This window comes from Herbaspirillum sp. GW822-FHT03A08, assembly GCF_058801885.1.
The window spans coordinates 339,544-397,214 of record NZ_JBXANR010000006.1; the positions used below are offsets into that span (position 1 = coordinate 339,544).

Consider the following 57,671-nt stretch of genomic DNA (forward strand, 5'->3'; position numbering starts at 1 on the left):
GATGCGGCGGCAGCGCTCCAGAAATGTCATGCCTTCCGGCGTGAGCGTGATGGTGCGTGTGGAACGATGAAACAGGCGCACGCTGAGCCGCTCTTCCAGGCGACTGATGGCTTTGCCGATGGCGGATGCCGACACGCCGAGCTGGCGTCCGGCGGCTGTAAAACTGCGCGTCTCTGCAGCTTGTACGAAGGCGTTGAGTGAGCTCAGGCTATCCATGCGGTTTCCTCGCAAATGCTATTGCGGACATTATGTCCGTTTTATTTGGAACTATAGCCCAATTGTCCGCAGTGCCAAATCAACCTATCTTGTCTGCATGCGGCACACAACGTGCGACAGGTGCCGCTTTTGCTATTTCGATTAATTCTCTTGATTGGTACTTCATGACCTCGACTTCCGCCACCACCGCTGATGGCGATGCCCTCGCTGCGGCGCCGCCGTCTTCTCCCTCCTCCGATCGCCTTCCTCTTGCCGGCTTGCTGGCGCTGGCGATGGCGGCCTTCATCACCATCCTCACCGAAGCCATGCCGGCAGGTCTGCTGCCGCAGATGAGCGCCGACCTGCGCGTGTCGGAGTCGCTGATCGGCCAGCTTGTCACCTTGTATGCGATCGGCTCCATGGTCACCGCGATTCCGCTGACGGCGACGACGCAGAGCTGGCGGCGCAAACCCTTGCTGATGACGGCAATCATCGGCTTTGTGATCGTCAATACCATCACGGCGGTGTCGGCCAGCTATCCGCTGACACTGGCCGCGCGCTTCTTTGCAGGCGTGTTCGCCGGCATGGTGTGGGCGTTGATGGCGGGTTACGCGGCACGTATGGCGCCGGCGCATTTGCAAGGCCGCGCGATCGCCGTCACGATGGCCGGCATTCCGATTGCGCTCTCGCTCGGCATCCCGGCGGCGACCTTCCTCGGTGCGAGCGTGGGCTGGCGTCCGACCTTCGGCATCATGAGTGCAATGACGCTGATTCTGATCGTGTGGGCGCTGGCCAGGGTGCCGGATTTTCCCGGCCAGAAAGCCGGCAGGCATCTGTCGATTGCGCAGGTGTTCATGCTGCCCGGCGTGCGCCCGGTGTTATTCGTGACGCTGGCGTTCGTGCTGGCGCATAACATTCTCTATACCTACATCGCACCCTTCCTTGCTCCGGTAGGCATGGCGAACAGCGTCGGCATGATTCTGCTGATCTTCGGCGTAAGTGCGCTGGCCTCGATCTGGGTGACCGGCGTCCTGATCGACCGCTGGCTGCGCACGCTGGTGCTGATCAGCATCGTGTTGTTTGCTTTCGCCGCGATTGTGCTGGGCGTGTGGAGCGATGTCCCGGCGGTGGTATACGTCGGCGTGGCGGCGTGGGGATTGGCCTATGGCGGCGTGCCGACCTTGTTCCAGACCGCATCTGCCAAGAACGCCGGTGAAGCGGCCGACGTCGCGCAGTCGATGATCGTGACGGTATGGAATCTGGCGATTGCCGGCGGCGGCGTGGTCGGCGGCGTGCTGCTCGATACTGTCGGCGTAAGGTCGTTTCCGTGGGCCTTGCTGGTGTTGCTGGCGCCGACACTGGCAGTGGCGTGGCGGGCCAGCCACAAAGGCTTTCCCGCCAGCCATCCTTCTTAAGTTTGCTGAAACTGCTCAGGTATAATCGCGCGGCCTTTGTGCTTCTGTGCGGCTTGTCTGTGGATTTGTCGACACGATAAAAAAGAACGCATTTCACGCCTGTTGATGAAATGCGTTCCAGATGACAGGTCCGCAACTTGAAACAACTCTCTGCCGCTTTGTCTGCAATTGCTGTCGCGCTCAGCCTGAGCGGCTGTATCGCGCCGCCCATCGCGCTGACGCCGCTGACCGAACAGCGCCTGCATGTGCAGGCGCCGATTCGTTTCCTGCTGACCTTTGACGACGGCCCCAGCGCATCGGGGTTTTTCAATCCGACGCTGTCGATCCTCGACGATCTCGCCAACAATCCGATACAGCCCGGCATCAAGGCGGTGTTCTTTGTACAGACCCGCGCGCACGGTGCCGGCGGCAGCGAACTCGGCCGCCAGATCATGCACCGCGAGCACGAGGAAGGCCATATCCTGGGTTTCCATACCAGCACGCCGGGACATACTAATCATCGGGATCTGAATCCGCAGGCCCTGGAACAATCGCTCACCAACGGCAGCACCGACATTGCCGCCATCACCGGCGCGGCGCCGACGTTTTTACGTCCGCCGTTCTGGAATTTCGATCAACGCACTTTCGCCGCGTATCAGCAGCATGGCTTTCATGTGCTGATGACCGACGTCAGTCTGAATGACGGCAAGATCTGGGGCTACAACTTCAGCCTGCGCCGCCGCTCGAATATCGTGCGGCAATTGTCGGAAGTGCGCGAGCGCATTGCAGACGGCGAACTGCCGACGGTTGATGGCGTGATTCCGGTGGAAGTGACGTTCCACGATCTCAATCGCTACACCTCGCGCCATATGCAGGAATACATGCAGATCCTGCTCGACAGCGCACAGGAAACCGGCCTGACGGTAGCCGCCAAACCGTTCTACGATGACAGCGCGGCGCTGCAGCGCGCGGTCATGGCGCGCACGGTCACGGACCGTTCCAAGCCGCTGCATTTACCGGGGTTGTGGGCGTGGATGTGGGATGGAAACTCGCACTGAACTAAGCAGGCGATTCGAGAATGGAAGCGGAATAAAAAACGGCCTGGATCATTGAAGAACCAGGCCGTTTTTTTACGCCGTGTTACTGCATGCTACCGGCGAAAATGACTTAACCAACCAGACCGTGCGCCTGCTGATCCGCGTGATAGCTGGAACGCACCATCGCGCCGACCGCCGCGTGCACGAAGCCCATCTTGTAGGCTTCTTCTTCGTACATCTTGAAGGTGTCGGGGTGTACGTAACGGCGCACCGGCAAGTGGTCGCCGCTTGGCATCAGGTATTGGCCGATGGTGAGCATGTCGACATTGTGGGCGCGCATGTCGCGCATGACCTGCAGGACTTCTTCGTCGGTCTCGCCGAGGCCGACCATGATGCCGGACTTGGTCGGGGTGTTCGGATGCAGGTCCTTGAAACGCTTCAACAGGTTCAGCGAGTATTCGTAGTCGGAACCGGGACGCGCTTCCTTATACAGGCGCGGAGCGGTTTCGAGATTGTGGTTCATGACGTCCGGCGGGGCCATCTTGAGGATTTCCAGCGCACGGTCCATGCGGCCGCGGAAGTCCGGGGTCAGGATTTCAATGCGTGTCTCAGGCGACAGTTCGCGCACGCGCTGGATGCAGGCGGCAAAGTGGCCGGCGCCGCCGTCGCGCAGGTCATCGCGGTCGACGCTGGTGATGACGACGTAGCTCAGCTTGAGCTGGGCGATGGTCTTGGCGAGATTTTCCGGCTCATTCGGATCGAGCGGATCGGGACGGCCGTGGCCGACGTCGCAGAACGGGCAGCGGCGGGTGCACTTGTCGCCCATGATCATGAAGGTCGCGGTGCCCTTGCCGAAGCATTCGCCGATGTTGGGGCAGGACGCTTCTTCGCACACCGTCACCAGGTTGTTGGCGCGCAGGATGTCTTTGATTTCGTAGAAGCGGGTGGTCGGCGAGCCGGCCTTGACGCGAATCCAGTCGGGCTTCTTGAGCTTTTCCGCCGGCATGATCTTGATCGGGATCCAGGCCGTTTTGCCGGCGCCCTTTTGCTTGTCGGTGGGGTTGCGCAGCGCAGCGTCGGCTGTAGTGATGTCGGTAGTCATAGTAGTGATTTCTGATGCCATCTCACGCGGATGGCGAAAAAGCAAAATGCTCAACGAGTTTGTCGGCGAGCAGCGTTTGCACGTCGCTCAGCGAAGCGGCGACGTCCAGCGTCTGCATGTCGACGGTAGCGAGGCCTTCATAGCCGCAAGGGTTGATCCAGGAAAACGGCGCCAGATCCATCGCTACATTGAGCGACACGCCGTGATAGGTACAACCGTTGCTGCGGATTTTCAATCCCAGCGCTGCAATCTTGGCGCCCTGCCACGGCCCTGAACTGACATAGATGCCGGGCGCGCCCTGCTTGCGCTCACCAGCGAGATTATACGCCGCCAGCGTGTCGATCACCGCCTGCTCGATCTTTTGCACGAATTCGCGGGCGAACAGGCGCGCGCCGGGATGATTGCGGCGCAGGTCCATGAGCAGGTAAATCACCACCTGGCCGGGCCCGTGATAGGTGACTTCGCCGCCGCGGTCGGTCTGGATCACGGGAATGGCGTGAGGATTGAGCACGTGGGCGATGTCGGCGCCCAGCCCGAGGGTGAACACCGGCGGGTGTTCGACGATCCAGAGCTGGTCGGGGGATTCGGCGGTGCGGCTGTCGGTGTAGGCGCGCATGGCGTTGAAGCTGGTTTCGTAAGCCTCGACGCCACGGTGAATGATCTGTGGAGCGGTTCGCATGCCGGCAAGTGTAACGAAAATCCCGGATCGCCGCCCGCGCCGCATGGATTGTCCATGCGGCAAGTTTTTGTTGAAAGCCTTACTGGCCGCAGCTTCCCGGCGCTTCGGCGATTTTTGTCGCGGTTCTGCCGGCCTGATTGCGGCTGCTGAAACGGCGCGTCAGCCCATTGGCGAGCCCGGTCAGGCGCACGATCCAGTGACGGCGGCACAGGCCGACCTGCAGCTTGCTGGCGGTATTGACCGACTCAATCACCACCAGGCCGTGACCGGGAATATCCAGGCTTTGCCCGCCGGAAAGCCAGTAATCGGTACGGCCGCCTTCGATGGTCACCCACACGCGGCCGCTGCCGACTTGCAGGCAGACCGGGCGCGTGACCTGTAGCGATCTCACCTCGCCGGCTTGCAGCCGGATTTGCCTTCTAGTGAAAATATTTTGCATGACTTCACCTCTTTGTATTACCGTTTCCGGGTTGGCCGATCGCTCGCTCGCGGCGTCCTGTTGCTTTTTGTGGATAGCAAGTACCTGATCGATAGAGGTATTCTAGTCAGCGCCACGGTCAAACCAAAACGATATATATTCTCAGTTCTTGCTAATTTTTCTCACAAAGACATTCATCGATGGTCGATTTCCGCAAGCTGCCGAACCTGGCTGCACTGCGCGCTTTTGAAGCGGCGGCGCGGCATGAAAGCTTTTCGCGTGCGGCGGAAGAGATCCACGTAACGCCGGGCGCGATCAGCCACCAGATCCGCGCGCTGGAAGAAGAATTGGGATTGCAGTTGTTCACCCGCAACGGCAAGCGCATCGCCATCACGGAAAGCGGCCAGCGCTTTGCTGCCGCCATCCGCAAGTCGCTGGGCGACATCGCTACTGCGGCCGAAGCCTTGCAGGAGCAGAACCGGCAGCAACGGCTGGTGGTGTCGTCGCCGCCCTCCTTCGCCTCGCGCTGGCTGGCGCCGCGGCTGTGGAAATTCGTCGACCGCCATCCCGGCATCGAGGTGGTATTGCAATCGAGCAGCCATCTCAACGATCTGGCGCGCGACGGCATCGACGTCGGCCTGCGCTTCGGGGTGGGCGTTTATCCGGGCCTGAAGTCGGAAAAGATCCTCGAAGAGTTTTACTACCCGGTGGCCAGCCCGCATTATCGCCAGGGCCGCCTGCCGTCATCGACGCAGCAATTGCGCGACTGTACGCTGCTGCGCATGGACGGCCTGCAGGAATCCTGGCTGCCGTGGTTTGCGCTGGCCGGTCTGGATCTGCCCGATCCCGCCGGCGGACTGGTGACCGAGGATTCGTCACTGACCTTGCGCGCTGCCGCCGACGGCGCCGGTGTGGCATTGACGCGTCACGCCATCGCCTCGCAGGAAATTGCCGCCGGCGAACTGGTGCGCCTGTTCGACATCGCGCTGCTGAGCGACCGCGCCTACTACTTCGTCACCGTGCCGGACGTGGCGGTAAAGCCGCAGGTGCGGCAATTCAGGGAATGGCTGGAAGAAGAAATCGCGCTTTTCAAAGCACACAGCCGCTGGCCCGGCTGATCCTGGTACGCGGCGACAACACGCCAATTCCCGCAAACAAGCAAATGCTGCGGGAAAACCTCTCTGTTCGCCTGCTTGCCGGGCTGTGAAATACCCTATCGTATGTACATAGAGCGGCAAGGATAATTGCCGACAAGCATCCGCGTTTGTTTGCCCAGGGCGTCGCACGGATTACGGCCAGTGCGGCAGGCAACGAATGAGATGCTGATAAAACCCTCTCCCCTTTGCATGCGCAGCACCGATTGCTATCCGCAAGAAATTTTGTGCTTCGCTTCGCGTCGGCTGCCGCATTGCTGTCTTTGATTTCACCGCTTGCTTGTTGTCGTCTTACCCGTCCTTATGCCGGGCATTTTCTGCATTAAGTTTCATCCGTTTCGTTAGGAGATCGAACATGAAAAATCTAAAAATCGGCGTACGCCTCGGCATCGGTTTTGTCGTCATTCTGATGTTGATGGTCGTCATGCTGGGCATCAGCGTCTGGCGCCTGCAACAGATCAATACCGCCGTCGTGTCGATGACCACCGACTCCATCGTGAATGAACGCAACGCCAATGAATGGCTGGCCGTGATTCGCGAAAGCGGCATCCGTACGCTGGCGGTGATCAAGACAGAAGACGCCGACGCGCAGCAATACTTCCAGGCGCAGATCACGGCTGAATCGGCGCGCGTATTGCCGATCCGCAAGAAGGTCGAAGAAACCAACACGGCGCCGCAAGAAATCGCGCAGCTAGCTGTGATCAACAAGATCCGCGATGAATATAACGCTACCCGTGTTGAAGTCTTCAAACTGAAAAAAGCCGGCGACATGGATACCGTCAAGAAGATGACGGCCGAAAAACTCATTCCGCAGTATCAGGCTTATGCCGACAGCGTCGCCAAATTCCGCGACATGCAGCGCCAGGAGATCACCAACTCTGCCAATGCGGTAAGCGACTATTATCTTTCCAGCCGCAGTCTGCTGATCATTCTCGGCGTGGTGGAACTGGTGCTGGGCGGCGTGCTGGCATGGCTGTTGACGGTCAGTATCACACGCCCGTTGACGCAGGCCGTCGGCATTGCCGAAACCGTCGCATCAGGCGATCTGAGCTCCACCATCGTCGCCGAAGGCAAGGACGAAACCAGCCAGCTGCTGACCGCATTGAAGACGATGAACGACAACCTGCTCAACATTGTCAGCCAGGTACGTGTGGGTACCGACACCATCAGCACCGCATCGAGCGAAATCGCCAGCGGCAATCTGGACTTGTCCTCGCGCACCGAGCAGCAAGCCGGCTCGCTGGAAGAAACCGCATCGGCGATGGAAGAACTGACTTCCACGGTGAAACAAAATGCCGACAACGCGCGCCAGGCGAATCAGCTCGCCGTGTCAGCCTCCGAAGTTGCGATTCAGGGTGGCGCCGTGGTCGGTCAGGTGGTCGACACCATGGGTTCCATTAACGATTCGTCGCGCAAGATTGTGGACATCATCAGCGTGATTGACGGCATTGCCTTCCAGACCAATATCCTCGCCTTGAATGCCGCGGTGGAAGCGGCACGCGCCGGCGAACAAGGCCGCGGCTTTGCGGTGGTGGCGTCGGAAGTGCGCAGCCTGGCGCAGCGTTCTTCGGCCGCAGCGAAAGAAATCAAAACGCTGATCGACGACTCGGTATCGAAGGTGGATGTCGGCAGCAAGCTGGTGGTGCAGGCCGGTGAAACCATGAACGAAGTCGTGGCGAGCGTGAAACGCGTCACCGATATCGTCGGCGAAATCAGCTCGGCCAGCCAGGAACAAAGCGCCGGCATCAGCGAAGTCGGTCAGGCGATCACGCTGATGGATGAAGCAACGCAGCAGAATGCGGCGCTGGTGGAACAGGCAGCAGCAGCAGCGCAGTCGTTGCAGGATCAGGCCGGACGTCTGGCGCAGGTGGTCAGTATCTTCAAGCTGGCGCGCTAGATCAGAGGTCTTTACAGCAAAAGTCTTCGCACAAAGAAAAACCGGTTCGGCTCTGGCGAGAGCGAACCGGTTTTTTTACGCCTTGCAGCATGGCTTACAGCACGAACTTGACCATTTCATGACCGGACAAGGCGCGGTACAGATTGTCAAGCTGCTCGCGGCTGGTGGCGCGAACGGTGACGGTCAGCGACAGGTAATTACCTTTCGGGGACGGACGCATCTCGACCTTGCCGGCGTGAAAAGTGGGATCGTATTCGGTAACCATCTCGACGATGGTATTGGCGAACTCATCGTGCATGATGCCGATGACTTTGATGGGAAAGTCACTGGGATATTCGATCAGGGATTCTTCGGTAGGAGCTGGCATGGTGTACGGCTTTCGACTTTCAATAGGGACTGCAAGGAACTGCGCCTATTTTACGCCATGCACCAGCCGGTTTGCGCATGTCTTGGCTTGCGGCAAGACATGCGGCTTCTCATCGGCAAAACCGCCGTATCAAAGCGCGGCTTTGGCTTCCTGATACGCCGCGTACAGCCTGGCGAACACCGGACCCGGCTTGCCGTTGCCGACGGCCTTGTCGTCGATGGTGACCACCGGCAAGACTTCCTTGGTGGCCGAGGACAGCAGTACTTCATCGGCGGCGAAGACTTCTTCCTGCGTGATGCGGCGCGCTTCGAACACGATGCCCTGCGACTTGCACAACTCTTCGATCAGGCCGTAGCGGATGCCTTCGAGGATCAGGTTGTCCTTCGGCGGCGCCGACAGCTTGCCGTCCTTGACGATCCAGACGTTGGACGACGACGCTTCGCTCAGGAAGCCGTCGCGGAACTGGATGGTTTCGGTGACTTCGTGCTCGGCGGCGTATTGCGCGGCCAGCACATTGCCCAGCAGCGAAGTCGACTTGATCTGACAGTTGAGCCAGCGCTTGTCCTGCATGGTCACGCAAGCCACGCCCTTCGCGCGCACTTCAGCCGATGGCACCGCCAGCGGGCTGGTCATCATGAACACGGTCGGCGTGACCGGATCCTTGGGAAAAGCATGACCGCGCTTGGCGACGCCGCGCGTGACCTGGATATAGACGATCTGGTCGCTGAGATCGTTGGCCTGCACCACACGGTCGATCAGCGCCAGCCATTCGGCTTCGCTATGCGGATTGGTAATACCGATGGTGCCGAGGCTGCGGAACAGGCGCGCAATGTGATGCGTCCCGCGGAACGGTTTGCGGGCATACATCGGGATCACTTCATACACGCCGTCGCCGAAGATGAAGCCGCGATCAAGCACAGGGATGCGGGCTTCGGAGAGCGGCGTCATGTCGCCGTTGAGGTACACGATAGGATCGTTCATGGGACGTTTTCTTTTTGAAAGTTCAGACAGGGAAGTTCGGGGAATAGAGACATTCTTGCACAGACGCGCAACAGCCGTTATGCAAAGTAAGCATTGCGCGATGCCATGGATCCCATGCATCGGCGTCGCGCAATGTTGCGGATGTTGTAGATGCTGCTAAAGCGGCTGGATGCTGAGACGGCTGACGCTGTCGCCTGGCGCATTGTTGCGGTTGGAAAAATGCCAGCGCTGCTGGTGATAGCGTGCCACGGTTTCACGGTGGGCGATGCTGACGATGGCCGACTGCGGCAGTTCTTCCTGCAGCAGGGAGTACAGCGCTTCTTCGGTTTCGCCGTCCATGGCGCTGCTGGCTTCATCCAGGAAAACCACTTCAGGGCGCGTGAGGAATACGCGTGCAAACGCCAGGCGCTGCTGCTCGCCGGGCGACAGGCGATTGCCCCAGTTGTTGTAGACGTCGAGCTTGTCTTTCAGGTGCGACAGCCGGCACAGGTCGAGGTAGTGGCACATCGCCAGATCGGTGTAAGCACTGTCATCTGCCGGATATGCCAGCGCCGAACGCAGCGTACCGATCGGCAGATAGCTCGATTGCGGCACGAACATCAGTTTGGACTTGTGCGGGATCTGGATGTCGCCGCCGCCGTACGGCCAGATACCGGCGATGGCGCGGAACAACGTCGACTTGCCGCAACCCGACGGACCGCTGACCAGGATGCGCTCGCCGGGATGAATCGCACCATTAACGCCACCGATCAGCGCGCTGCCGTCGGGCAAGGCAAGGTCGACCTTGTCGAGCAAAATGGCGCCGACATTGTTGCGTTCCACCGAAATGCTGGCGGGCTGCTTCTGCGCCTGCTCGACGGCGAGGTTGAAACCGGCCAGACGGTTGATGCTGGCCTTCCAGTCGGCCAGCGTGGTGAAGGCGTTGATGAACCACGACAAGGCGTCCTGCACCTGGCCGAAGGCGCTGCTGAGCTGCATCAGCACACCCAGCGAAATGGCGCCGGAGAAGTAGCGCGGCGCCGCCACCAGCAGCGGGAAAATAATCGCGAACTGGCCGTAGAAGTTGGTCGCGATATTCAGGCTTTTGGTGGTGCGCATGATGGCCCACCAGTTTTGGCGAATGTCCTCAAAACGCAGATTGAGTTCATCGCGTTCACGCCGCTCGCCGCGATACAGTGCAACCGCTTCCGCATGTTCACGGATGCGGATCAGACCGAAACGATAGTTCGCCTCAAAGCGCTCCTGGTTGAAACTCTGCACCACCAGCGGCTTGCCGATCCACCAGATGATCCACGACCCGACGCCGGCATAAGCGATGGCAAACCACACCATGTAACCGGGTATCACCCATTCGCGATTCATCAGGGCGAACGACACCGGGCCGCTGATGGCCCACAGAATGCCCACGAACGACACCAGCGTCACGGCGCTGGAGATGAAGCCCAGCACCAGACTGATGGTGTTCGACGTCAGCGAGCGCAGATCTTCGGCGATACGCTGATCGGGGTTGTCGGCGATGTGGCCCTGCTCCATGCGGTAGTAGGCATGATGCGCCAGCCATTTGGCCATGTACTTGTCGGTCATCCAGCTGCGCCAGCGGATCTGCAGCGATTGCGTCAGATAGATGCGCGCAGTGGCGACGACGATGTAGGCAAAGGCCAGGTAGCTGAACTGCCACAGCAGGCTCTTGAAGGCGACGTAATCCTTGTTTTGCATGGAATCGTACATGGTGCGATTCCAGTCGGTGATGAGCACGTTGATATAGACCATGACCAGCACCAGCGCGATGATCACCGCCAGCAGGCCCCAGGCCTTCCAGCGTTCTTCCGAGATCCAGTATGGTTTGATGAGCTGCCAGATGGCGCGGCGGTCGAAGGCTTTTTTCTTGTTGGCTGTCATGTGAGTTCCGGATGGGTTCTGTGCAAGATCATCTGCGATGATAAGCAATCCGCAATATTTCAGCTTGCGTTTAAATGCAACCAAGTGCAACAGTCTGGCACTTGCTGCTATCCCACGAGCTGTCGTCCCAGCAAACGCCGAGACGGCGCTGGGTCCTGACTTTCGTCAGGACGACAGGTATGGAGCAGCCGCCCCGTTTTGGTGAACGGGTTAAAATCGGTGTTCTTCACTGCATCGGTCTTGCGCGGACTCCAGCACCAGGCTGCTGCGCGCGGCGCCGATACTGTGCCGATATTCTGGAGATTGCATGCTCGCATGGTTTGAAAAACTGGTTCACCCCTACCCCGACAATATTCCCAAGCCGCCGCCGCGCGGCTTTACAGCGTTCATCTGGGCCTGCACCCAGGGCTTGCGCCGCTACATCGTTGCAATGACGGCACTGACCGCGATCATCGGCGCATTTGAAGCACTGCTGTTCGCGATGATGGGCCGCATCGTCGACTGGCTCAGCCACATCGAGCCGTCGCAGTTGTGGACGCAGGAACGCAGCAGCCTGATGTGGCTGGCCGTGGTGCTGGCCGGCAGCCCTGTGCTGATTGCGCTGCAGACCTTCTTCAAGCATCAGACGCTGGCGGGCGCTTTTCCGATGATGCTGCGCTGGAAATTTCATCGCCTGATGCTCAACCAGAGCATGAGTTTCTATCAGGACGAATTCGCCGGCCGCGTCGCCGCCAAGGTGATGCAGACAGCGCTCGCGGTGCGCGACGTGTGCATGATCATGGGCGACATCCTGGTGTTCGTGATGATCTACTTCGTCACGATGGCGGCAGTCGTCGGCAACTTCGATCTGTGGATGCTACTGCCCTTCTTCGGCTGGCTGGTGCTGTACATGGCGGCGCTGCGCTACTTCGTGCCGCGCCTGTCGAAGGTGGCGCGCAATCAGGCGGATGCGCGTTCAACGATGACCGGCCGCATCACCGATGCGTACACCAATATCGCGACCGTCAAACTGTTTTCACACGCCGGTCGGGAGGCCGGTTATGCACGCAGCGCGATGCAGGACTTTCTGGTCACGGTGAACCGCCAGATGCGTCTGGTGAGCGGCTTTGAAATCGTCAATCACTCGCTCAACATGGTGCTGATCCTGTCGACTGCCGGCGTTGCGCTGTGGCTGTGGACGCAAGGCCAGGTCGGTATCGGCGCAGTGGCGGCGGCGACCGCGATGGCGCTGCGCCTGAACGGCATCGCGCACTGGGTGATGTGGGAAATGGCGGCCCTGTTCGAACACGTCGGCACCGTGCAGGACGGCATCAACACGCTGTCGCGCGCGCATGAGGTGAAGGATTTGCCGGATGCACAGCTATTGCAAGTGAAGCGCGGCGAACTGCGTTTTGAAGAGGTAAGTTTCGCCTACGGCGCCACCGGTCCCGATGCACGCCAGGTGATCGACAAGCTGAACCTGAACATTCAGCCCGGTGAAAAGATCGGCCTGGTCGGACGTTCCGGCGCGGGCAAGTCGACCATCGTCAATCTGCTGCTGCGCTTTTACGATGTCGAACAGGGCCGCGTACTGATTGACGGCCAGGACATCGCCCACGTCACGCAGGACAGCCTGCGCGCGCAAGTCGGCATGGTGACGCAGGATACCTCACTGCTGCACCGCTCGGTGCGCGACAACATTCTTTATGGCCGTCCCGATGCCGGCGACGATGACATGATCGCCGCCGCGCATCGCGCCGAGGCGCATGATTTCATCGGCAGCCTGGCCGATGCGCATGGCCGCAAAGGCTATGATGCGCACGTCGGCGAACGTGGTGTGAAATTATCCGGCGGACAACGCCAGCGCATCGCGATCGCGCGCGTGATGTTGAAGGACGCTCCCATCCTGTTGCTGGATGAAGCGACCAGCGCGCTCGATTCGGAAGTCGAAGCGGCGATTCAGGAAAGCCTGTATCGCCTGATGGAAGGCAAGACCGTGGTCGCTATCGCCCACCGCCTGTCGACCATCGCCGCGATGGACCGCCTGATCGTGCTGGATCAGGGCCGCATCGTCGAGCAAGGCAGCCATCAGGAGCTGCTGGCGCACAACGGTCTGTATGCGCGCCTGTGGTCGCATCAGAGTGGCGGTTTCCTGGGTGAAGAAGCTTGATTCGACAAGCTAGTTCGCTACGTACCATTCACGGTGCGTAGCGAACACGACAGTCAAACGTAGTAGCTATCTTCCAGCAGCATGTCCTCGAAGAAGGCGCCGTAAGTATGGTCAGGATGGCGCAAATGGATCTCCAGAATCCAGCGCACCGCCGACGGCACGCCTTCGAATTCTGCCAGTGATCCTGTGTGAATTGCGGCGTGCGGAAAATCCGACACGCGGTGTCCCGGCAGATCGAAATTCAATTCCCAACCGCGCTTGCGCACTTCGTTTTCCGCGAAGGCGTACAGCGCTTCTCCACTCAATTGCTGTTCGCTCCACGCGCGTCGTGCGGCATGAAACACGGCTTCAGCATCCTGCGCGCAGCGCGCGTAATCGTCCTGGCTGCCGACCATGAAAGCAGCGCCGCCGTCGCCTTCCCACGCGTCATGGCGCGGTGCGATGTCGATGAAAAAGATATCGTTTTCCTGCAGCACTACGCCGGGTTCGGACGCCTGCCGCATCGGCTTGACGGTATTGCGGCCGAAGCGCACGCGCGTCGGGTGCCAGCTCAGCGTGAGGCCGGCATCGATCAGGACCTGCCTGGCCATCTCGACGGCGTCTTCTTCCACCATGCCCGGTCTGATCCGTGCCGCGATGTCGCGAATCGCCTGGCGCGTCTTGTTGCGCGCGGCGAGCATGCCGTCGACGGAAAAGGCCGGGCCGACGCGCTCGGCGTCGCCGGTCGCCATGGTGGCGGTTGAAGTGTTCATGTGTTCTCCTGAGAAGGCGCAAAAGAACGCGCACCATGCACGTCCCCGATGGAGAAAATTATCGACGGCGGCGCACAACAAAGACAGTGCCGCAAGGACGCGTTGACAGCCATCCTGCGACGTTTTTCTGCCACGAAGATGGCAATGCCGGCTCGCCGGCGAAGACGGCGCTATGATGGCATCAGTCGATCTCTTGTCTTCAATCACCGTCGTTGCTCATTCACTGCCATGCCTACTGTCGCCCTGCTGGTGTTTCCCGGAGTTCAGGCGCTGGATGTTTCCGGCCCGCTGGATGTGTTCGCCGAAGCCAACCGCTTCCTGCTGCCGCAGCAGCACTATCACTTGCAAGTCGTCGGCAGCACGCGCGAAGCGATCGCCTGTTCCAACGGCATGCAGATCGTGCCGCATCGGCATTACAGCGAGACTAACGACGCCGTCGATCTGCTGCTGGTGGCGGGAGGGCCGGCCTTGCCGCAGCATGCGCGCGACGCTGCGCTGAGCGACTGGCTGGTGCAGGCCGCCCGGCGCGCCGGACGGCATGGTTCGATTTGCAACGGCGCGTTCTTACTCGCGCATGCGGGACTGCTGAATGGCAAGCGTGTCACCACGCATTGGAATGACGCCGCCGCGCTGGCGCGTGATTTTCCGGATGTCGAAGTCGACGCCGATCGCATTTATCTGCGCGACGGCAAACTGGTGACGTCGGCCGGCGTGACCGCCGGCATTGATCTGTCGCTGGCGTTGCTGGCGGAAGACATGGGACAGGAAGTCGCGCTCAATGTCGCCAAGCGGCTGGTCGTCTTCATGCAGCGCAGCGGCGGGCAATCGCAGTTCAGCCCTTACCTCACGCCCTACGCCGAAGAGATGTCGCTGGTCGGCCAGGTGCAACATTACGTGCGCGCACATCTGCAGGACAAGCTTAGTGTCGACGTGCTGGCGAAAGTGGTCTCCAGCAGTCCGCGCAATTTCGCGCGTGTGTTTGCCCGCGATGCGCGGATGACGCCGGCGGAATTCATCGAGAGCGCGCGCGTCGACGCGGCGCGCGTGATACTGGAGAGTTCAGCGGCGCCGCTGAAGACGGTGGCCTACCGTTGCGGTTTCCGCGATGCGAGCCATATGCGCGTGGTGTTTCAGCGGCGGCTGGGCATCAGTGCCCAGCAGTACCGCGACAATTTTTCTGCAGGTGGACTGAATGATGTAGATGGGGTGGATACTGCGATGGCGGCATCGAGGTAAAGAGCGCTGCAAATTGCGGCCGGCAACCATGCCGGTCCGCATCGGTCTGCGTTACTGCTACAACTTACTGCCTCTGCTTTACTGCTCTACCGCTTCGCCGCGCAAACGTGCGATCACGCCGTCAAGCGCGTCAAGGCCGGCGAAGCTGATGATGAGCTGGCCCTTGTTCTTGGCGCCGGTCTTGATCGACACTTGTGTGGCGAGGATGTCGGACAATTCTTCTTCCAGGCGCGCGATGTCGCGCGATTTTTCCTTGCCGCCGTCGCGTGGTTTGTTCGATGCCGCTTGTTCGGCAGTCGTGCGCACGACGAGTTTTTCGGCTTCGCGCACCGACATGCGCTTGGCGACAATCTGGTTCGCCAGATTGATCTGCGTGGCGGAATCAACGGCCAGCAAAGCACGCGCATGGCCCATGTCGATATCGCCGGCCATCAGCATGGTCTGCACCGGCTTGGCAAGATTCAGCAAACGCAGCAAGTTCGACACTGCGCTGCGGGAACGGCCGACTGCAACCGCAGCTTGTTCATGCGTGAAGTTGAAATCGGTGATGAGGCGATGGATACCTTGCGCTTCTTCCAGCGGATTCAGATCTTCGCGCTGCATGTTTTCGATCAGCGCCATGGCGGCGGTGGTCTGATCGTCGACGTTCTTCACCAGCACCGGTACTTCGGTCAAGCCGGCAATCTTGGCAGCACGGAAGCGGCGTTCGCCGGCGATGATTTCGTAGATGTCCTTGCCGTTGTTCTGGCCGATGGAGCGGATCAGGATAGGTTGCAGCAGGCCTTGTTCCTTGATCGATGCGGCAAGCTCGTTGAGCGCGCCTTCGTCCATGCGGCTGCGCGGCTGATATTTGCCGGCCTGCAGATCCGTGACCGGCATCACCGATGGCGAACCAGCGACCACCGGCTCGTCTTCGGTCATGTCGGAAGATCCGCCGAGCAATGCGTCGAGACCGCGGCCGAGGCCTTTTGATTTTTTGGTTGCCATCTTGGTTACCTACCTGTTTCTGAATTACTGATTACTAAAATTATTTATATCGTTTATAACGATTACAGCGTCTTGATGCGTTCGACCATTTCGGCGCCGAACGCGATGTACGCCTGCGCGCCCTTCGATGCGGCGTCGAAATTGACACCCGGCATGCCGTAGGACGGCGCTTCCGCCAGACGCACATTGCGCGGGATGACAGTCTTGAAAACCTTGTCGCCGAAATGCTGTTCGAGCTGATCGGAAACCTGTTGCGACAGCGTCATGCGCGGGTCAAACATCACGCGCAGCAAACCGATGATCTTGAGATCGGGATTGAGCTTGGCGTGCACTTTCTTGATGGTGTTGACGAGATCGGACAGACCTTCCAGCGCATAGTATTCGCACTGCATCGGGATCACCACGCCATGCGCCGAGCACAGGCCGTTCAGGGTCAGCAGCGACAACGCGGGCGGGCAATCGATGAGGATGAAGTCGTAGTCGTCGGCGACGGCGGCGAAGGCATCCTTGAGGCGCTTCTCGCGGTTGTCGAGTTCGACCATTTCGACTTCGGCGCCGGCCAGTTCGCGGTTGGCGGGCAGCACGTCGAAGTTGCCGCTTTCGGAGCGCTTGCGCACGCTCTTGATGTCGGACATGCCGAGCAGGACTTCATAAATCGAACCTTGCAGCTCGGCCTTGTTGATGCCGGAACCCATGGTCGCATTGCCTTGCGGATCGAGGTCGGCCAGCAGCACGCGCTGATTGTGCTGCGCCAGACCGGCGGCGAGATTGACTGCTGTGGTGGTTTTTCCGACGCCGCCTTTTTGATTCGCAACGCAAAAGATTTTAGCCATAGGTTCTTTTTAGTGAATGTTCCGTTGGTGCTCAGGGTTGATGCAATGCTGGTTCAGATGCTCAGTTTGTACTTAACTTGATGCCGAAGCCGATCAGAAAAATGCCGGCCGCGCGCGACGCCAATGTAGCGATCGTGCGATTGCGCGCCAGGCGTTTTGCTGCCGCATTTCCCACCAGGACCAGCAGACTGCCATAGATCAGGGTGCAAGTGCAAATTACCGCGCCCATGGTGAGGAAAGTCGCTGCGCCCTGCTGCGTCGCCGGATCGATGAACAGCGGGAAAAACGCCATGTAAAACACGATGGCCTTGGGATTCATGAGCGTGACGAAAAAGCCGCGGCGGAAATCCGCCATGTTCGAAAACGGCACCACCGATGATCCGCCCTCTTCCTTGGCGAACAGCAGGCGCGCGCCGAGATAAGCAAGATACGCGGCGCCGATATATTGCATTCCCTTGAACAGCAAGGGATTTGCGTGCAGCAAAGCCGCCACGCCGATCGCCGCCAGAAACATCAGCACGATATCGCCCAGCATCAGTCCGGCGATCGCCGCAAAGCCGCCGCGCAAACCATGCTTGGCTGAACACGTCAGCACGCAGAAGGTGCCCGGTCCCGGCAGCATCAGAAACACCACGGTCGCTGCGACCAGCTGCCAGACGTCGGTGATGCCCATGGTGTGAAACAGTGCTTGCATGATGTCTCCTCGTTGTCTTTACGTTTTCTTTTGTGCGCGATAGTCGTCTGTAGTAACCCGTACTGCTTTTACTGTTGCGGCGTCTTGACCAGCTTCGACGTATCGAATCCCTGCTTGGTGGCGTTGTTCACCGCCGCCTCATATTCTGCAGTCGACAGCGCCGGCTTGCGCGCCAGGATCCACAGATAGTCGCGCGACGGCGTGCCGACGGTGGCGATGGAATAATCCGGATCCAGGTCGATGATCCAGTAGTCGCCCCACACCAGCGGGAACCATGCCAGCCATGCCGGCGCAAAGCGCACCTGCAGCCTGGCGTTGTTGCTGCCTTCGCCATCCTTGACCACGCGCGCCAGACCGTCGGCCTGATCCAGTACGCCGCCCTCCACCTTGCAGCGGTTGATGACGTCGATATCGCCGTCGGCGCGTGCGCGGTATTCCGCGGTCACGTTGGCGATGCATTTTTTCTGGAAGCTATTGGGAAAACGCGCAATTTCATACCACTTGCCGACGTAGCGTTTGAGATCCACCGACGGTACGGTGACGACTTCCTGCGCCATGGCATTGGTCACCGGCAACGCGGCCACGGGAGCGGCGGCGGCGCAGACCAGCGTCAGGGAAGAGAGCAAACGGCGGGCAAGCTGGGTGTTCATTCAAGACCTTTCGATGAAGATCAGATGACGTTCGGCGTCCAGACCGGGTACCTGCAAGGCTTCGGTTCTGGCGACTTTCCATCCATCCGGAAGACGGGCAATTTCATCCTGCGGCATCACGCCTTTGAGAGCAATGTAATGGCCGCCGGGCTGTAACAGATGGTTCGACCAGTTAACGAAGTCGTTGAGTTCCGCAAAAGCGCGCGAAGTAATCACATCGAACAGTTGCTCAACCTGCAACTGTTCAACACGCGCCGTGTAGACAGATACATTGCCTAATTGCAACTCGGCCTTGGCCTGTGTCAAAAAAGCGGTTTTCTTGTGCACCGTATCGATCATCGAGACGCGCATGCCCGGCTGCGCCTCGGCCGCCCAGATTGCCAGCACGATGCCCGGCAAGCCGCCGCCGGCGCCGACGTCCAACACATTGGTGGCGCCGTCGAAGGCCTTGACCACGGCCAGCGAGTCCAACAGGTGATGCGTCATCATCTGCGCCGGATCACGCAGGGCGGTCAGGTTATAGGTGCGGTTCCACTTCGCCATGAGGGCGAGGTAGGCCAGCAGTTTTTGCTGCTGACCGGCGCTGAGCGCCAGGCCGAGAGCTTCAGCGCCCGCGCTCAGGGTGTCGGCCAGTTTGGAGTCTGTTGTTGTCGTGTTCAAAATACTCAGGCCGCCTGATTGTGGTTGTCGGAGTCCGGAGTCCCGGCCTGATCAGCGGCATTTTTCAGGCCGCCTTTTTTCAGGTGGACCAGCAACAAGGACAGCGCCGCCGGCGTCACGCCGGAAATCCGCGACGCCTGGCCGAGGGTTTCCGGCTTGTGCTTGTTGAGCTTCTGGCGCACTTCGATCGACAGGGCTTTGACGTCCATGTAGTCGAGATCGGCTGGCAGCTTCATGCTTTCGTTGTGTTCCTGACGGCCGATTTCCTTGGCCTGGCGATCGATGTAGCCCGCGTACTTGATCTGTATCTCGATCTGTTCCCGCACCGGATCATCGGCGACGCCGGGTCCGGCGAGCGATTGACCGTCGGTGCCGGTCAGGGTCATCAGGCTGTCGTAGGTGACATTCGGACGGCGCAGCAGATCGACCAGGTTGTATTCCCGCTCGATGGCTTTGCCCAGAACGCGTTCGGCTTCGACATCGGCGAGGATGCGCGGATTCACCCAGGTGGATTTCAGGCGCTCCATTTCACGTGCAACAGCCTCGCGTTTTTTCTCGAACATTTCCCATTGAGCGTCGCCGACGCAGCCCAGCTGACGGCCGATTTCAGTCAGGCGCAGGTCGGCGTTGTCTTCACGCAGACTCAGGCGATATTCGGCGCGGCTGGTGAACATACGGTAAGGCTCTTGCACGCCCTGGGTAATCAGATCATCGACCAGCACGCCAAGATAAGCCTCGTCGCGGCGCGGTGTCCAGGAGTCGCGGCCCTGTGTTTGCAACGCGGCGTTGAGGCCGGCCAGCATACCTTGCGCCGCCGCTTCTTCGTAACCGGTGGTGCCATTGATCTGGCCGGCGAAGAACAAGCCCTGAATCTGCCGGGTTTCCAGCGACGACTTGAGGCCACGCGGATCGAAGTAATCGTATTCGATGGCGTAGCCCGGACGCAGGATGTGAGCATTTTCCATGCCGCGCATCGAGCGCACCAGCGCCAGCTGCACGTCGAACGGCAGGCTGGTGGAGATGCCGTTGGGGTAGAACTCGTTGGTGGTCAGGCCTTCCGGTTCCAGATAGATCTGGTGCGAATCCTTGCCCGAGAAGCGGTGGATCTTGTCTTCAATCGACGGGCAGTAGCGTGGACCGACGCCTTCGATCACGCCGGTGTACATCGGGCTGCGATCCAGGCCGGCGCGAATGATGTCGTGGGTCTGGGTGTTGGTATGGGTAATCCAGCACGGCATTTGTGCCGGATGCATGCCGACATTACCCATGACCGAGAACACCGGGATCGGATCGAAGTCGCCCGGCTGTTCTTCCAGCACGGAAAAATCGATGCTGCGGCCGTCGATACGCGGCGGCGTCCCGGTTTTCAGACGGCCTTGCGGCAGCTTGAGTTCTTTCAAACGTGCCGACAAAGAGATCGCTGGCGGGTCACCGGCACGGCCGGCGGAATAGTTATTGAGGCCGACGTGGATCTTCCCGTCGAGGAAAGTACCGGCAGTCAGCACCACCGCCCTGCCCGCAAACTTGATCCCGGCCTGCGTCACGGCGCCGATCACGCGGTCGCCCTCAACCATCAGATCGTCCACAGCCTGCTGGAACAGCCACAGATTCGGCTGATTTTCCAGACGCGAACGGATCGCTTGCTTGTACAGAATGCGGTCAGCCTGGGCGCGCGTGGCGCGGACAGCCGGGCCCTTGGACGAATTCAGGATGCGGAATTGAATACCCGCCTCATCGGTTGCAATCGCCATCGCCCCGCCCATGGCATCGACTTCCTTGACCAGATGGCCCTTGCCGATGCCGCCGATGGAAGGATTGCAGGACATCTGACCGAGGGTCTCGATGTTGTGCGTCAACAGCAATGTGGTTTGCCCCATGCGGGCAGATGCCAAAGCAGCTTCGGTTCCGGCGTGACCGCCGCCGACGACGATGACATCAAATTGTGTGGGAAATAGCATAATGCGCCTCGTGGAGACGGTGAACAGAGGCGAGATTATAAAGTCTTTTTCGGATGGGTATCAGACCCCACCCCGGTTATTCCCTTTTTAGTCACGCTTTTTGTTTCACGTGAAACAATTTGGGTTGCCGATATGGATGGACAATGACTGTTGGCGATTGATCGAAGGTTTTTTTGACAAATAAAAAGGGAGGCCTCAGCCTCCCTTTTTTATCTCCTGATATTCTTCGGTGATTGTTTCACGTGAAACAATCGCCGAAATCTATCCTGCCCTACTTCAAAAACGCGTCATATCCTGTCTTCAAAATCAGGGCACTCACCACGAACAGGAAAAGTTTGCGGACAAAGCTGCTGCCATGTTTCATCGCCAGACGTGTACCAACCAGCGAGCCGCCGATATTAAAGACCGCCATTAACAGACCCAGTTGCCAGATCACGTGACCGCTGTAGGAGAACCAGACCAGGGCCGCCAGATTGGTGGCGATGTTCACCACCTTCGACACAGCCGATGCGCGCAGGAAATCATAGCCAAAGATACGCACAAACAGGAACACGAAGAAGCTGCCGGTACCCGGTCCAAACAAGCCGTCATAGAACCCCACCCCGGCACCCACCAGAATGGCATAGAGTTTTTCCTTGCTTCCCGACAACAGCGGCGCATGGTGCTGGCCGAAGTCTTTCTTCTTCAGGGTATAGATCGCAACCGCCAGCAGCACGAAAGGCAAAGCCTTGCGCATCATGTCGGTCGGCACGTGCGTGACCAGATAGGCCCCCGTAAAGGACAAGGCAAACGCCGCCAGCGCGGCAGGTGCCGCTGCCGCCCAATGGATACGGACCTTGCGGGCGAAATTGATCGCCGCCGCGCTGGTGCCCATGACGCCGGCCACCTTGTTGGTCCCGAGCAGCGTCGCCGGTGCGACATTAGGAAAGACCGAGAACAAGGTCGGGATCAGCACCAGCCCGCCACCGCCGACCACTGCATCTACCAGTCCGGCGACGAATGCGCCGATGCAGAGAATCACATAATTGGAAAAGAGAACAGGCAAAAGATCAGACATAACGACCTGCCTGCGTGAAGATACAGCACGGGGAAAACAACGACATCGGAGGCTTTCGCTAAACGGGAGAAGGGAACTGCTTGCTGGTTCGGCCCCGACATATCGCAGCGAAACCTGCCGGCCGCACTGTCAGAGCGACAAGCATTTTACTCCTGCGGCTCCCGCTTCTCTACTCCCATGACGCTCTTGCGCCCTACTACTTGCGCACCCGATTCATCAACACACTGCGTTGCTCTGCATGCTCGTCATCAGGTTCGAACAAGGACAGACTGGAGATAGCCCGCGTCATGGCAACATAAAAATGGCGGACCTCCTCGGCGATATCGCGCAGCCGGGGGAATTCGTGCTGCTGCAGATAAGGCACCAGCACATGTGGCCACTGCCGCCCTTTCGCTGCCTGGATCGTCGTCAGCGTCAATTGCCGGCGCGACTGGATGGCGTTCCGGTTCTTGCTCACCTTTTGCTGGCGGCGATGCAGTTCGGCGAGGAAGTCGGCCGCGTTCATCTCCGGGTGGCGTGAGGCAAAAGCGATAAAGGTCTGGATCGACTTGGCAGCCGACGTCGCGCGGCTGCGATTGATGAAGGCACGGCTGGTGGCATCGACCAGCGACAGATGGCGATTGGCGAAGTTGAGCAACTCTGCTGCCGTACTCTCCTTGTTCAGCTTCTGCAACTCTTCCACTACATCCGTGAAGCGCTGCTTCCAGCGCAGCGTCATGTCATCGTCGGCATCGCGTGGCTTGCACAGTACGGCTTCGAAAAAATCCTTGAGCGCATTCGGCTGTTCCGCAATCATCCGTTGCGCTTCCTCGAACCAGCTGCCTTCGGCAAAGTAGCCGCGCTCCCAGTTTTCGGACGACTCCCCAACCGGCAGGTACAGAGAAAATCCCATGACCATGCGCTTGATGCTTTCCTTGTCGCCTTGCAGCGTCGCGAACGAATTACTCGCCATGTGCAGCAGACCGCGCAGCATCAGAATTTCAGGACGATGGAGGTAAGACTCGATGTCGTCGCAGTAGTACGGGATGTTTTGATCAAGCAGCAGGTTTTCGATCTCGATGGTCTGGTCCGGCTCGCGCACGATGATCGCGATGTCGGAATAACGCGTGTCGGCCCGCGCCTTCACCAGGGCTTGCACCTGCTGCGCCACTTTCGCGGCGCAATCTCCGGACAAAGTCGGGTCATAAGTCAGGCGCTTGATCTCCGTGTACAGATCTTCATGCGAAGCACATTTGCGCGCCGTCAGCCGCTGCGCCAGCTTGGACAGCGAAGTCCCGAAACGATAGGATTTCCCCAGCGGCAGGTACTGCGCATTCGGAAAGGCCATCTCAAAACCCGCGGTGGAATAGACGATATCCGCACCACGCGCAGAGTTAATAATTTGATAACGATCACCGACCGCAACCAATTTATTTCCTCTTAGCAACAATTGCAGCAAGCGGAATTCAGCTGCGTTGATATCGTGCCATTCATCGATCAGATACAAACCTTTAACCGGGAGAATCTCCAGCGCGGACGGGTGATTGCTCAGCAGCTCAACCAGGTCCGGCACCAGATCGGCGGCACTGCGCCATTTGTATTCACCGGGGTAAGTCTGCCGCTGCCGCTCGTAAGCGATGCCGATTTCGACCGCTTCAATTTGCGTACCGAACTGCGTTGCCAGTTGATCCAGATCATCGTAATCCAGCTCTTCGTCATGGAAACGATGCGAGGCCAGACTGGCTTTAAAACGGTAAAGCAAAGAAAACATTTCCTCGGCATTGGCACTGTTTTTCTCGAAAGAAAAATCGAAGCCGTTGTCGATCCGCCCTTCTCTCGCTTCATAGCGCGCCAGCACGCTGTTTGCCGCCGCCACCAGATGCGGGCGCAGTTCTTCGTCCGACGCGTAGTAACGTGTTTTTTCCAGCGCCAGCGCTTCGCCCAGCTGCGCCAGACATTCGCGCGCATACGCCTCCACCGTATTCAGCGGCACCGGTCTGGTGACGCCTTCCTCGTACAGCTTTTCGCGGAAACGCTTGTTTGCCCCTTCCGAAAAACACAGGCATTGGATCTGATGCGCACCTAGCCCTCTTGTCAGCGCCTGCTTCACCAGCATCGCCAGCGTGGTGGTTTTACCCGAGCCGGCAACCGCTTCGATCATGACGATCTGGGCGTGACACTTCAAAATCTCTATCTGCTCGTCGGTCTGGGGCACTGCCATTCAATTCTCCGAAAATACATTTGCTGCATGATTGCGCGTGGCGACACTGTACAAGCAAACCGGCCGGCGTCAAATGAAAACTGCCACCGGACAGTCTGAACTGTGCGGCGGCAGTGATTGCTGCAGTTACCCTGGCCGGCAAACCGGCCTGAGCCAAACTACTAGTGCGATGCAGTCGGCGAACGCTTCCCCATCAGGTTCAGGATTTCACCGACGATGCCGCGGCGGAAGGCCAGCACGCAAACGATGAAGATGAAGCCGGTCACGATGGTCACCGAGTCGCCCAGGGTATTGAACCATTCGATATGGGTCACCGTAGCCAGCCAGTTGCCGATATCGCCCAGCTTGTTTTCCAGCATGATGATGATCACGGCGCCGACGATAGGACCGATGATGGTGCCCAGGCCGCCAACCAGCGTCATCAGCACGACCAGACCGGACATGCTCCAGTGCACGTCGGTCAGCGTTTCAAAGCCCAGCACCAGCGCCTTGGTCGAGCCGGCAAGACCTGTCAGCGCTGCCGACAGCACGAAAGCCAGCAGCTTGTAGCGGTCGACGTCATAGCCCAGCGAGATGGCGCGCGGTTCGTTTTCCTTGATCGCCTTCAGCACCTGGCCGAACGGCGAGCTGATGGTGCGCACGATCAGCGCAAAACCGGCAATCGCGATCGCCAGCACGACGTAGTACAAAGTCATGTCGCTCGACAGATCGATAAAGCCCAGCAGCTTGCCGCGCGGGATGCCTTGCAAGCCGTCTTCGCCGCCGGTGAACGGTGCCTGCAGCGCTACGAAGAACAGCATCTGCGCCAGCGCCAGCGTGATCATGGTGAAATAAATGCCCTGACGGCGAATCGCCAGCAGACCCATCACCAGACCGATCAGTGCGCCGGTGGCAGTACCCAGGATCAGGCCGATTTCAGGCGGTACGCCCCAGGCCTTGATCGCCTGGCCGGCAACGTAACCGGCGCCGCCGAAGAACGCGGCGTGGCCGAAGGACAGCAAGCCGGTGTAGCCGATCAGCAGATTGAAGGCGCATGCAAACAAGGCAAAGCACAGCATCTTCATCAGGAACACCGGATACAGACCGAACGGCGCCGCCAGCGCCAGGATCAGCAACACGGCGTAAAAGAATTTCTTGCTCATTGGATTATTCATCGCATTAGTCATGTCGTCGCCTTATTTCTCTTTACCGAACAGACCGGCAGGACGAATCATCAGGACGATGGCCATGATGATGAACACAACGGTTGCCGACAATTCAGGATAGAACACGCGGGTCAGGCCTTCGATCACGCCCAGGCCCAGACCGGTGACGATCGAGCCGAGGATGGAACCCATGCCGCCGATCACCACCACCGCGAACACGACGATGATCAGGTTGGAGCCCATCAGCGGCGACACCTGAATCACCGGTGCGGCCAGCACGCCGGCAAACGCCGCCAATGCCACGCCGAAGCCATACGTCAGGGTGACCATCAGCGGTACGTTGATACCGAAGGCTTCCACCAGTTTTGGATTCTCGGTACCGGCGCGCAGGTAAGCGCCCAGACGGGTCTTCTCGATCACGAACCAGGTCGAGAAACACACCACCACAGACGCCAGAACGACCCAGGCGCGATAATTCGGCAAGACCATGAACCCGAGGTTGGTTGCGCCTTGCAACGCGTCAGGGACCGAATACGGCTGTCCGGAGACGCCGTAGATCGAGCGGAAGATGCCTTCGACCATCAGCGTGATGCCGAAGGTCAGCAGCAGACCGTACAGGTGGTCCAGTTTGTAGAGCCAGCGCAGCATGGTCTTTTCGATGATGATGCCGAACAGGCCCACGATCAGCGGCGCCAGAATCAGCATCAGCCAGTAATTGATCCCGAAGTAGGTCAACCCTATCCACGCGGCGAACGCGCCGAGCATGTACAAGGTGCCGTGTGCAAAGTTGATCACGTTGAGCAGGCCGAAAATGACCGCCAGTCCCAGCGACAGCATCGCGTAGAACGAGCCGTTCACGAGGCCCAGCAGCAGCTGGCTCAACAAGGCTTGCAGGGGTATGCCGAATAATTCCATAGAAACTCATTCATTCTGATTGACCGGATGTCGCCTGGATACTCGTCTGAGTGAACCATGCGCTTCCGGCTTATCAAGTGCAACGTGGGCAACATGAAAAATCTGTCATTCCTGATTAAACAGAAATGACAGATCTCAAATTGCGTTTAATTGCGTTTAGTAGCCAGATTTACTGAAGACTTATTTCCAGGCGGAGCACTTGGATTCAGCCTTGGTGGTCCATGCCTGTTCGCCAGGAATGGTTTGCACCAGCTTGTAGTAGTCCCATGGGTACTTGGATTCGGCCGGTGTCTTGACCTGGTACAAATACATATCGTGGACCACGCGGCCGTCGGCGCGCAGATAACCGTTCTTCTGGAACACGTCGTTGAACTTCATCTTGCGCAGTTGCGCCATGACCTTGTCGGCATCATCCGAACCGGCAGCCTTCACAGCTTGCAGGTATTGCAGCGCGGAGGAATAGTCGGCAGCTTGCAGGCTCGAAGGCATCTTCTTTTGCTTTTCGAAGTAGCGCTTGGCGAACTTGCGGGTCTCGTCGTTGGTATCCCAGTACCAGCTGTCGGTCAGGTACATGCCCTGGGTCAGCTTCGGCGTCAGCGAGTGCACGTCGTTGATGAACACCAGCAGGCCGGCCAGCTTGGCAGTCTTGGTAATGCCGAATTCGTTGGCTGCCTTCACCGAATTGATGAAGTCGCCGCCGGCATTTGCCAGGCCGATGATCTGGGCCTTGGAAGTTTGTGCTTGCAGCAGGAAGGACGAGAAGTCGGATGCGCCCAGCGGATGCTTGACTGAACCCACGACGGTGCCGCCCGATGCCTTGACGACGGTGCTGGTATCCGCTTCCAGCGAGTGACCGAACGCATAGTCGGCGGTCAGGAAGAACCAGCTCTTGCCGCCTTGCTTGACGACTGCAGAACCTGTGCCCTTGGCCAGCGCCACAGTGTCGTAAGCGTAGTGAACGGTGTAAGGCGAGCATTCTTCATTGGTCAGGCGAGCCGAACCGGCGCCGTTTTCAATGAAGACCTTTTTCTTTTCGTTGGCGACTTTCGCCATTGCCAGCGCGGTGCCGGAATTGGTGCCGCCGATCAGGACGTCGACGCCCTGCTGGTCGAACCATTCGCGCGACTTGCTGGCGGCAACGTCAGCCTTGTTCTGATGATCGGCAACGACCAGTTCGATCTTCTTGCCGTTGATCGATCCGCCCATGTCGGCGATAGCGAACTTGATCGCTTCTGCGCCGCCCTGGCCGTCGATGTCCGAATAGACGCCGGAAATATCGGTGATGAAACCGATCTTGATCACGTCGCCGGAGATCTGCGCCGAAGCCGGCGCCGATGCTGCCAAAGCGAACGCTGCTGCCGCAGTCGATACGGCGAGTGACATTGTCTTCAATTTCATTTCCATCTCCTTTGTTATAACGTTCGCTTGCTGCCCGAAGTTGTTGCTGACTTTGCTGCTGAAGTTGTTACGTAACTCATCGATCGCGCATTGCGCCACCGACTACGTGACTACCCGTCGCACCGATGGAACTCATGGTGCATTCTTTTTATGACTTGCTGATTAATCTGACTCTTTAAGCCGACTCTTCAGAATCCGTGTTGCTGCGAATGAAGCCCGATATGTCCCGACCGTCCGGACTTACACGCCCAGCAATTCGTTGAGCTTCTGCGTCTTCGACTGCAATTCTGCAGCGGCAAACGACTCAACGATCTGACCGTGTTCCATCACATAAAAACGGTCCGCCAGCGGCGCCGCAAAACGGAAATTCTGTTCCACCATCACGATGGTGTAGCCCTTGGACTTGAGCATCAGGATCATGCGCGCAAGTGCTTGCACGATGACCGGCGCAAGGCCTTCGGAAATCTCGTCGAGCAACAGCAGGCGCGCGCCGGTGCGCAGGATGCGCGCCACCGCCAGCATTTGCTGTTCGCCGCCGGACAAGCGTGTGCCCTGGCTGTTGCGGCGCTCTTTCAGATTGGGGAACATGTCGTAGATCTCTTCGATCGACATGCCTTTGTCGGTCTTCGACACGAAGGGCGGCAGCATCAGGTTTTCTTCCGCCGACAGCGACGAAAAGATGCCGCGCTCTTCCGGGCAATAACCCACGCCTTGATGCGCGATCTTGTGGGTCGGCATGGCGATGGTTTCATTGCCGTTGATCTTGATCGAACCTTTGCGTGCACCGACCAGACCCATGATGGAACGCAAGGTGGTGGTGCGGCCGGCGCCGTTGCGGCCCAGCAGCGTCACCACTTCGCCCTTGTTTACGGTCAGGTTGACGTTGTGCAGAATGTGCGATTCGCCGTACCAGGCTTGCAGATCGGAAATCGCCAGCGCGGGTGTGCCGCCGCCAGTGGATGCCACGCCGCCTTGTTGCAGGGTTGCCGTGTTCATCAGTGAGCTCCTTCCAGCGCGCCCGATGTCGTGCCCATATAGGCTTCCATCACTTGCGGGTTCTTCGATACCTGGTCATACGTGCCTTCGGCCAGCACCGCGCCGCGCTGCAATACGCTGATGCGGTCGCAAATGCCGGAAATCACGTTCATGTTGTGTTCAACCATCAGAATGGTGCGGCCGGCCGAGACCTTTTTGATCAGTGCAGTCACGCGGTCGACGTCTTCGTGGCCCATGCCCTGGGTCGGCTCATCGAGCAGCATCAGTTCCGGTTCCATCGCCAGGGTCGTGGCGATCTCCAGCGCACGCTTGCGGCCGTAGGGCAAATCGACAGTGATGGTATCGGCGAAGCTGGTCAGATCGACTTCTTCGAGCAAGGCCATGGCGCGGTCATTGAGCTGCTTCAGGCTGTCGCCGTTCTTCCAGAAATGGAAGGAAGTACCCAACGTGCGCTGCAAACCGATGCGCACGTTTTCCATCACGCTCAGGTGAGGAAACACGGCGGAAATCTGGAAGGAACGAATGATGCCCTGACGCGCAATCTGCGCCGGCGCATCCATCGTGATGTCCTTGCCATTGAATAAGATCTGGCCCGAAGTCGGCACCAGGAATTTGGTCAGCAAATTGAAGCAAGTCGTTTTGCCGGCGCCATTCGGTCCGATCAGCGCATGGATATGCCCGCGCTGGACTTGCAGGTTGACTTTACTGACTGCTGTAAAACCCTTGAATTCCTTCGTCAGGTTTTTTGTCTCCAGAATGACATCTGTCATAGTGTCTCTTCTTGTCTCTTCTCATTCTTCCCGTGAATACCATGCGTCTTTATAACTGCATGGCCGCTTAGTAAGTTACGCGACGCTTCTGACATCGGCAACTACTCTTTTTAGGGCCTGAACACCTGTCGTCAGGCCTTGTGCGAGAGTCTTATTTTTTTAATATCTGGCGCATAGTAGCCGAGTCGTACCATTACTACAATACGTATAAGTACCGTATTGGGCAAAGCTCGAAATATTTAATTCTTGCGCGCTTTTCTGATCAGTTCTGCTGTCTTTTCAGCAATCATGACGGTGGGAGAATTGGTATTACCGGATGTGATGGTAGGCATCACGGAAGCGTCTACCACGCGCAGTCCGGCGACGCCGCGCACGCGCAATTCGCTGTCGACGACGGCCAGTGCATCGTCGGCGCGCCCCATCTTGCAGGTGCCCACCGGATGGAAGATGGTCGTGCCGATTTCGCCGGCGGCTTTGTATAACTCTTCCTCAGACTGGTATTCCACCCCGGGCTTGCATTCGTCGGGTTGGTACTTTCGCAAGGCAGGCGCTGCGGCGATCTTGCGCGTGAGCTTGAGCGAATCCGCCGCGACCTTGCGGTCTTGCTCGGTGCTGAGGTAATTCAGGGTGATCTTCGGCGCCAGCGTGCCGTCGCCGGAACCCAGTCGGATATGTCCGCGCGAGGTCGGACGCAGATTGCACACGCTGGCGGTGAACGCCGGGAAAGGATGCAGCGGATCGCCGAATTTTTCCAGCGACAGCGGCTGCACGTGATATTCAAGGTTGGCGCTGGCTTGCGACGCGTCTGACTTCGCGAACACACCCAGCTGCGACGGCGCCATCGACATCGGTCCGCTCTGGAACAGCGCGTATTCCATGCCGATCTTCATTTTGCCGAACCAGTTGTTGGCCATCATGTTGAGCGTCTTCACGCCCTTGACCTTGAACGCCGTGCGGATCTGCAAATGATCCTGCAGGTTCTCGCCAACGCCGGCCAGGTCTTTGACCACCGGAATCTGATGCTGCTGCAGCAAGTTCGCAGGACCGATGCCCGACAATTGCAGGATGTGCGGCGAGCCGACCGCACCGGCAGCCAGGATCGTTTCACATGCCGATTCGGCATACCATTCCTTGCCGCCGCCGGAGAACTCGACGCCGAGGCAGACCGGGCCATTTTCACCTTGCCCGATGCGCAGGCGTTTGACGTGCGAACCGGTCATGATTTCCAGATTGCCGGTTTTCATCGCCGGTTTCAAAAACGCCTTGGAGGCGTTCCAGCGAATGCCGCGTTTTTGATTCACATCGAAGTAGGAACTGCCTTCGTTGTCGCCACGGTTGAAGTCATCGATCTTGGGAATGCCGACTTCCGCCGCCGCATCACGGAAAGCATCGAGGATTTTCCACGACAGGCGCTGCTTTTCCACACGCCACTCGCCGCCGGCGCCATGAAACTGATCGCCGCCTTTGTAGTGATCTTCGCTCTTCTTGAACAGCGGCAGCACCTGATCCCAGCGCCAGCTGTCGTCACCGGTCAGTTGCGCCCACTCGTTGTAGTCGCGTTCCTGACCGCGCATGTAAATCATGCCGTTAATCGACGAGCAGCCGCCCAGCACTTTGCCGCGCGGATAAATCAGACTGCGGCCGTTAAGGCCGACATCGGCTTCCGTGCGATACAGCCAGTCAGTACGGGGATTATTGATGCAATACAGATAGCCGACCGGAATGTGAATCCACAGGTAATCATCCTTGGCGCCGGCCTCGATCAGCAATACCTTGACGCCGCGATCGTGGCTGAGCCGGTTGGCCAGCACGCAACCAGCCGTGCCGCCGCCGACGATGATGTAATCGTATTTACCTGCTGACTCCATGCTGCTGTCTCCGTTATTTTTTGTCTGATACCGTTTAATTCTGTCGTCCTGACGAAAGTCAGGACTCAGCGTCGCGTCGCGCTACGTACAACTGTTCAGCCGACAATACGGCACTAGGTCCCAGCATTTGCTGGACGACAGTGAGTGGTGGTCTCAATCGTCTTTGCTTACTTCGCCACCGGCATCGTAAATTCCGCGCCCTTACCGATAGTAGCCGACCAGCGCTGCATGATCGATTTATAACGTGTGTAGAACTTGATCCCCTCTTCACCGTAAGCGTGCGTATCGCCAAACAACGAGCGCTTCCAGCCGCCAAACGAGTGCCACGCCATCGGCACCGGAATCGGCACGTTGATACCCACCATGCCGACCTGGATGCGACGCGAAAATTCATGCGCAGTATTGCCGTCGGCAGTGAACAGCGACACGCCGTTGCCGTATTCATGTGCATTGATCAGACGCACTGCTTCGGCAAAGTCCGGCACGCGCACCACGCACAGCACCGGCCCGAAAATTTCTTCCTTGTAGATCTTCATGTCCGGTGTGACGTTGTCGAACAAAGTGCCGCCGACGAAGAAACCGTTTTCATGACCCGGCACGCTGACGCCGCGACCGTCTACCAGCAGCTTGGCGCCGGCTTTCACGCCGTCGTCGATATAGCCTTCCACTTTAGCCTTGTGGGCAGCAGTCACCAGCGGGCCCATCTCAGCGTCAGCTTCCATGCCATTCTTGATCTTCAACGCCTTCACGCGCGGGATCAGCGCTTCGACCAGCTTGTCGGCCACGCTGCCGACCGCCACCGCCACCGAAATCGCCATGCAGCGTTCGCCGGCGGAACCGTAAGCGGCGCCGATCAATGCATCGACCGCCTGTTCCAGATTCGCATCCGGCATCACCACCAGATGATTCTTGGCGCCGCCCAACGCCTGCGCGCGCAGCGGATAGGTGCCGGCGCGCTTGGTGGCTTCGCTGTAGATGTATTCGGCAATCGGCGTCGAACCGACGAACGATATTGCCTGCACTTCCGGATGCTGCAACAACGCGTCAACCGCGACCTTGTCGCCCTGAACCACGTTGAACACACCGTCCGGCAACCCGGCGCGCTTGAACAGATCGGCCAGCATCAGCGACGGCGACGGATCGCGCTCGGAAGGCTTCAGGATAAAACTGTTGCCGGTCGCAATCGCCAGCGGCGCCATCCACAGCGGTACCATCACCGGGAAATTGAACGGCGTGATACCGGCCGTCACACCCAGCGGCTGACGCAGATTCCAGTTGTCGATGCCGCCGCCGATGTTGTCGGTGAATTGCGTCTTCAACAGTTGCGGCACGCCGCAGGCGAATTCGACGATTTCCAGACCGCGTGTGACTTCACCCTTGGCATCGGAAAACACCTTGCCATGTTCACGCGTGATCGCCGCAGCCAAATCGTCATGATGCTGCTCTATCAGTTCCTTGAACTTGAACAGCACGCGCGCACGCTTCAGCGGGGCAGTCTCAGCCCAGGCCGGAGCAGCAGCGCTCGCAGCGGCAACGGCAGCATTGACTTCAGCGGTCGACGCCAGCACCACCTTGGCCGACACCTCGCCGGTCGCAGGATTGAACACGTCTTGCTGACGCCCGCTTTCGGACGGAGTGACGCGGCCGTTGATGTAATGCTGAATGGTGGAAGATGCGGCAGTCATAAGTATCCCTTTGGTGATCAATGAATATAGTTGGCCTGGAGATTGCTGAAAATGGCTTATTTGTTTGGTTTTAGAAGAATATAGCCTCGAATGAAATGAATCCAATCAGTTATTATCAATAGCAATATAAAAATAACTGATAATCAATGCATTATTAAAATCTACCGCTAATGACAGTTGACGACTTTTAATCAAACTTAATCATGGATTTCACACAATTACGTGCTTTTGTTGCGGTTGCTCAGGAAGGCAACCTGACACGCGCCGCAGAAACTCTTCATGTCACCCAGCCTGCCGTCAGCCTGCAAATCAAATTGCTGCAGGAAAGACTGAATCTCACCCTGTTCACGCGCACCAGCGCAGGCATGAAACTCACCAACGAAGGCAGCAAACTGCTCCCGGTCGCGGAACGGGTTCTGCACACCCTGCAAGAATTCCATCAACATGCCAATGCCTTGCACAGCAGCGCCGGCAACCTGATTGGCACACTGGCCATCGGCACTATCCTGGATCCGGAATTCATCCGTCTCGGCGCTTTCCTCAAATTGCTGGTGGAACGTCATCCACAGCTATCCACACGTCTTCAACACCATATGTCGGGTTCGGTACTTCAGCAAGTCAAAGCCGGGGAGCTGGATGTCGGCTTTTTTCTCGGTTCGCCGGGCAAAGGCTTCCATAGCCTGACGTTGACTCATTTCACCTACAACGTCATTGCGCCAGCCGGTTGGAAAAGCCGGGTTGCCGGCAAGGGCTGGAAGGAGTTGGCACAACTTCCCTGGATCTGGACGCCGCCGGAGTCCGCGCATCACCGTCTGCTAAACCGGGTTTTTGCCCAATACAAGCTCACGCCCAATGCAGTTGCGCTGGTCGATCAGGAATCTTCCATGCTGGATCTGGTGAAATCCGGCGTCGGGCTATCGCTGGCACGGGAGTCAATCGCTCTCAGTCAGGCGCATGCCCATGGCCTGGTGATTGCCGATGCGGTGGATTTGTCGACCGAGCTCTCTTTTATTTCTCTTGAGAAACGTAAGAGTGAACCGGCAATCAGTGCGGTGTTCGCCTTGTTGCAGGATGTCTGGTCCTGATTGATGTTGTTTGAAAGGAATTTTTACGTTTTCCCGAGAATAACGTGAGTTTGGTTTTTAAATTAATAGGTTATATATATAAATAGTAGTAGTAGTTAACAGGACCGCTTTTCTGTGGATAACCCGGTAAACCAAAATCAAATCATGGGTTTACGAAATTCATAACCGCTTGGCAAGTCTTGTATAGCAAAAGAACAGATGGTGGATAGAAAATAGACATGTGAAGAACTTTTGACCTATCCCCATTCCGCACAAGAGATATGCAGAGACTTATCCACAGATGGTCTTGAAAATGCCTTGAAAATCGGTTTTTCAAGTCTTTTTGTCTGATCCCTCGAACTGTCGATGGGGAAAGTGCTGATTTCATCACGGTCGCTTCATTTCCTTCTGAATGACCTGCAAGACGTCGCCACAGCAAAAACAAACAAATTGATGCCCATGGACGAGCAAGACCAAAAAAACGCCTACAAGGTGCTCATCCAGCCCTCAGGGCTGGAATTTATCGCGAAGCCGGCTTTGTCGTTACTCACGTCGGCACAACAGGCCTTCATTCGCATGCCCAGTTCTTGCCGCAATGGAACATGCCGCACCTGTCTTTGCTTTTTAAAAAGCGGACAAATCAGTTATCAGATCGATTGGCCGGGATTGACCCGAGAAGAAAAAGCCGAAGGTTGCATCTTGCCCTGTGTCGCGGTCGCTGAATCGGACCTGGTGCTTGAAGTGCCTGATGCGATTTCTTTGAAATGATCGGCAGAGCAAGTTCTGAATCTCCGAATCGATTTTCTTTTTTTAGGTGATTCGGCCGGGAAGGAAGAGAAAAAAGGTTTTCTGGTTTTTATATAGATGTTTATATATATAAATAGTAGTAGTAGTTAACAGGGGCCCTTTTCTGTGGATAACCCGGTAAACCGAAATCGAATCAGGTGTTTACGGAAATGATAAACGCTTGGCAACACGTGTATGACTGAAGAACAGTTGTTGGATAGATTTTGGCGCTGTGAAAAAGTCTTGCACTATCCCCAAACCGCGCAAGACTTATTCACAACATTATCCACAGATGGTTTTGTCGAACCAAGTTAAAGAAAACCATCGTCGACAAAACCTTGAAATCACCTGGCAGCCTGTACCGGCTTGCCTTTGTAGGTTTTACCAGGCGGCGGCGCGGTAGGTTTTTTCTGGACTTCCTGCAGTAAATTGGCGCAATCGGTTTGCTGTTCTCCACTGATGTTGATCAAGGGCAGAATGGCCGCAACCGGTGCGACGACACCCAGCAAAATGGCGCCGCCGGCTTTCAGCGCCAGGGTGCCTTTGTCGACGCCGAAGTCTGGATCCTTGAACGGACCGGTGACATACAGCGGCGAGCGCAGCGAAATAATCCGCAGACCCTTGCTGCGCGGATTGATAGTCAGATTTAGTTGCTCCTGGGCCAGATTGATGTCGCCGGTGATGTTGACGATCGCGTCGTCGGTATCCAGCGTAAAGGTGCGTGCCTGCATCAGGCCGTTGGTCACCGCAAAGTCGCTGGCCATGCAATTGAGCTTGACCTGCTTGTCGCCGAACAGCTTCGACACCACCACATTGCCGATATTCAGTCCCATCTCTTCCAGCAACAATTTGCTGATGGCGCCGTGATTGATCAAGGTTTTCAATTCACCATTCGATGAGCCGAGCATGGTTGCGACCGAATTGCCGGTGGCGGTCAATGCTGCATCGCCGTTGATTTCACCAAAGCTGGTTTGTGCCGCATCGAGATTTGGGAACAACTGCTGAATCTTGATACGCCGCGCTGACAGCTTCAGCTCCGATTTCATCTTCGGGGCGCTGCCGTCGAGCTTGATGTTGGAGGTAAGGTTGCCGCCGGCGATACCGAAGTTCAAGGGCGTCAGCTGCAGTACCTTGTTGTTCAGATGCAGATCGGCGCGGATGTCGGTGATGGGCAGATTCTTTTCCTTCACTACCTTATGCGCAGTGAGTTTGACGTCGGCGTCCAATGCATCCCAGGCATCGGTCTTGAATTCCTTGACCGGCAGAACCTTGTTCGATGGCTGGCGCTCTTCCGCGCCGCGCTCCGCTTTTTTCGCGTTGGAGTCGGCACCGATCAGCGGCGCCAGATCTTCAAACTGCAACAGGTTGGAAACGATTTCACCCTTGAGCAGCGGCCGCGGTTGTTTCAATTGATATTCCAGGGTGCCGCCGATGTCGCTGGAGCCGACCTTGCCGTTGAATTTTTCGTAGATCCAGTCGCTCTGCTTGGGATCAAGCTTACCGATCAGATGGCCGGAAGTGGAAAACGGCGGAGTCTCCGGCAGTAGCACGCCAGTCAGCGGAAACAGATGCGCCATGCTATCGCCCGACACATTCAGCTGCAGGTCGAGTGCGGCAAGTTCTTGCGGTTTGGTGAGTGTGCCTTTGACGGCGATGCGGGTTTTGCCGACGCGCACATCGGCTTCCAGCGGATAAGGTTTGCTTTCATCCTGCAGCGACAACACGCCGCCGGCTTTGCCTTCGCCACGAATATCGGCCTTGTTGAAAGTGCCTTTGACGTTCCAGCCGATGCCGTAGATTTTTTCCTTGTCCGGATCGAGCGTGTCGATGTCAGCCTTGGCATCGATCTTCTGGATTGCATCATCAAGCTGCACGCTGCCTTTGCGAATCACGATTTTCTCGGGACGAAATTCCCAGGCCGAGGGACCGTCCGATTTGAAGGTCCAGTTATTGACCGCGTCCTTGTTGCGCAGCAGGACAACTTGCGGCGTGTCTGCCGCCAGCGAAGGCAAGACGATCTTATGCTGCAGCAGCGGCCATGGATTGAGCGTCACATCCAGCTGCTTGATCGCAACCATGCTGGAGTTGGCTGGCGCCCAGTCGGGATTGCCGAGCACGATGTCGGCGGCGCTTACGTGCGGCCACGGAATCCATCTGGCCCAGCTGGTTTGCGGCGATTCCGGTTTTTGCCATTTGACGATCAGGTCGCCCTGAATGGCGAAGTGGCGGCCTGTGGCATCGCTGACGCGCTGGTTGATCCAGGGACGCGCGCGATTCCAGTCAAAATTGACGATCAGAACGATCAACAAAATGATGAGAGTCAGAAAACCCGCGAAACTTAGTCCAATTATTTTTGACGTTCGTGGCATAAATCATCCTAGTGAAAAGTGATCAGCGCCAGCCGCATCAAGGGAATCAGGACATCGTCAGCGCTTCATATTGATACGACCGAATTCGTCATGAGTTGTTGCACTTAAATGTGCGCGCAACCATTTATGCGACGGGCTGCGCGCATCGCGTTCATGCCACAGCATGTCCACATGTTCTTCCGGCGTTTTGAACGGAAGCTCTTTCACCACCAGCACTTCCGTCATGCCGGTCGCTGCGATCAGATGGCGCGGCAACACCGTAATGAGTTCCGAACTGGCGACGATGCGTCCGGCCGTGAAGAACTGGTTCACCGTCAGCAAAATCTTACGTTCGCGTCCCATGCCCGCGAGGACATCATCGATCACCGCGTGGGGTTTGCCCGACAGACTGACCAGCAAGTGATCCGCCGAGCAATAGTTGTCGAGATTCAGTTCCTTGTCGGCCAGCGGGTGGTTCTTGTGCATCACGCACACGTATTGCCCGGTGTACAGACGCTCGTGGCTGATCTGTGTTTTCAGGCCGTCGGCCAGCTGCGCCGTCACGCCGGGGAAAAAACCAACCGCCAGATCGACATCGCCGCGCAACAGCATTGCGCGCGGGTCGCGCGTCGTCAGCGGCATCATGCGGATCTTGATGCGCGGGGCGTCGCGCATGATGGTGCGCACCAGCGATGGCAGCCACAACGCCGCCGTCGCATCGACCATCGCCATGCGGAAAGTATTCTGCGCGCGCGACACATCGAAGGTTTCCGGCGTGATTACCGCTTCCAGCTCCGACAGGGCGCGGCGTACGGTCGGCCACAATTCTTCGGCGCGCGGCGTCGGCTTGACGCCGTGGGCGGTGCGGATCACCAGTTCGTCATTGAGCGTATCGCGCAGACGGCGCAGGGCGTTGGACACCGCCGGCTGCGTCATCGCCAGCAAATTGGCGGCGCGCGTCAGGTTCTGTTCTGTCATGACCGCGTCGAAAACGCGCAACAAATTCAGGTCGAGAGTCAAAAAGCTCATATCAGCCGCACCTTAATGTGGACGTAAATAAGGACGTAAAGGACATGGACGAAATAAACGACGGAAAAAGGAAAGACGGACGCATCAAAATAATAATATTCACAAAATCGATAACTGATATCCAAAACCGAAATTGGCAAAGCGAGTCATGGATCATTACACTGCAATGCAACATAACACATTTCGCAAGGAGTCCATCATGACTACATTGACCGCTAATTACTCTGCAAAGAACACTGGCACTGCTTCCGGCAAGATCGGCACTGCACTGCGCAACATCTTCGTTCGTTTCGTGCAAGCCCACGAATCGCAAGCCGCTCTGCTGACTGCTGACCAACACATCGTTGACGGCGCTGCGCAAATGAACCGCCTGGCGAACAAGTTCGAATCGACTCAGCCTAACCTGGCTGCTGAACTGCGTTTCATCGCTTCCCGCGGTTAATCACAGTCAGTCGTTGTTAAGTTTTTGCAGTACTACAGTGCGGTGATGTAGTTCGGAACGCGCCGGTAATCTGGCTATAACGACGCTTTCCACCGCTTCTGTAGCGCAACACCCCATTCAGTCTTGTGTTTTGATGCTCGTACCGACGTCTTGAGGCGGTACTGACTGCGCGACATAAGAAACTGTCCGGCGTCTCCTCCTCCCTCTTTAGGAAGGATTTCCCCGCAAGCTTCGGCTTTGCGGGGATTTTTTTGTCCGCATTTTTCAATGTCTGTGACTACATACTTTGAGAATAATGCAGGACGGCGCTATTCACAATCCCTATATCTGATATCGAAACATGAAATTGGCAATGCGAGGCGGGGGTGCATATACTGCAATGCAACAAGAGAAGAAATTTATTCGATATCAGGGAAATCAATATCATGTCCGTTCTAGCCATCGCCTTTCCAGTTGAAGCCGCCGTTCCGGTCGCGCAATCGCTGATCGGTGCAACCGTCGCCTTCATGCGTCCGTTGCTGGGTCTGGGCGTGCTGGTCACCCTGCTGATGGTTTTCAAGCCGCTGGTCATGGGCATCGTCCGCGCCGCCATTGTATTGGTCGTGCCGCGCAAGTCGCTGGAACAACGCGTGCGTCAGCATCGTTTCAACGGCGTCAAGATGCTCAACCGCATGGCCAACGATTACAGCCGTTCACAACCGAGTTTTGCCGCAGAACTGCGCAACCTGGCCGCCAGCGACAGATAACAGTCAGCAATGACTGCGCTGAGCACCAGAGGAAACATCAAGCGAAAGATTAAGCACTACGTACCGAGTCTCCTCCTCCCTCTTTAGGAAGGATTAAGCCCCACGAGCCCCAATTCGTGGGGCTTTTTTTATTTTCGAAACGATTTTTACCGCAATTGAACGAAATTGCCGTCATTCCGGCTTTCTCGGCGCCAGCCTGCGTGATACCGTAAGGTCTTGCCGGCATCTCATTGGTCATTGTGATCGTTGCCGGCGCTCCTTATCAACACTTACTCCAGCCTCACCGCTTCGCCGACATCATGTGCCAGTTACTCGGGATGAATTGCAACACGCCCACCGACATCGTTTTCAGCTTCACCGGCTTTGCAAATCGCGGCGGATTAACGGATCACCACAGCGACGGCTGGGGCATCGCCTTTTTTGAAGGCTCCGGCGTACGCCACTTCGTCGACTACCAGTCCGCGGTCACCTCGCCGGTCGCCGAGTTGATCAAAAGCTGCCCGATCAAATCCCAGCACGTCATCGCCCACATCCGCAAAGCCACGCAAGGCCGCGTTTCGCTGGCCAATTGCCATCCTTTCGTGCGTGAATTGTGGGGGCGTTACTGGGTGTTCGCCCACAACGGCGACCTCAAGAATTTCACCCCGACCCTGCACGGCCCGTACCGTCCGGTCGGCACCACCGACAGCGAACTGGCTTTTTGCTACCTGTTGCAGCAGCTGCGCAACCGTTTCGGCGAAAACCTGCCTCCATTGGCCGACCTGACGCAGGAGTTGCGCGAACTTACACACTATATCGCCGGACATGGTCCGTTTAACATGCTGTTGTCGGATGGATCGGCGCTGTTCTCGCATTGCTCCACCAATCTGTACTACATTATCCGCCAGCATCCGTTCACCTCGGCGCATCTGTCCGACCAGGACATTTCTGTGGATTTCTCCGAAGTCACCACGTCCAAAGACCGCGTCGCCGTCATCGTCACCCAGCCGCTGACTACCAACGAAACCTGGACCCAGTTCCAGCAAGGCGAGCTGAAAGTCTTCGTCGACGGCGCTGTTGTTGAATGATTAATTGCATGATTAATTATTAAGCAGGCCGCTCCCACAGCGCCGCCGCGGCGCATTGCCCTCGTGGGAGCGCCGGCCGGTTTCCCGCATTCTTATCGGCGTCCCCTCTGTCAAGCGTCATTCTTCGATATTTCCGCTCAAGCTTTTGGCAGCTATCGATATACATTTTTACTCTGTCAAAAGCCGTCGCTGCCTGTGGATAACTTTTCCTCATCAGAGTAAAATAGCGCGATGCGCAGTGTTGACATCAGGCTTTCCCCAAGTCAGCTCGGCACGCTTTTTCTGCGCAATTGCACCTCATATTTGCCCCTCATATTTAGATAAGAAGATTCATGGAAAATTTTTGGCAGGCTTGCTCCGCAAAGCTGGAGCAGGAACTGACGCCGCAGCAATATAGCGCCTGGATCAAGCCTCTGGCTCCGCTTGATTACGAAGATGGCCGCCTGCGTATTGCCGCGCCCAACCGTTTCAAGCTCGACTGGGTCAAGACCCAGTTCGCCAGCCGCATCACGACGATCGCCTCCGAGTACTGGGAAATGCAGATCGACGTCGAATTCGTGCTCGATCCGCGTATCGGCGCCGCCCGTCGCGCTGCAGCTGCAGCGCCGATGCCTGCGGGCGCCGCCGGCATGCACAGCAACGGCGGCAACAGCCACGGCACCATGCTTGACGGTTATCCGACCGGCATCCAGGAATCGCTGGTCGAACCGGCCCCGCCGCCGGTCACGCCGCGCCAGGAGTTGTCGCGCATCAACTCGGTGCTTACCTTCGACAACCTCGTCACCGGTAAAGCCAATCAGCTCGCGCGCGCCGCTGCGACCCAGGTCGCCAACAATCCCGGCGTATCCTACAACCCTCTATTCCTGTACGGCGGCGTCGGCCTGGGCAAGACCCACGTCATTCACGCCATCGGCAACCAGGTGCTGGCCGACAATCCCAACGCCAAGATCCGCTACATCCACGCCGAGCAATACGTGCGCGACGTGGTCACGGCCTATCAGCGCAAGGGTTTCGACGACTTCAAGCGCTACTACCACTCGCTCGACCTGCTGCTGATCGACGATATTCAATTCTTCGGCGGCAAGAGCCGCACCCAGGAAGAATTCTTCTACGCCTTTGAAGCGCTGATCGCCGCCAAAAAGCAGATCATCATCACCAGCGACACCTATCCCAAGGAAATCAGCGGCATGGATGACCGCCTGATTTCGCGCTTCGATTCCGGCCTGACCGTCGCCATCGAGCCGCCCGAGCTGGAAATGCGCGTCGCCATTCTGATGAAAAAGGCCACTCTGGAAGGCGTCCAGCTGTCCGACGACGTCGCCTTCTTCGTCGCCAAGCACCTGCGCTCCAACGTCCGCGAGCTTGAAGGCGCCCTGCGCAAGATCCTGGCGTACTCGCGCTTCCACGGCAAGGACATCACCATCGATGTCGTCAAAGATGCGCTAAAAGATCTCTTATCCGTCCAAAACCGCCAGATCTCCGTCGAAAACATCCAAAAAACCGTCGCCGACTTCTTCAACATCAAAGTCGCCGACATGTATTCCAAGAAGCGTCCGGCCAATATCGCCCGTCCGCGCCAGATCGCCATGTACCTGGCCAAGGAACTGACGCAAAAAAGCCTGCCGGAAATCGGCGACCTGTTCGGCGGCCGCGACCACACCACTGTGCTGCATGCGGTACGCAAGATATCCGCCGATCGCACCAAAAACCCGGAATGCAACCACGAACTCCACGTCCTGGAACAGACCCTGAAAGGTTAGGAATCGGCTTCCAAAAGAGCCTAATTTGCCCCTTGAAGAGGGGTTGATTTGATACAATGAGAGAGTTGGTCCGGTTTGTCCCGGCGACTCTTTTGTTGCCAAAAAAGCATGGCGCGGTCAGTGGGCTTTATGCAGCCGTCATCGCCATGTCATTGGGTGGGCATACCGTAAGCGAGGATGGATTCGTCGCGCAGCAAGATGTAGCGCAGCAGCACAGAGGCAGCAGCAAGCCCGCGCTACCGCAACGAAGCCCTTTTCAAATTGCAGCAGATTGCGGAAACGACGGCAAAACTGAGCGCAGACGGAGGACCAGACCGGATTGCAGACAGAATTTGAAAGCGGCTTTCAGCATCCTTTAAACCACTACTAGCAAGGATATAGAGACTATGCAATTGGTCAAAACCCAACGAGATACGCTTCTCCGGCCACTGCAAATAGTGAGCGGTATTGTCGAGCGTCGGCACACATTGCCGATTCTGGCCAATATCCTCATTCGCAAGGACGGCGAAAAAGTATCTTTCCTCTCGACCGACATCGAAGTGCAGATCACCACGCACGCCGAAGTCGGTTCCGGTAGCGAAGCCACCGCCACCACCGTCGCCGCGCGCAAACTGCTCGACATTCTGCGCGCCCTGCCCGATTCGGGCGAAGTGACGGTCACCCTGTCCAACAAGCGCCTGACGGTGCAATCCGGCAAGTCGCGTTTCGCCCTGCAAACGCTGGCCGCCGAAGAATTCCCGACCGTCGCCCAGGCCGAGCACTACAACGCGCAAGTCACGCTGCCGCAAAAGACCCTGAAGCACCTGTTCAACATGGTCCACTTCTCGATGGCGCAGCAAGACATCCGTTACTACCTCAACGGCCTGCTGCTGGTCGTCGAAGGCAAGAACGTCATCGCCGTCGCCACCGACGGTCACCGCCTGGCCTTCTGCCAGGTCGCGACCGAGCAAGAATTCCCGCGCCAGGAAGTCATCATCCCGCGCAAGACCATCATCGAACTGCAGCGTCTGCTGGACGAAAGCGAAGAACCGGTTCAACTGGAAATCGCCAACAACCAGGTCAAGCTGACCTTCGCCGATATCGAACTGATCTCCAAGCTGGTCGAAGGCAAGTTCCCCGACTACACCCGCGTGGTGCCGAAGGGCTACAAGAACAACTTCACCATCGGCCGCGAACAACTGCTGCGCTCGCTGCAACGCGCCGCGATCATGACCAGCGACAAGTTCAAGGGCGTGCGCTGGGTGATTGCACCAGGCAGCCTCAAGATCAGCTCCACCAACGCCGACCAGGAAGAAGCGGTTGAAGAACTCGAAATCGACTACGGCGGCGACAGCGTCGACATCGGTTTCAACGTCACCTACCTGCTCGACGTGTTGAACAACCTCAAGGGCGACTACGTCAACATCGCCCTGGGCGACGCCAACTCCTCCGCATTGATCACCATTCCCGACAATGCCGATTTCAAATACGTCGTCATGCCGATGCGCATTTGATTTCAGTTAGCCGAAAGTAGACGAGGGGCCGTGCGTAAGACGGCCCTTCGCCACTTTTAAGAATTCGGTTTCATCGCCGATTTCAGCAGTTTCTTTGTAGTTCCTTAGTATTTAGTCAGGCAGTTCCGTTAGTTTTTTCAGAAGGTAGCCATGTCCCAAGTCCCAGCAGACAACACCGATCAACCGCAACAAAATCAATATGGAGCCTCCTCCATCCAGATTCTGGAAGGTCTGGAAGCGGTCCGCAAACGTCCCGGCATGTACATCGGCGACACCTCTGACGGCACCGGCCTGCACCACCTCGTCTTCGAAGTCCTGGACAACTCCATCGACGAAGCCCTGGCCGGTCACTGCACCGAAATCCACGTCACCATCCACTCCGACAACTCGATCTCCGTCACCGACAACGGCCGCGGCATCCCGACCGGACTCAAGATGGACGACAAGCACGAGCCAAAACGCTCCGCAGCCGAAATCGTCATGACCGAGCTCCACGCCGGCGGCAAGTTCGACCAGAACTCCTACAAAGTCTCCGGCGGTCTGCACGGCGTCGGCGTCTCCTGCGTCAACGGCCTGTCCAAACTGCTGCGCCTGACCATTCGTCGCGACGGCAAAATGTACGGCATGGAATTCGTGCGCGGCATCCCGCAAGACCGCCAGATCGAAATCGTCGACGGCGTGCAGGTCTCCCCGATCAAAGTCCTCGGCGACACCGACAAGCGCGGCACCGAAGTCCACTTCTGGGCCGACGAAGAGATCTTCACCCACGTCGAATTTCACTACGAAATTCTGGCTAAGCGCATCCGCGAGCTGTCCTTCCTCAACAACGGCGTGCACATCAAGCTGACCGACCAGCGCACCGGCAAGGAAGAAGACTTCGCCTTCGAAGGCGGCACCCGCGGTTTCGTCGAATACATCAACAAGAACAAGAGCGTTCTCAACCCGACCATCTTCCAGGCCACCGGCGAACGCATGTCGGACCAGAACACCAACATCAGCGTCGACGTCTCCATGCAATGGAACGACGCCTACAACGAACAGGTGCTCTGCTTCACCAACAACATCCCGCAACGTGACGGCGGCACTCACCTCACCGGCCTGCGCGCCGCGATGACCCGCGTCATCAACAAGTACATCGAAGAAAACGACTTCGCCAAAAAAGCCAAGGTCGAAGTCTCCGGCGACGACATGCGCGAAGGCCTCACCTGCGTCCTCTCCGTCAAAGTCCCCGAGCCCAAGTTCAGCTCGCAGACCAAAGACAAGCTGGTATCGAGCGAAGTCCGCGGCCCGGTGGAAGAAATTGTCGCCAAGACCCTCACCGACTTCCTGCAAGAAAAACCGAACGACGCCAAGATCATCTGCGGCAAGATCGTCGAAGCCGCGCGCGCCCGCGAAGCCGCACGCAAGGCACGCGAACTGACCCGCCGCAAAGGCGTCATGGACGGCCTCGGCCTCTCTGCCAAACTGGCCGACTGCCAGGAAAAAGATCCGGCGCTGTGCGAACTCTACATCGTCGAGGGTGACTCCGCGGGCGGCTCGGCCAAACAAGGCCGCGACCGTAAATTCCAGGCCATCCTGCCGCTGCGCGGCAAGGTCTTGAACGTCGAAAAAGCGCGCTTCGAAAAGATGCTCTCCTCCGAGCAGATCACCACCCTGATCGCCACCCTCGGCACCAGCATCGGCCCTGATGAATTCAACGCCGACAAACTGCGCTACCACCGCATCATCATCATGACCGATGCGGACGTTGACGGCGCCCACATCCGCACCCTGCTGCTCACGCTGTTCTATCGCCAGATGCCGCAACTGGTCGAACGCGGCCACATCTACATCGCCCAGCCGCCGCTCTACAAGGTCAAGGCCGGCAAGGACGAGCGCTATCTGAAAGACGACGTCGAAGAAGCGCACTACATGATGCAGATCGCTCTGAACGATGCAGAGCTGGTCCCAAGCGAAGGCGCAGCCCCGATCAGCGGCGCCCCGCTGACCGAACTGGTCCGTCAGTACAACACCGCCAACGCCATCATCATGCGCCTCACCCGCATGATCGACGCCACCGCGCTGTCCGCCATCATGACCGGCGTCACCCTGCAACTGAACACCGCAGCAGAAGCCGAGCAATCCGCCGCCGCATTGAAGGCAGCCATCAACGAACCGGGCATCGACGTCATCGTCCGCTCCGACGAGCTGACCGACAAGCACATCCTGCGCATCCAGCGCATGTACCACGGCAACATCAAAGTCACCGCCATCGACACCGACTTCGTCAACGGCCCTGACTATCAGGTGTTGGCAAACGCAGCTGCAACCTTCCGCGGTCTCATCGGCCGCGGCGCACTGATCCGCCGCGGCACCGGCGACAAGATCAAGGAAAGCGCCATCAGCGACTTCCACCAGGCCATGGCATGGCTACGCGAAGAAGCCGAACGCGGCGTCAGCAAGCAGCGATACAAAGGTCTGGGTGAAATGAATCCGGAACAGCTGTGGGAAACAACGATGGACCCAACCGTCCGCCGCCTGCTCAAAGTGCAAATCGAAGACGCGATCGCCGCGGATCAGATTTTCATGACGCTGATGGGGGATGACGTGGAACCGCGCAGAGCGTTTATTGAGTTGAATGCGCTGCAGGCTGGGAATATTGATGTCTGATTGGCATTGTAGATAGACACATAACCTGAGAAAAACAGCCCCATAAGTTGAGAAACTTATGGGGCTGTTTTTGTTGATAGGTTGGATTTATAAGTAACCTATGTCGCTCTATTTTGCTCAAGACCAGATAAACGGAGCTGGGGACATTGCAATAGTTTGTACTCGCCAGCTAGCCTTAGCTGCCAATCGAGAAAAACTTAAACGGGTCCGAAATTCTTCTCCCAGAGTCGGAGCATTCGGTCCGGCGGTAAAAATCGTATCAACATGGCTTGGGTTATATATTGACTGAAGCATTCCATTAGGTAAGGATAGAATTTTTATAGTCGTCAATTCTTTTGAGCCGTCGGGCATATCAACATAGACATATTTTACAAATGCCGTAACTGTCAAATAGCTTTCTCCGTCCATCGTTAGAACCTGTGGTAAAAGTCCGGGGTTAGTAATGTTGTTACCAGCCCGAATTTGCTGCACGGTCATAGATAGCTGTGACATTTGGATTCGGGCAACAGAACTATTTTTTTCCGCTTTTGAGTCCACAAATAATGCAATACGAATGCTGAAATCCGGTAGAAAAAGGTAGCAGGCCTGTTTTAAGTCAACTTTTCCATACAAACGTCGATTGATTCTCGATACTCCCAAATGATCTAGAGCTTCTCTTGTTATATCCTCGCCTATATCTGCAGGGTTATCTGACTCATTGCGAAAAATAGTGTGTGCTTGATCTCTATAGTTATACAGAGCTTGAACAATTAGTCTTGCTACAGCTTTCTCAATCAATTCCAATCGAGGTAAGTTTGCTACGAGGCCGTTTGGGTCGAGAAACATGGTTTGGAAAGTCTCTTTCTAGTTGAGCCATTGCCAAACTGACGTATTGTTGCTCCTTCTCGATACCGATAAATTTCCTACCCTGCTCTAGTGCTGCCAGTGCAGTGGTCCCACTTCCCATGAAGCAATCGAGAACAACATCATTTGGCTCGGTCAATAATTTTATGCACCGGCGTGGTAATTCTACCGGGAACTTAGCCTCATGATTGTCATTTGCTCTCACAGAAGGGAAACTCCAGACCCCACGAGACCCCCAAGCAGCCCATTCAGATGAAGAAAGTCTATTCCTATCAAAAGTAGTGACCCCTGGTTTCCAGAATATATATATATATTCAAATTCGTCTACCGCTCTATAAGATAGGCTAGTCCATCGAGAATTTTCCCAAGCAGCATCCTTGACCCACATACGCCGGTCATAAGGATAAAATCCCGCATCTAAAGCCCAATTCTCTATCAATCCACCGACAATCTTTACCCGGGTTTGAGTATCTGACTTGCCGCCACGAATGTTATTACCATTCAATCTGCGATCTATAGTTTGCTCGCTACATCCCAAAAGCTTGGCTAATTGATGACGATTGAATTCGGGATGATCAGTTATAGCTTTGAGAATGTCGTCACGAGTTATCGGCGACCGTTTTCGGCTTATAACGTCTGCCTGAATACGTGGCATTTCAGCGTCTTTAAAGCACAAAATATCTGCAATATTTATAGCGACAAAACCACCAGGTTTAATAATGGAAAAATGGCGCTTGATTGCGCCACTAATTAAGTCCTGCCAATCGTCAAACGACAGCTCCGCTTCGTATTCTTTTCCAACAAAATATGGTGGCGACCATACACTTAGCGCAACACTATTGGGGGCAATTTTTTGAATCAAATCTAAACAACTTCCATGGTGAATACGGTTCTCTTGAATGTATTTAATCTTGGAAGGATTTTCAGGAGGAGCGTATAAGTTGCGCATTTGCTCCTGGAGGTCTTTGGGAAGCCGATCAATACTAAAATTCATGTTGTGGTGCCTTGATTAATATCTAATTTCTTTCTTTTGAGCATCGACCTTCCTCTATCACCCCGAGGTTTCTTTTCCTTGATATCCAAACGCTGAATAGGAGTAAGAAAATCGATGTCGTTTCGCGCGAGTTCGGAGATGAGGATTGCGATAACCACAAGATGAGGAGGAACAGAATCGGACCTCGAATAGTTACTTACAGAGTTGCAATTGAGACAAAGCAACTCGGAAAATTGCCGAACAGAAAGTCCCGCAGAGCTCAATAACTGCTTAAATTTTGTATATTCCACAGGGTAAGACTACAGTTTCCATTTTAAAAAATCAATAAATTAATGTGGTTTTAACATTAATTTATGTAATTTTCGAACTCTAAGTCAAAAATAACTGACAAGGAGGGTCCAATGCATAAAAAGCGGCGCTTGTCCTTTTCCCCTATGAATTCTCTACCGGTTTGAGGTAGCCTCAGACCGAGCGTTGTTTTCGCAGTTTTTGGATAGCAGCGCATATTGAGGAATTTACAGCCAATGCAAATAAGAGGGGTATCTATTTGATGCTGCAGAGTAATCAGCGAGCTGATTTGTTATTAATTTGCTAAATAATCCAAATTTTCCTCAAAGCACGTCACGTTCAAAGGAGAACTCCACCGCATCCTCCGCACCACACCCGACAAAATCTACCGCGCCTTCACCGACGCAGCGGCCCTCGCAAAATGGCTCCCGCCCTACGGCTTCACCTGCACGGTGGAGCATCTGGAAGCTAAAGTCGGCGGAACCTTCCGCATGTCGTTCTCAAACTTCACCAGCGGCAACGGCCACTCTTTCGGTGGCGAATACAAGGAGCTGGTGCCGGGCGAGCTGGTTCGCTACACCGACAAGTTTGACGATCCGAATCTACCTGGCGAAATGCAGGTGACGGTGAAGTTGAGGCCGGTGTTGACCGGCACGGAAGTGCGCATAACGCAGGCGGGGATTCCGGAAATCATTCCGGTGGAGATGTGCTATCTAGGCTGGCAGGAATCGCTCCTGCAGCTGGCTAATCTTGTCGAGCCGAATATTCCCGGCTAACGATACCTTCTTGACCATCGGAAGCGGACTACCGTTCTCGTCAGTACGGGCGGCAGCTCCACCGCTTCCTTGGTGGCCTCACGCAATAGCCTGAGCGTCTCCATATAGGTCTCTCGGGATGCTGTCGTGGAGACGGCGGGCAAGCTCAGTTCAAGCAACGCACAGGCATAGGTTGCGTTGTCCTCACCCCGGATCGACTCCTTGCGCACGATGACTTCCAATCGGAAGTCCGTTGCAGCCGAGAACGCATCCAGCTTCTGTTTCAGCTCAAATCGCTCGGTGATGCGTCGCGCCGCTTCGGCGGCCTGCTCCGCAAGAAAATCATCAAGCTCCGCCATATGTTTCCAGGCGATGGCGAAAAAGCTCATCTGTTTAACCATAGTGACGGACTTATCTGTGAGACGTTTAATGAGCAAAATATATCTTTAATTGCTCTTTATGTCACTTATAGTTTGCATTAGGTCATTTATAGTTAGTGGACTGTAAGTGTCAATCCTCGGATGCTTACGGCATGAAAAAGCCAAAAGCATCTATATCGGCGCGAGAAATATTCGGACAGAATTTGCGCCGTGCTCGACGTTTGAAGGACGTATCCCAGGAAGACCTTGCTCTCCGAGCAGAGCTAAGTCGTACCTACGTCAGTGAAGTAGAACGTTCCGTGCGCAACATTTCCATCGACAACATGGAGTTGCTGGCGATTGCACTGGGGATTCCATTGAAGGATTTGCTGAATCCCGAGTTGTTTGCATCGCTTGAAGATCACATCAGCTCGGGAAAATAAGCGCACAGCCAGAGTCAAACTCAGTCGCCAAGATCGATGATCGCGCGCGCCCCAATCCCCTCCGGCGTCTCATAAAAACTTGCGACCCATACCTGCTCGCCCTGCTCCGCAAAACCCGCCAGCACTTCGCTCACAAAATTGATCGAGCCCTTGTCCAGGCTGGCAAACGGATCATCCAGCAAATTCACCACCGCCCCCGCAGCAAACGCCCCCGCCAGATACACTTTGCGCTTGCTGCCGGTCGACAGCATGAATAGCTTCTTCTCCACATGCGGCGTCAGCGACAGGCCTTCGATCAATGCCGGCAGCGCTGCATCGTCAAAATCGGGAAACTGCGCCCGCACTGAAGCAAAATATTCCGGCACCGTCATCTGGTCGAATGCTTCCGTGCGCGGGTCGACGTAGTAGACCTGCTTCTTGTATTGCTCCGCTTGTTGGTCCAGACGAATGCCGTTGATGGCCAGTTGGCCGCTGTGCGCTTTCAGTTCGCCGGCCAGCAGGCGGATCAGGCTGGTTTTGCCGCGGCCGTCGCCGCCGCGGATGATGGTGACGCCGGCGGGGATGGCGAGCGTGAGCTTGTTGAACAGTTCGCGCTCGGGGTAGTGGAACGTCAGATTGGTGGCTTCGAGAATCGTTGGCTGTGTCATGTGAGCAAGGAATGATGCGTTGTGGGTCTGGGCAATCCCGAAAACGCATCAATTCTATCGCTGTTCAATGGCGCAGGTACTGATTCCATCTTGCTCACGGATTGAGAAGCGCACGGGAAGAAATTGCGCGATCACCGCCGCATTTGTCCTGGCATGCGCGGAGACGCAATGCGTGGTGAACGATCCTGCGCCGGCCAGCGCGAGCGGCAGCATGAGTTGGTCGGCCAAGTGTTCTCCGACGGCGCCGGCGCGTGCCATGTATTCGCGTGCTTCGCGTAGGACGCGTTTGGCGACGTCTTCGGCGCGCACGGATTTTTCTCCGAAGGCGCAGAACACTTCCGTGACGTGTTCATACTCCAGTGTCAGCAGCAAGGCATTGCCCGGTCCTTGATCTGTCGGCAGTACATGCGAACGCAATTGCGCCGCATCCCAGTTCATACCTGCGCCGATACAGTCGAGCTCGCGCTTGGCCACACTGGCGGGGACGTTGGCGACAAAGCTCTCCGCATAGGCGGCGACAGGTTCGCCTTTTGCCAGGAGATCGAACGGCGCCAATCGCGAGCCCGGACGCACTGTCGCGGCTATATCACCACCGCCGGCGGGGTAAAAGCCGAAACGGTGCAGTTCAATATCGATATCCGCTCCCATGCGTGTGAGCAAGCGCTGGTACGCGCGCTGCAGGAATTGTGCAGGCGGCGCCATAGGATTGTGCGTCCCGCCACGGAGCGAGATGGTCGATGGCGAGTCTGCCGTCAGCAGTGCCGGCAACAGGGTTTGCAATACCAGCGTGCAGCTGCCTGCGGTGCCGATGGCAAGCTGGTAGTCGCCGCCTTTGATTTTCCGCGGCATGAAGGTGAGCGTTTGTGACCCCAAGGCCGCGCCTTCCGTGTCCGCATCGCAGATCAGGGCGGTTGCCTGCACGGCCGCGAGATGCTGACGCATCAGGCCGGGTTTGGGACGATTCGCGCGTATGTTGCGGATATGGAAAGGCTGGCCTGTGATCGCCGACAGTGTCAGGGCTGTGCGCAAGATCTGGCCGCCGCCTTCCCCGAGAGCTCCATTCAAAGTAATCATCGCTCTGCTTTTCTCTTTTTCTGTATTTCTGTCATCCATGTGCAGCGCGGCCGGGATGACGGCGCCTTCGCATGATGAACCAATTGCGGGCCCGCCGGCAGGAGACGATCTTCTCGTCCCCTGCTGGCCTCAGCCCTTCACACAAACGACTTGTTTCAACGTATAGACGATTTCAACCAAGTCGCGTTGTGCTTCCATTACGGCGTCGATGTCCTTGTACGCCATCGGGATTTCATCAATCACATTGGCGTCCTTGCGACATTCGACGCCTTGCGTGGCCTTGATCTGGTCGTCGATCGTGAAACGCTTCTTGGCTTCGGTACGGCTCATGGTGCGCCCGGCGCCATGACTGCAGCTATTGAAGCTTTCCGCATTGCCCTTGCCGCGGACGATATAGCTCTTGGCGCCCATGGAGCCGGGAATGATCCCCAGCTCGCCGGCGCGCGCCGATACAGCGCCTTTACGCGTCACCAGCACGTCCTTGCCGAAATGGTGTTCTTTCTGCACATAGTTATGGTGGCAGTTGACGGCTTCGACATGCGTCTCGAACGGTTTGGCGATGACTGTGCGCACCGCAGCGATCAGGTTCTGCATCATCACTTCGCGATTCATGCGCGCAAACTTCTGCGCCCAGCTGACCGCTTCCACATAATCGTCATAGTGCTGCGTGCCTTCCTTCAGGTACGACAGGTCCTGATCAGGCACGTTGATCATGTGTGCGCGCATGTCTTCCTTGGCGACTTCGATGAAGTGCGAGCCGATTGCGTTGCCGACACCACGCGAGCCGGAATGCAGCATGAACCACACTGCGCCGGTCTCATCCAGGCACACCTCGATGAAGTGGTTGCCCGAACCCAGCGTGCCGAGGTGACGGTAGTTGTTGGTCTTTTCCAGCTTCGGCGTCTTCGCACAAATGTCGTCAAAGCCGTCCTTGAGCTGCTTCCAGGCCTGATCGACCGGTGTCGGCGGCGTCTCCCACGAACCCTTGTCGCGGCCTTTGTAGCTGCGGGTCTTTGGCGACATGCCATGCGGTACGGCTTTTTCGATGGCGCTGCGCAAAGGACCGAGGTTGTCCGGCAAATCGTTTGCCGTCAACGTGGTCTTGGCGGCCATCATGCCGCAGCCGATATCGACGCCGACGGCCGCCGGGATGATGGCGCCCAGCGTCGGGATGACGCTGCCGATGGTTGAGCCCTTGCCGACGTGGACGTCCGGCATGACGGCAATGTGCTTGTAGATGAAAGGCATCCGCGCGGTGTTGCTGAGCTGGTCTTTCGCATCGTTTTCTACAGGCACGCCCTTGGTCCACATTTTGATCGGGCTGCCGCCTTCGGTATTCAGTACGTCGAATTGTTCGGTTGCTTGTGTAGGCATCATGTTCTCGTTTTTAGTATTTAAGATTTCGTATTCAATAAGGTGATGACAAGGGACGATGAAATGTTTTCTGAGCTATCGGCTTGCGCCGACCCGGAGTCGGACCGGGGACCTCCGAGATGCTGCCTCGGCGCTCTTACCATGTAATTTCATCTGCATTCATCAAAAAATAAACAGGGACTGCGGAGGTTTAATCATCCATCCCGACAAGGGTCGACAAGACGTTCCAACAGGCATGTTCCGCCTGATGGCCCGGGTTCGAACCGGGTTTTCCAGATGTAGTCTTGTCAGCATTCGGGCCATACCCAATCTGAGCAACGATATGACAATCGTTTGATGTGATGTAACCAGAATATGTAATCACACCGGCATTCTTACCTTGCTCAACATCCTTTTTGCGCAGCTGTCCTACGCTGATCAGCCATCCCATGTTGTTCTCCCTATATGGTAATGGACTGGATCTCGCCGACCCAATGATCCGGGCTCAGCTGACCCGAGGCAAACGCGGCGATGATCTTGAACACCTCATCCGAAAAGCCGCCGATATTCAGTACATCGACATGCTCTTGCGCTTGCGTCGTGCCGTTGGGCGCGATGTCGATGCAAACCAGCTTCGCCTTCGGATTACGGCGTTTGAAGATCTGCCACTGCTGCATCGTGGCGGTCGCGCCGTAGCGGTTGGCGTCCATCCAGGATTCGTTGTCCGAGACGAAAACCAGCAGATCGGCTTTCGCCTTCTGACGATTCAAATGGGCCAGCGGCGCGCTGCAGTTCGTTCCACCGCCACCAATGGCGGCCAGCTTCTGTGCGTTGGTCAGCACGGTATCACGTGGATTCAGCGCGCATTTCACCACGTCCGCCTCGAACGGCAGCACTTGTGCGCCGGCGTTCTTGCGCAGCATCGCGGCTGCCACCAGGGCGGCGACGTCAATGCAGCGCACCGCCGAGCTTGCCGATCCGCGATGTCCCGTGATGGCGGAGGACATGGAACCGGATACGTCCGGGCAGACAACGACCTTTCCCTCGATCTGCGGCACATTGCTCAATGCAATCTCCAGCGCATCCTGCAGCGCTTCGCGGATCTCTGCCGGAACCTCATCAGACGCCGCCTTGTAAGCCGACATCAACTGGTACGGAAACACCTTTGCTTTGGCGATGGCCTCAGCGTTGCGCAATTTCTCCGCGATTGCCTGAGTCATGCCGTCGATGGCGTACACACCGTGACGGGCAAAGGTATTCAGATTCATCCGCGTCATCTGCCATCCGCCTTGCAAAGCGATCTGCGCCCATGCTGCGGACGGCAGGTCCAGCGCCGTCAGCATCTGAAACGGCACCTCTGGCACGGGCTGGCTCTGATCCAGCTTATACGCTTCAAATGCCTTGACGATTGCCGGCAACGCATCGGCGTGATGCGGCTTGTTCAGAAGCCAGGCGAAGAATGCTTCACGCCAGGCTTCCGCCGGTTTTGGATGGACCATCTTCACGACGTCAGCCAGGGACGGCGACTGGCCGATTGCTGCGGCCAGCAATTCTTTTTCCGTTGCGGTGTTCAGCCATGTCTGCACCAGTTTCTTCGGGCGGGTACCCAGCGATTTGCGGCCGGTCGCGCCGGAACGCATGATCTGCACGAAGTTGCGGAGCATCTTTCCGTTGTCGATGGCGCGTCCGAATACAGGTGCCAGCTGGACCGCGCCCTGAGCTGCCAACACGGCAGCCAGCAGCGCAGGCATGTCTTTCATGTAGCCGCGTTCACGGCAATACAGGGCGGTTTGCGCAATGAATTTCGCATCGATCTCTTTGGACAACGCCAGAACGGTCTGCAACTGCGCTTCGGCGCTTGCATAGTAAGTGGCGTTCAGGCATCCGGTCGCGGCGTATTGCGCCAGGCGATGTTTCGGTGTCATCGCATAGGCAGCTGCTTGCTCGTGATTGAGCGCGGTTGCTTGCGGTAGAAATTTGCTTTTCAGGCTTTGGAACAAGTGAGCGTTTGCCATTTCATTTCCTCAGTTTTTTCGTTGTGTCTGTCCTCCTTATTGCAATGGGTGTGCCAGGCCATCGGATAATGCTGTCCCTGTTCCGCAGATGTTTGATTTAAAAGAGATTTTCTGGTTATTTGGGATGCTTTTGGAAGTGTTGGCATCTGATAGAATTCGATTTAATTTATCTTTTTATATAAGAAATTATAAAAATGGATGCGAAGAAAATCGTGGTAATCGGCTTTGTCGGCACTCAGCTCGACAGTGGCAAGGGCGGCTCCCGCTGGGAGAAATGGCGACCTACCGTCGCCTTGACCCAATACGAAGATGTCGTGGTGGATCGTCTCGAACTGCTCTATTGCGGCAGCCGCTATGAGGGAGTCATTCATCAGGTCTGCAAGGACATCGCCAGCGTTTCGCCGGAAACCACCGTTGCTTTGCATCAGCTGCCGATACGCGATGTCTGGGATTTCGAAGAGGTCTATGGCGGCCTTCTGGATTTCGCAAAAGCGTATCCCTTCGATCCGGATCACGAGGAGTATCGGATCCACATCACGACGGGTACGCACGTCGCACAGATCTGCATGTTCCTGATGACCGAGGCGAATTATTTCCCGGGGCGGCTGCTGCAGACGTCGCCGCCACGCCGTCAGGCGCCGGGCGATCCCGGCAGCTATGCGCTGATCGATCTGGACTTGTCCAAATACGATCAGATTGCCCAGCGCTTTTCGCGAGAGCAAAAGGAAGGCGTTGCCTTTCTGAAGTCCGGTATTGCCACGCGCAATCCCAGCTTCAACGCGATGATTGACGAGATTGAACGTGTGGCCATCAAATCCAGAGCGCCGATGTTGCTGATGGGTCCCACTGGCGCGGGCAAATCATTTCTCGCCCGGCGCGTGTTCGAACTCAAGAAGGCACGGCATCAGATCGAGGGGAAATTCGTCGAGCTCAACTGCGCGACCTTGCATGGCGATGGCGCGGGCTCCACCCTGTTCGGCCATATCAAGGGCGCATTTACCGGCGCCGCCTCTGACCGGCCCGGTCTGCTGCGGACTGCACATAAGGGTTTGCTGTTCCTCGACGAGATCGGCGAACTGGGCCTTGACGAGCAAGCGATGCTGCTCAAGGCGATCGAAGAGAAGCGCTTTCTTCCCATGGGTAGCGACCATGAGGTGCAGAGTGATTTTCAACTGATTGCGGGCACCAACCGGGATCTGGCCAAAGAGGTCATGGCGGGCCGTTTCCGCGAAGATCTCTACGCGCGTATCAATCTGTGGATATACAACTTGCCTGGGCTGGCGGGACGTCTTGAAGACATCGAGCCCAACATCGACTACCTGCTGGAACAATACAGCGCGGAAAATGCACAGATGGTTCGCTTCAATACGGAAGCGCGCCAGCGTTACATGCAATTCGCCGTGTCGGCCGACGCCGTGTGGAAAGGCAACTTCCGCGATCTTTCCGCCTCCGTGATGCGCATGGCGACACTGGCCGACGCCGGGCGCATCAACGACAGCATCGTCGAGGAGGAAACCCGTCGGCTGAAGAGCTTGTGGCAACACTATCTCGGCGTTGCGCACCAAGAGCAGGATGTCGATCTGGAAGCCGTGCTCGGCAGCGAGCAGGCGCAGACGCTCGATCTGTTTGATGCGATGCAATTGCAATCGGTGATTGCCGTATGCCGCCAGTCCAGATCAATGTCGGACGCCGGACGCAAGCTTTACGCGGTATCGCGCGACGCCAAGGCCAGGCCGAATGACGCGGACCGGCTCAAGAAATACCTGGCAAGATTCGGCCTGACATGGGACGCTCTGCATTCAGCATGAGTTTCCCGGGATGGATGCGATGGATGCCGTCAAGCCCGGACAGTGTCGCGTAAAAGCCTGTCCAGAATGGAGAAATCGGCATCGTCCCCTTTGCCCGGCGCCGGTCCCTCGCTCAGGCGGCCGAGATGCAATTCGATGAAGCGATTGATGACGGGCATTGCTGGCGCATCTTCTGATTCCTTCGCCTGACGTTTGACTTCCAGGAGTGTTTCGATGGCGCTCTTCAGGTCTTCCTCGTTCACCAAGGTATCGACCAGATCCTGAAAACGCATCGGCACCGGTCCGCGTTGCTGCTCGATCCACAGGCAAGCGAACAGCGGGCGCAATACGTAAAGATATTTTTTCAGACGTACCATGTCGCCGCGCAGATATTCGCGATAGTTCTTCTTCGCCATGTGCAGGTAGTGATAGAACGAACGGTCGGGACGATGCACTTCCTCGGCGGCGTTCCGTATCGCCTCCAGAAAGCGATCGTCCGCCCGGTAGACGACCGGCGAGGACAGCCATTCGACCAGCGTCGCATTGCCATTCCTCAGCAGACCGAGCGCCTTGCGCAGATCCCAGCCACTGACGTCATAAATCTCGTTGATCGGCAATTCGATCACATCCCGGCCGGGGAAAACCGTCAGGTA

General features: G+C 57.1%; 51 protein-coding genes (2 of these 51 only partly in view). 17 read left to right on the forward strand and 34 right to left on the reverse strand.

What is annotated here, in order from left to right; translation table 11 throughout:
• On the reverse strand, window positions 1–216 hold the 5' portion of the coding sequence (locus AC1RN6_RS20150) for a LysR family transcriptional regulator (RefSeq protein WP_493007210.1). Its footprint begins 672 nt before the window's first position; the window shows 216 of its 888 coding nt (coding positions 1–216); the start codon lies at window positions 214–216; the stop codon falls past the left edge of the window.
• 164 nt (window positions 217–380) lie between these two features.
• Here AC1RN6_RS20150 and AC1RN6_RS20155 point away from each other — a divergent pair, with 164 nt between their 5' ends.
• Window positions 381–1,610 (forward strand): MFS transporter, encoded by a 1,230-nt coding sequence (locus AC1RN6_RS20155; protein WP_493007211.1) that lies wholly within the window; start codon window positions 381–383, stop codon window positions 1,608–1,610.
• A 137-nt stretch (window positions 1,611–1,747) separates the two neighbouring features.
• On the forward strand, window positions 1,748–2,647 hold the full coding sequence (locus tag AC1RN6_RS20160) for a polysaccharide deacetylase family protein (protein WP_493007212.1): 900 nt from the start codon (window positions 1,748–1,750) through the stop codon (window positions 2,645–2,647).
• 109 nt (window positions 2,648–2,756) lie between these two features.
• Here AC1RN6_RS20160 and lipA read toward each other — a convergent pair whose 3' ends face one another.
• The 3 genes from lipA to AC1RN6_RS20175 form a co-directional block, all read right to left on the reverse strand.
• Complete coding sequence (gene lipA / locus AC1RN6_RS20165; RefSeq protein WP_493007213.1) at window positions 2,757–3,728, reverse strand: lipoyl synthase; 972 nt, start codon at window positions 3,726–3,728, stop codon at window positions 2,757–2,759.
• 22 nt (window positions 3,729–3,750) lie between these two features.
• Window positions 3,751–4,407 (reverse strand): lipoyl(octanoyl) transferase LipB, encoded by a 657-nt coding sequence (lipB, locus tag AC1RN6_RS20170; protein WP_493007214.1) that lies wholly within the window; start codon window positions 4,405–4,407, stop codon window positions 3,751–3,753.
• A 79-nt stretch (window positions 4,408–4,486) separates the two neighbouring features.
• A complete protein-coding gene (locus AC1RN6_RS20175; RefSeq protein ID WP_493007215.1) occupies window positions 4,487–4,846 on the reverse strand; it encodes a DUF2917 domain-containing protein in 360 nt (119 codons plus the stop codon).
• 179 nt (window positions 4,847–5,025) lie between these two features.
• Here AC1RN6_RS20175 and gcvA point away from each other — a divergent pair, with 179 nt between their 5' ends.
• Entirely contained in the window at window positions 5,026–5,943 is a 918-nt protein-coding gene (gene gcvA / locus AC1RN6_RS20180) for a transcriptional regulator GcvA (RefSeq protein ID WP_493007216.1), read from the forward strand.
• A gap of 391 nt (window positions 5,944–6,334) precedes the next feature.
• Complete coding sequence (locus AC1RN6_RS20185) at window positions 6,335–7,876, forward strand: methyl-accepting chemotaxis protein (RefSeq protein ID WP_493007217.1); 1,542 nt, start codon at window positions 6,335–6,337, stop codon at window positions 7,874–7,876.
• Window positions 7,877–7,970: 94 nt separating this feature from the next.
• Here AC1RN6_RS20185 and AC1RN6_RS20190 read toward each other — a convergent pair whose 3' ends face one another.
• The 3 genes from AC1RN6_RS20190 to AC1RN6_RS20200 form a co-directional block, all read right to left on the reverse strand.
• Window positions 7,971–8,243 carry an HP0495 family protein gene (locus AC1RN6_RS20190; RefSeq protein WP_493007218.1) on the reverse strand — a complete coding sequence of 91 codons (273 nt, stop codon included), beginning with the start codon at window positions 8,241–8,243 and terminating at the stop codon, window positions 7,971–7,973.
• 129 nt (window positions 8,244–8,372) lie between these two features.
• Entirely contained in the window at window positions 8,373–9,224 is an 852-nt protein-coding gene (locus AC1RN6_RS20195) for a D-amino acid aminotransferase (RefSeq protein ID WP_493007219.1), read from the reverse strand.
• A 156-nt stretch (window positions 9,225–9,380) separates the two neighbouring features.
• Complete coding sequence (locus AC1RN6_RS20200; RefSeq protein WP_493007220.1) at window positions 9,381–11,123, reverse strand: ABC transporter ATP-binding protein/permease; 1,743 nt, start codon at window positions 11,121–11,123, stop codon at window positions 9,381–9,383.
• Window positions 11,124–11,430: 307 nt separating this feature from the next.
• On the opposite strand from AC1RN6_RS20200, the gene AC1RN6_RS20205 reads away from it, so the two are divergent.
• Window positions 11,431–13,272 carry an ABC transporter ATP-binding protein gene (locus tag AC1RN6_RS20205; protein ID WP_493007221.1) on the forward strand — a complete coding sequence of 614 codons (1,842 nt, stop codon included), beginning with the start codon at window positions 11,431–11,433 and terminating at the stop codon, window positions 13,270–13,272.
• A gap of 53 nt (window positions 13,273–13,325) precedes the next feature.
• Here the strand turns inward: AC1RN6_RS20205 and AC1RN6_RS20210 are convergent, their stop codons facing one another.
• Window positions 13,326–14,024, reverse strand: coding sequence for a M24 family metallopeptidase (locus AC1RN6_RS20210; protein ID WP_493007222.1), 699 nt, complete (start codon window positions 14,022–14,024; stop codon window positions 13,326–13,328).
• Between the two features lie 228 nt (window positions 14,025–14,252).
• On the opposite strand from AC1RN6_RS20210, the gene AC1RN6_RS20215 reads away from it, so the two are divergent.
• Window positions 14,253–15,260 (forward strand): GlxA family transcriptional regulator, encoded by a 1,008-nt coding sequence (locus AC1RN6_RS20215; protein WP_493007223.1) that lies wholly within the window; start codon window positions 14,253–14,255, stop codon window positions 15,258–15,260.
• A gap of 78 nt (window positions 15,261–15,338) precedes the next feature.
• Here the strand turns inward: AC1RN6_RS20215 and AC1RN6_RS20220 are convergent, their stop codons facing one another.
• From AC1RN6_RS20220 to AC1RN6_RS20290, 15 genes are all read right to left on the reverse strand, one after another.
• A complete protein-coding gene (locus tag AC1RN6_RS20220) occupies window positions 15,339–16,247 on the reverse strand; it encodes a ParB/RepB/Spo0J family partition protein (protein WP_094565980.1) in 909 nt (302 codons plus the stop codon).
• Window positions 16,248–16,309: 62 nt separating this feature from the next.
• Entirely contained in the window at window positions 16,310–17,080 is a 771-nt protein-coding gene (locus tag AC1RN6_RS20225) for a ParA family protein (RefSeq protein WP_050479115.1), read from the reverse strand.
• A gap of 61 nt (window positions 17,081–17,141) precedes the next feature.
• Complete coding sequence (gene leuE / locus AC1RN6_RS20230) at window positions 17,142–17,774, reverse strand: leucine efflux protein LeuE (RefSeq protein WP_493007224.1); 633 nt, start codon at window positions 17,772–17,774, stop codon at window positions 17,142–17,144.
• A 68-nt stretch (window positions 17,775–17,842) separates the two neighbouring features.
• Window positions 17,843–18,424 (reverse strand): lipocalin family protein, encoded by a 582-nt coding sequence (locus tag AC1RN6_RS20235; RefSeq protein ID WP_493007226.1) that lies wholly within the window; start codon window positions 18,422–18,424, stop codon window positions 17,843–17,845.
• Entirely contained in the window at window positions 18,425–19,084 is a 660-nt protein-coding gene (gene rsmG, locus AC1RN6_RS20240) for a 16S rRNA (guanine(527)-N(7))-methyltransferase RsmG (RefSeq protein WP_493007227.1), read from the reverse strand. It abuts the gene before it with no gap.
• 5 nt (window positions 19,085–19,089) lie between these two features.
• Entirely contained in the window at window positions 19,090–21,042 is a 1,953-nt protein-coding gene (mnmG, locus tag AC1RN6_RS20245; RefSeq protein WP_493007228.1) for a tRNA uridine-5-carboxymethylaminomethyl(34) synthesis enzyme MnmG, read from the reverse strand.
• Window positions 21,043–21,313: 271 nt separating this feature from the next.
• Window positions 21,314–22,099, reverse strand: a complete 786-nt coding sequence (locus AC1RN6_RS20250; RefSeq protein WP_493007229.1) for a sulfite exporter TauE/SafE family protein — start codon at window positions 22,097–22,099, stop codon at window positions 21,314–21,316.
• A 196-nt stretch (window positions 22,100–22,295) separates the two neighbouring features.
• On the reverse strand, window positions 22,296–24,299 hold the full coding sequence (locus AC1RN6_RS20255; RefSeq protein ID WP_493007230.1) for a 3'-5' exonuclease: 2,004 nt from the start codon (window positions 24,297–24,299) through the stop codon (window positions 22,296–22,298).
• Window positions 24,300–24,460: 161 nt separating this feature from the next.
• On the reverse strand, window positions 24,461–25,441 hold the full coding sequence (locus tag AC1RN6_RS20260) for a branched-chain amino acid ABC transporter permease (RefSeq protein ID WP_493007231.1): 981 nt from the start codon (window positions 25,439–25,441) through the stop codon (window positions 24,461–24,463).
• Between the two features lie 33 nt (window positions 25,442–25,474).
• Window positions 25,475–26,359: a branched-chain amino acid ABC transporter permease gene (locus AC1RN6_RS20265; RefSeq protein WP_094565988.1), complete on the reverse strand. Its 885-nt coding sequence runs from the start codon at window positions 26,357–26,359 to the stop codon at window positions 25,475–25,477.
• Window positions 26,360–26,539: 180 nt separating this feature from the next.
• Window positions 26,540–27,757, reverse strand: coding sequence for an ABC transporter substrate-binding protein (locus AC1RN6_RS20270; RefSeq protein ID WP_493007233.1), 1,218 nt, complete (start codon window positions 27,755–27,757; stop codon window positions 26,540–26,542).
• Window positions 27,758–27,997: 240 nt separating this feature from the next.
• Window positions 27,998–28,753 (reverse strand): ABC transporter ATP-binding protein, encoded by a 756-nt coding sequence (locus AC1RN6_RS20275; protein ID WP_493007234.1) that lies wholly within the window; start codon window positions 28,751–28,753, stop codon window positions 27,998–28,000.
• Window positions 28,753–29,523 (reverse strand): ABC transporter ATP-binding protein, encoded by a 771-nt coding sequence (locus AC1RN6_RS20280; RefSeq protein ID WP_050479124.1) that lies wholly within the window; start codon window positions 29,521–29,523, stop codon window positions 28,753–28,755. Before AC1RN6_RS20280 ends, AC1RN6_RS20275 begins: the two co-directional genes overlap by 1 nt.
• A gap of 239 nt (window positions 29,524–29,762) precedes the next feature.
• The gene (locus tag AC1RN6_RS20285) at window positions 29,763–31,391 is read right to left on the reverse strand and encodes a GMC family oxidoreductase (protein ID WP_493007235.1); all 1,629 of its coding nucleotides are present in this window, start codon (window positions 31,389–31,391) and stop codon (window positions 29,763–29,765) included.
• 167 nt (window positions 31,392–31,558) lie between these two features.
• The gene (locus AC1RN6_RS20290) at window positions 31,559–33,076 is read right to left on the reverse strand and encodes a CoA-acylating methylmalonate-semialdehyde dehydrogenase (RefSeq protein ID WP_493007236.1); all 1,518 of its coding nucleotides are present in this window, start codon (window positions 33,074–33,076) and stop codon (window positions 31,559–31,561) included.
• A gap of 203 nt (window positions 33,077–33,279) precedes the next feature.
• On the opposite strand from AC1RN6_RS20290, the gene AC1RN6_RS20295 reads away from it, so the two are divergent.
• Together AC1RN6_RS20295 and AC1RN6_RS20300 are read left to right on the forward strand one after the other, a co-directional pair.
• Window positions 33,280–34,161, forward strand: a complete 882-nt coding sequence (locus tag AC1RN6_RS20295) for a LysR family transcriptional regulator (RefSeq protein ID WP_493007237.1) — start codon at window positions 33,280–33,282, stop codon at window positions 34,159–34,161.
• A gap of 438 nt (window positions 34,162–34,599) precedes the next feature.
• Window positions 34,600–34,908, forward strand: a complete 309-nt coding sequence (locus tag AC1RN6_RS20300; protein WP_493007373.1) for a 2Fe-2S iron-sulfur cluster-binding protein — start codon at window positions 34,600–34,602, stop codon at window positions 34,906–34,908.
• Window positions 34,909–35,270: 362 nt separating this feature from the next.
• Here the strand turns inward: AC1RN6_RS20300 and AC1RN6_RS20305 are convergent, their stop codons facing one another.
• A complete protein-coding gene (locus tag AC1RN6_RS20305; RefSeq protein WP_493007238.1) occupies window positions 35,271–37,295 on the reverse strand; it encodes an AsmA family protein in 2,025 nt (674 codons plus the stop codon).
• Between the two features lie 57 nt (window positions 37,296–37,352).
• On the reverse strand, window positions 37,353–38,303 hold the full coding sequence (locus AC1RN6_RS20310; protein ID WP_493007239.1) for a LysR family transcriptional regulator: 951 nt from the start codon (window positions 38,301–38,303) through the stop codon (window positions 37,353–37,355).
• 199 nt (window positions 38,304–38,502) lie between these two features.
• Here AC1RN6_RS20310 and AC1RN6_RS20315 point away from each other — a divergent pair, with 199 nt between their 5' ends.
• The 6 genes from AC1RN6_RS20315 to gyrB all read left to right on the forward strand — a co-directional run bounded on the left by AC1RN6_RS20315 (window position 38,503) and on the right by gyrB (window position 46,460).
• A complete protein-coding gene (locus AC1RN6_RS20315) occupies window positions 38,503–38,745 on the forward strand; it encodes a hypothetical protein (RefSeq protein ID WP_493007240.1) in 243 nt (80 codons plus the stop codon).
• Between the two features lie 425 nt (window positions 38,746–39,170).
• Complete coding sequence (locus AC1RN6_RS20320; RefSeq protein ID WP_493007241.1) at window positions 39,171–39,491, forward strand: hypothetical protein; 321 nt, start codon at window positions 39,171–39,173, stop codon at window positions 39,489–39,491.
• A gap of 299 nt (window positions 39,492–39,790) precedes the next feature.
• Window positions 39,791–40,558, forward strand: a complete 768-nt coding sequence (locus tag AC1RN6_RS20325; protein WP_493007242.1) for a class II glutamine amidotransferase — start codon at window positions 39,791–39,793, stop codon at window positions 40,556–40,558.
• Window positions 40,559–40,890: 332 nt separating this feature from the next.
• Complete coding sequence (dnaA, locus tag AC1RN6_RS20330; RefSeq protein WP_493007243.1) at window positions 40,891–42,318, forward strand: chromosomal replication initiator protein DnaA; 1,428 nt, start codon at window positions 40,891–40,893, stop codon at window positions 42,316–42,318.
• A gap of 386 nt (window positions 42,319–42,704) precedes the next feature.
• A complete protein-coding gene (gene dnaN, locus AC1RN6_RS20335; RefSeq protein WP_493007245.1) occupies window positions 42,705–43,811 on the forward strand; it encodes a DNA polymerase III subunit beta in 1,107 nt (368 codons plus the stop codon).
• A 150-nt stretch (window positions 43,812–43,961) separates the two neighbouring features.
• Entirely contained in the window at window positions 43,962–46,460 is a 2,499-nt protein-coding gene (gene gyrB / locus AC1RN6_RS20340; protein WP_493007246.1) for a DNA topoisomerase (ATP-hydrolyzing) subunit B, read from the forward strand.
• 117 nt (window positions 46,461–46,577) lie between these two features.
• Here gyrB and AC1RN6_RS20345 read toward each other — a convergent pair whose 3' ends face one another.
• Window positions 46,578–47,285 (reverse strand): SfiI family type II restriction endonuclease, encoded by a 708-nt coding sequence (locus tag AC1RN6_RS20345; protein ID WP_493007247.1) that lies wholly within the window; start codon window positions 47,283–47,285, stop codon window positions 46,578–46,580.
• Window positions 47,230–48,297, reverse strand: coding sequence for a DNA-methyltransferase (locus AC1RN6_RS20350; RefSeq protein ID WP_493007248.1), 1,068 nt, complete (start codon window positions 48,295–48,297; stop codon window positions 47,230–47,232). Before AC1RN6_RS20350 ends, AC1RN6_RS20345 begins: the two co-directional genes overlap by 56 nt.
• 647 nt (window positions 48,298–48,944) lie before the next feature.
• On the opposite strand from AC1RN6_RS20350, the gene AC1RN6_RS20355 reads away from it, so the two are divergent.
• Entirely contained in the window at window positions 48,945–49,361 is a 417-nt protein-coding gene (locus AC1RN6_RS20355) for an SRPBCC family protein (protein WP_493007374.1), read from the forward strand.
• Here AC1RN6_RS20355 and AC1RN6_RS20360 read toward each other — a convergent pair.
• Window positions 49,358–49,729, reverse strand: coding sequence for a hypothetical protein (locus AC1RN6_RS20360; protein ID WP_493007249.1), 372 nt, complete (start codon window positions 49,727–49,729; stop codon window positions 49,358–49,360). The genes AC1RN6_RS20355 and AC1RN6_RS20360 overlap by 4 nt on opposite strands.
• Window positions 49,730–49,872: 143 nt before the next feature.
• Between AC1RN6_RS20360 and AC1RN6_RS20365 the strand changes: the two genes are divergently transcribed.
• Window positions 49,873–50,142: a helix-turn-helix domain-containing protein gene (locus tag AC1RN6_RS20365; protein WP_493007250.1), complete on the forward strand. Its 270-nt coding sequence runs from the start codon at window positions 49,873–49,875 to the stop codon at window positions 50,140–50,142.
• A 20-nt stretch (window positions 50,143–50,162) separates the two neighbouring features.
• On the opposite strand, the gene AC1RN6_RS20370 is transcribed toward AC1RN6_RS20365, so the two are convergent.
• From AC1RN6_RS20370 to AC1RN6_RS20390, 5 genes are all read right to left on the reverse strand, one after another.
• Complete coding sequence (locus tag AC1RN6_RS20370; protein ID WP_493007251.1) at window positions 50,163–50,789, reverse strand: ABC transporter ATP-binding protein; 627 nt, start codon at window positions 50,787–50,789, stop codon at window positions 50,163–50,165.
• Window positions 50,790–50,843: 54 nt separating this feature from the next.
• A complete protein-coding gene (rtcA, locus tag AC1RN6_RS20375) occupies window positions 50,844–51,863 on the reverse strand; it encodes an RNA 3'-terminal phosphate cyclase (RefSeq protein WP_493007252.1) in 1,020 nt (339 codons plus the stop codon).
• 129 nt (window positions 51,864–51,992) lie between these two features.
• Window positions 51,993–53,240, reverse strand: coding sequence for an RtcB family protein (locus AC1RN6_RS20380; RefSeq protein WP_493007253.1), 1,248 nt, complete (start codon window positions 53,238–53,240; stop codon window positions 51,993–51,995).
• A gap of 187 nt (window positions 53,241–53,427) precedes the next feature.
• Complete coding sequence (locus AC1RN6_RS20385) at window positions 53,428–53,667, reverse strand: hypothetical protein (protein ID WP_493007254.1); 240 nt, start codon at window positions 53,665–53,667, stop codon at window positions 53,428–53,430.
• A gap of 10 nt (window positions 53,668–53,677) precedes the next feature.
• Complete coding sequence (locus tag AC1RN6_RS20390; protein WP_493007256.1) at window positions 53,678–55,231, reverse strand: vWA domain-containing protein; 1,554 nt, start codon at window positions 55,229–55,231, stop codon at window positions 53,678–53,680.
• Window positions 55,232–55,425: 194 nt separating this feature from the next.
• Here AC1RN6_RS20390 and rtcR point away from each other — a divergent pair, with 194 nt between their 5' ends.
• A complete protein-coding gene (gene rtcR, locus AC1RN6_RS20395) occupies window positions 55,426–57,039 on the forward strand; it encodes an RNA repair transcriptional activator RtcR (RefSeq protein WP_493007257.1) in 1,614 nt (537 codons plus the stop codon).
• A 29-nt stretch (window positions 57,040–57,068) separates the two neighbouring features.
• On the opposite strand, the gene AC1RN6_RS20400 is transcribed toward rtcR, so the two are convergent.
• A protein-coding gene (locus AC1RN6_RS20400; RefSeq protein WP_493007258.1) for a nucleotidyltransferase domain-containing protein crosses the window boundary here: on the reverse strand, window positions 57,069–57,671 show its 3' portion. 210 nt of this gene lie beyond the right edge of the window; only the last 603 of its 813 coding nucleotides appear in the window; its start codon lies off the right edge, out of view — the gene reads right to left on this strand; it ends in the stop codon at window positions 57,069–57,071.

Coding starts and splice junctions, on each gene's coding strand:
- AC1RN6_RS20155 (WP_493007211.1), top strand. CDS start 381: ATGACCTCGACTTCCGCCACCACCGCTGATGGCGATGCCCTCGCTGCG.
- lipA (WP_493007213.1), bottom strand. CDS start 3,728: ATGACTACCGACATCACTACAGCCGACGCTGCGCTGCGCAACCCCACC.
- lipB (WP_493007214.1), bottom strand. CDS start 4,407: ATGCGAACCGCTCCACAGATCATTCACCGTGGCGTCGAGGCTTACGAA.
- AC1RN6_RS20175 (WP_493007215.1), bottom strand. CDS start 4,846: ATGCAAAATATTTTCACTAGAAGGCAAATCCGGCTGCAAGCCGGCGAG.
- gcvA (WP_493007216.1), top strand. CDS start 5,026: ATGGTCGATTTCCGCAAGCTGCCGAACCTGGCTGCACTGCGCGCTTTT.
- AC1RN6_RS20185 (WP_493007217.1), top strand. CDS start 6,335: ATGAAAAATCTAAAAATCGGCGTACGCCTCGGCATCGGTTTTGTCGTC.
- AC1RN6_RS20190 (WP_493007218.1), bottom strand. CDS start 8,243: ATGCCAGCTCCTACCGAAGAATCCCTGATCGAATATCCCAGTGACTTT.
- AC1RN6_RS20195 (WP_493007219.1), bottom strand. CDS start 9,224: ATGAACGATCCTATCGTGTACCTCAACGGCGACATGACGCCGCTCTCC.
- AC1RN6_RS20200 (WP_493007220.1), bottom strand. CDS start 11,123: ATGACAGCCAACAAGAAAAAAGCCTTCGACCGCCGCGCCATCTGGCAG.
- AC1RN6_RS20205 (WP_493007221.1), top strand. CDS start 11,431: ATGCTCGCATGGTTTGAAAAACTGGTTCACCCCTACCCCGACAATATT.
- AC1RN6_RS20210 (WP_493007222.1), bottom strand. CDS start 14,024: ATGAACACTTCAACCGCCACCATGGCGACCGGCGACGCCGAGCGCGTC.
- AC1RN6_RS20215 (WP_493007223.1), top strand. CDS start 14,253: ATGCCTACTGTCGCCCTGCTGGTGTTTCCCGGAGTTCAGGCGCTGGAT.
- AC1RN6_RS20220 (WP_094565980.1), bottom strand. CDS start 16,247: ATGGCAACCAAAAAATCAAAAGGCCTCGGCCGCGGTCTCGACGCATTG.
- AC1RN6_RS20225 (WP_050479115.1), bottom strand. CDS start 17,080: ATGGCTAAAATCTTTTGCGTTGCGAATCAAAAAGGCGGCGTCGGAAAA.
- leuE (WP_493007224.1), bottom strand. CDS start 17,774: ATGCAAGCACTGTTTCACACCATGGGCATCACCGACGTCTGGCAGCTG.
- AC1RN6_RS20235 (WP_493007226.1), bottom strand. CDS start 18,424: ATGAACACCCAGCTTGCCCGCCGTTTGCTCTCTTCCCTGACGCTGGTC.
- mnmG (WP_493007228.1), bottom strand. CDS start 21,042: ATGCTATTTCCCACACAATTTGATGTCATCGTCGTCGGCGGCGGTCAC.
- AC1RN6_RS20250 (WP_493007229.1), bottom strand. CDS start 22,099: ATGTCTGATCTTTTGCCTGTTCTCTTTTCCAATTATGTGATTCTCTGC.
- AC1RN6_RS20255 (WP_493007230.1), bottom strand. CDS start 24,299: ATGGCAGTGCCCCAGACCGACGAGCAGATAGAGATTTTGAAGTGTCAC.
- AC1RN6_RS20260 (WP_493007231.1), bottom strand. CDS start 25,441: ATGAGCAAGAAATTCTTTTACGCCGTGTTGCTGATCCTGGCGCTGGCG.
- AC1RN6_RS20265 (WP_094565988.1), bottom strand. CDS start 26,359: ATGGAATTATTCGGCATACCCCTGCAAGCCTTGTTGAGCCAGCTGCTG.
- AC1RN6_RS20270 (WP_493007233.1), bottom strand. CDS start 27,757: ATGAAATTGAAGACAATGTCACTCGCCGTATCGACTGCGGCAGCAGCG.
- AC1RN6_RS20275 (WP_493007234.1), bottom strand. CDS start 28,753: ATGAACACGGCAACCCTGCAACAAGGCGGCGTGGCATCCACTGGCGGC.
- AC1RN6_RS20280 (WP_050479124.1), bottom strand. CDS start 29,523: ATGACAGATGTCATTCTGGAGACAAAAAACCTGACGAAGGAATTCAAG.
- AC1RN6_RS20285 (WP_493007235.1), bottom strand. CDS start 31,391: ATGGAGTCAGCAGGTAAATACGATTACATCATCGTCGGCGGCGGCACG.
- AC1RN6_RS20290 (WP_493007236.1), bottom strand. CDS start 33,076: ATGACTGCCGCATCTTCCACCATTCAGCATTACATCAACGGCCGCGTC.
- AC1RN6_RS20295 (WP_493007237.1), top strand. CDS start 33,280: ATGGATTTCACACAATTACGTGCTTTTGTTGCGGTTGCTCAGGAAGGC.
- AC1RN6_RS20300 (WP_493007373.1), top strand. CDS start 34,600: ATGGACGAGCAAGACCAAAAAAACGCCTACAAGGTGCTCATCCAGCCC.
- AC1RN6_RS20305 (WP_493007238.1), bottom strand. CDS start 37,295: ATGCCACGAACGTCAAAAATAATTGGACTAAGTTTCGCGGGTTTTCTG.
- AC1RN6_RS20310 (WP_493007239.1), bottom strand. CDS start 38,303: ATGAGCTTTTTGACTCTCGACCTGAATTTGTTGCGCGTTTTCGACGCG.
- AC1RN6_RS20315 (WP_493007240.1), top strand. CDS start 38,503: ATGACTACATTGACCGCTAATTACTCTGCAAAGAACACTGGCACTGCT.
- AC1RN6_RS20320 (WP_493007241.1), top strand. CDS start 39,171: ATGTCCGTTCTAGCCATCGCCTTTCCAGTTGAAGCCGCCGTTCCGGTC.
- AC1RN6_RS20325 (WP_493007242.1), top strand. CDS start 39,791: ATGTGCCAGTTACTCGGGATGAATTGCAACACGCCCACCGACATCGTT.
- dnaA (WP_493007243.1), top strand. CDS start 40,891: ATGGAAAATTTTTGGCAGGCTTGCTCCGCAAAGCTGGAGCAGGAACTG.
- dnaN (WP_493007245.1), top strand. CDS start 42,705: ATGCAATTGGTCAAAACCCAACGAGATACGCTTCTCCGGCCACTGCAA.
- gyrB (WP_493007246.1), top strand. CDS start 43,962: ATGTCCCAAGTCCCAGCAGACAACACCGATCAACCGCAACAAAATCAA.
- AC1RN6_RS20345 (WP_493007247.1), bottom strand. CDS start 47,285: ATGTTTCTCGACCCAAACGGCCTCGTAGCAAACTTACCTCGATTGGAA.
- AC1RN6_RS20350 (WP_493007248.1), bottom strand. CDS start 48,297: ATGAATTTTAGTATTGATCGGCTTCCCAAAGACCTCCAGGAGCAAATG.
- AC1RN6_RS20360 (WP_493007249.1), bottom strand. CDS start 49,729: ATGAGCTTTTTCGCCATCGCCTGGAAACATATGGCGGAGCTTGATGAT.
- AC1RN6_RS20365 (WP_493007250.1), top strand. CDS start 49,873: ATGAAAAAGCCAAAAGCATCTATATCGGCGCGAGAAATATTCGGACAG.
- AC1RN6_RS20370 (WP_493007251.1), bottom strand. CDS start 50,789: ATGACACAGCCAACGATTCTCGAAGCCACCAATCTGACGTTCCACTAC.
- rtcA (WP_493007252.1), bottom strand. CDS start 51,863: ATGATTACTTTGAATGGAGCTCTCGGGGAAGGCGGCGGCCAGATCTTG.
- AC1RN6_RS20380 (WP_493007253.1), bottom strand. CDS start 53,240: ATGATGCCTACACAAGCAACCGAACAATTCGACGTACTGAATACCGAA.
- AC1RN6_RS20385 (WP_493007254.1), bottom strand. CDS start 53,667: ATGGGATGGCTGATCAGCGTAGGACAGCTGCGCAAAAAGGATGTTGAG.
- AC1RN6_RS20390 (WP_493007256.1), bottom strand. CDS start 55,231: ATGGCAAACGCTCACTTGTTCCAAAGCCTGAAAAGCAAATTTCTACCG.
- rtcR (WP_493007257.1), top strand. CDS start 55,426: ATGGATGCGAAGAAAATCGTGGTAATCGGCTTTGTCGGCACTCAGCTC.